52 protein-coding genes (1 of these 52 running past the window's edge) are annotated in these 57671 nt (G+C 52.6%); 19 read left to right on the forward strand and 33 right to left on the reverse strand.

Annotated features, from left to right (window positions below):
• Positions 1–116: 116 nt before the first annotated feature.
• On the forward strand, positions 117–674 hold the full coding sequence (locus J2T37_RS11515; RefSeq protein ID WP_301286352.1) for a DapH/DapD/GlmU-related protein: 558 nt from the start codon (positions 117–119) through the stop codon (positions 672–674).
• A gap of 95 nt (positions 675–769) precedes the next feature.
• Here the strand turns inward: J2T37_RS11515 and dinG are convergent, their stop codons facing one another.
• Complete coding sequence (gene dinG / locus J2T37_RS04985; RefSeq protein WP_253354208.1) at positions 770–2929, reverse strand: ATP-dependent DNA helicase DinG; 2160 nt, start codon at positions 2927–2929, stop codon at positions 770–772.
• A gap of 146 nt (positions 2930–3075) precedes the next feature.
• Positions 3076–5415, reverse strand: a complete 2340-nt coding sequence (gene recQ, locus J2T37_RS04990; protein ID WP_253354209.1) for a DNA helicase RecQ — start codon at positions 5413–5415, stop codon at positions 3076–3078.
• 174 nt (positions 5416–5589) lie between these two features.
• Between recQ and J2T37_RS04995 the strand changes: the two genes are divergently transcribed.
• Positions 5590–6024: a YgdI/YgdR family lipoprotein gene (locus J2T37_RS04995; RefSeq protein WP_253354210.1), complete on the forward strand. Its 435-nt coding sequence runs from the start codon at positions 5590–5592 to the stop codon at positions 6022–6024.
• A gap of 206 nt (positions 6025–6230) precedes the next feature.
• Here the strand turns inward: J2T37_RS04995 and J2T37_RS05000 are convergent, their stop codons facing one another.
• From J2T37_RS05000 to J2T37_RS05030, 7 genes are all read right to left on the reverse strand, one after another.
• Positions 6231–6800 (reverse strand): L-threonylcarbamoyladenylate synthase, encoded by a 570-nt coding sequence (locus J2T37_RS05000; protein WP_253354211.1) that lies wholly within the window; start codon positions 6798–6800, stop codon positions 6231–6233.
• 80 nt (positions 6801–6880) lie between these two features.
• Positions 6881–8152: a phosphoribosylamine--glycine ligase gene (purD, locus tag J2T37_RS05005; protein ID WP_253354213.1), complete on the reverse strand. Its 1272-nt coding sequence runs from the start codon at positions 8150–8152 to the stop codon at positions 6881–6883.
• Between the two features lie 133 nt (positions 8153–8285).
• Complete coding sequence (locus tag J2T37_RS05010; protein ID WP_253354215.1) at positions 8286–8897, reverse strand: IMPACT family protein; 612 nt, start codon at positions 8895–8897, stop codon at positions 8286–8288.
• 75 nt (positions 8898–8972) lie between these two features.
• Positions 8973–9908 (reverse strand): electron transfer flavoprotein subunit alpha/FixB family protein, encoded by a 936-nt coding sequence (locus J2T37_RS05015; RefSeq protein WP_253354217.1) that lies wholly within the window; start codon positions 9906–9908, stop codon positions 8973–8975.
• Between the two features lie 13 nt (positions 9909–9921).
• Positions 9922–10671: an electron transfer flavoprotein subunit beta/FixA family protein gene (locus J2T37_RS05020; protein WP_253354219.1), complete on the reverse strand. Its 750-nt coding sequence runs from the start codon at positions 10669–10671 to the stop codon at positions 9922–9924.
• Between the two features lie 73 nt (positions 10672–10744).
• Positions 10745–11728 (reverse strand): lipopolysaccharide heptosyltransferase I, encoded by a 984-nt coding sequence (waaC, locus tag J2T37_RS05025; RefSeq protein ID WP_253354221.1) that lies wholly within the window; start codon positions 11726–11728, stop codon positions 10745–10747.
• 35 nt (positions 11729–11763) lie between these two features.
• On the reverse strand, positions 11764–12399 hold the full coding sequence (locus J2T37_RS05030; protein ID WP_253354223.1) for an isochorismatase family protein: 636 nt from the start codon (positions 12397–12399) through the stop codon (positions 11764–11766).
• 119 nt (positions 12400–12518) lie between these two features.
• Between J2T37_RS05030 and tsaA the strand changes: the two genes are divergently transcribed.
• Entirely contained in the window at positions 12519–13196 is a 678-nt protein-coding gene (gene tsaA, locus J2T37_RS05035; RefSeq protein ID WP_253354225.1) for a tRNA (N6-threonylcarbamoyladenosine(37)-N6)-methyltransferase TrmO, read from the forward strand.
• A gap of 109 nt (positions 13197–13305) precedes the next feature.
• Here tsaA and gap read toward each other — a convergent pair whose 3' ends face one another.
• Positions 13306–14310, reverse strand: coding sequence for a type I glyceraldehyde-3-phosphate dehydrogenase (gene gap / locus J2T37_RS05040; protein WP_253354227.1), 1005 nt, complete (start codon positions 14308–14310; stop codon positions 13306–13308).
• A 575-nt stretch (positions 14311–14885) separates the two neighbouring features.
• Between gap and lpxC the strand changes: the two genes are divergently transcribed.
• Positions 14886–15803, forward strand: a complete 918-nt coding sequence (gene lpxC, locus J2T37_RS05045; RefSeq protein WP_253354229.1) for a UDP-3-O-acyl-N-acetylglucosamine deacetylase — start codon at positions 14886–14888, stop codon at positions 15801–15803.
• A gap of 255 nt (positions 15804–16058) precedes the next feature.
• Here the strand turns inward: lpxC and ggt are convergent, their stop codons facing one another.
• On the reverse strand, positions 16059–17813 hold the full coding sequence (gene ggt / locus J2T37_RS05050) for a gamma-glutamyltransferase (protein ID WP_253354230.1): 1755 nt from the start codon (positions 17811–17813) through the stop codon (positions 16059–16061).
• A 445-nt stretch (positions 17814–18258) separates the two neighbouring features.
• Between ggt and gnd the strand changes: the two genes are divergently transcribed.
• Positions 18259–19707, forward strand: coding sequence for a decarboxylating NADP(+)-dependent phosphogluconate dehydrogenase (gene gnd, locus J2T37_RS05055; RefSeq protein WP_253354231.1), 1449 nt, complete (start codon positions 18259–18261; stop codon positions 19705–19707).
• A 235-nt stretch (positions 19708–19942) separates the two neighbouring features.
• On the opposite strand, the gene J2T37_RS05060 is transcribed toward gnd, so the two are convergent.
• A complete protein-coding gene (locus J2T37_RS05060; protein WP_253354232.1) occupies positions 19943–20902 on the reverse strand; it encodes a D-2-hydroxyacid dehydrogenase in 960 nt (319 codons plus the stop codon).
• A 157-nt stretch (positions 20903–21059) separates the two neighbouring features.
• Between J2T37_RS05060 and J2T37_RS05065 the strand changes: the two genes are divergently transcribed.
• From J2T37_RS05065 to J2T37_RS05075, 3 genes are all read left to right on the forward strand, one after another.
• Positions 21060–21338, forward strand: coding sequence for a DUF2061 domain-containing protein (locus tag J2T37_RS05065; protein ID WP_253354233.1), 279 nt, complete (start codon positions 21060–21062; stop codon positions 21336–21338).
• A 69-nt stretch (positions 21339–21407) separates the two neighbouring features.
• Positions 21408–21734, forward strand: coding sequence for an FKBP-type peptidyl-prolyl cis-trans isomerase (locus tag J2T37_RS05070; RefSeq protein WP_253354234.1), 327 nt, complete (start codon positions 21408–21410; stop codon positions 21732–21734).
• Positions 21735–21978: 244 nt separating this feature from the next.
• Positions 21979–22149, forward strand: a complete 171-nt coding sequence (locus tag J2T37_RS05075) for a hypothetical protein (protein WP_253354235.1) — start codon at positions 21979–21981, stop codon at positions 22147–22149.
• A 60-nt stretch (positions 22150–22209) separates the two neighbouring features.
• Here the strand turns inward: J2T37_RS05075 and J2T37_RS05080 are convergent, their stop codons facing one another.
• The 4 genes from J2T37_RS05080 to J2T37_RS05095 all read right to left on the reverse strand — a co-directional run bounded on the left by J2T37_RS05080 (position 22210) and on the right by J2T37_RS05095 (position 25274).
• Positions 22210–22680 (reverse strand): CinA family protein, encoded by a 471-nt coding sequence (locus tag J2T37_RS05080; protein WP_253354236.1) that lies wholly within the window; start codon positions 22678–22680, stop codon positions 22210–22212.
• A gap of 185 nt (positions 22681–22865) precedes the next feature.
• Positions 22866–23783 (reverse strand): permease-like cell division protein FtsX, encoded by a 918-nt coding sequence (gene ftsX, locus J2T37_RS05085; RefSeq protein ID WP_253354238.1) that lies wholly within the window; start codon positions 23781–23783, stop codon positions 22866–22868.
• A complete protein-coding gene (ftsE, locus tag J2T37_RS05090) occupies positions 23780–24430 on the reverse strand; it encodes a cell division ATP-binding protein FtsE (RefSeq protein ID WP_253354240.1) in 651 nt (216 codons plus the stop codon). Before ftsE ends, ftsX begins: the two co-directional genes overlap by 4 nt.
• 361 nt (positions 24431–24791) lie before the next feature.
• Positions 24792–25274 (reverse strand): TlpA disulfide reductase family protein, encoded by a 483-nt coding sequence (locus J2T37_RS05095; protein WP_437179451.1) that lies wholly within the window; start codon positions 25272–25274, stop codon positions 24792–24794.
• Positions 25275–25440: 166 nt separating this feature from the next.
• On the opposite strand from J2T37_RS05095, the gene arsC reads away from it, so the two are divergent.
• The gene (gene arsC / locus J2T37_RS05100; RefSeq protein ID WP_253354324.1) at positions 25441–25800 is read left to right on the forward strand and encodes an arsenate reductase (glutaredoxin); all 360 of its coding nucleotides are present in this window, start codon (positions 25441–25443) and stop codon (positions 25798–25800) included.
• Between the two features lie 100 nt (positions 25801–25900).
• The gene (locus J2T37_RS05105) at positions 25901–26557 is read left to right on the forward strand and encodes a YdcF family protein (protein ID WP_253354243.1); all 657 of its coding nucleotides are present in this window, start codon (positions 25901–25903) and stop codon (positions 26555–26557) included.
• 79 nt (positions 26558–26636) lie between these two features.
• On the opposite strand, the gene glmS is transcribed toward J2T37_RS05105, so the two are convergent.
• Positions 26637–28475 (reverse strand): glutamine--fructose-6-phosphate transaminase (isomerizing), encoded by a 1839-nt coding sequence (glmS, locus tag J2T37_RS05110; RefSeq protein ID WP_253354245.1) that lies wholly within the window; start codon positions 28473–28475, stop codon positions 26637–26639.
• A gap of 596 nt (positions 28476–29071) precedes the next feature.
• Positions 29072–31021, reverse strand: a complete 1950-nt coding sequence (gene ftsY / locus J2T37_RS05115) for a signal recognition particle-docking protein FtsY (RefSeq protein ID WP_437179450.1) — start codon at positions 31019–31021, stop codon at positions 29072–29074.
• Positions 31022–31163: 142 nt separating this feature from the next.
• Here ftsY and metG point away from each other — a divergent pair, with 142 nt between their 5' ends.
• The 3 genes from metG to J2T37_RS05130 all read left to right on the forward strand — a co-directional run bounded on the left by metG (position 31164) and on the right by J2T37_RS05130 (position 34263).
• Positions 31164–33218 (forward strand): methionine--tRNA ligase, encoded by a 2055-nt coding sequence (gene metG / locus J2T37_RS05120; protein WP_253354247.1) that lies wholly within the window; start codon positions 31164–31166, stop codon positions 33216–33218.
• Positions 33219–33300: 82 nt separating this feature from the next.
• Entirely contained in the window at positions 33301–33813 is a 513-nt protein-coding gene (locus tag J2T37_RS05125; protein WP_253354249.1) for a hypothetical protein, read from the forward strand.
• 117 nt (positions 33814–33930) lie between these two features.
• Entirely contained in the window at positions 33931–34263 is a 333-nt protein-coding gene (locus J2T37_RS05130; protein WP_253354251.1) for a zinc ribbon domain-containing protein YjdM, read from the forward strand.
• A 103-nt stretch (positions 34264–34366) separates the two neighbouring features.
• On the opposite strand, the gene J2T37_RS05135 is transcribed toward J2T37_RS05130, so the two are convergent.
• A complete protein-coding gene (locus J2T37_RS05135; RefSeq protein ID WP_253354253.1) occupies positions 34367–35671 on the reverse strand; it encodes a M16 family metallopeptidase in 1305 nt (434 codons plus the stop codon).
• A 101-nt stretch (positions 35672–35772) separates the two neighbouring features.
• On the reverse strand, positions 35773–37086 hold the full coding sequence (locus J2T37_RS05140; protein WP_253354255.1) for a M16 family metallopeptidase: 1314 nt from the start codon (positions 37084–37086) through the stop codon (positions 35773–35775).
• 273 nt (positions 37087–37359) lie between these two features.
• Here J2T37_RS05140 and J2T37_RS05145 point away from each other — a divergent pair, with 273 nt between their 5' ends.
• Complete coding sequence (locus tag J2T37_RS05145) at positions 37360–38538, forward strand: phosphoglycerate kinase (protein WP_253354257.1); 1179 nt, start codon at positions 37360–37362, stop codon at positions 38536–38538.
• Positions 38539–38737: 199 nt separating this feature from the next.
• On the opposite strand, the gene J2T37_RS05150 is transcribed toward J2T37_RS05145, so the two are convergent.
• Positions 38738–39976 carry an MFS transporter gene (locus tag J2T37_RS05150; protein ID WP_253354259.1) on the reverse strand — a complete coding sequence of 413 codons (1239 nt, stop codon included), beginning with the start codon at positions 39974–39976 and terminating at the stop codon, positions 38738–38740.
• Positions 39977–40144: 168 nt separating this feature from the next.
• Between J2T37_RS05150 and J2T37_RS05155 the strand changes: the two genes are divergently transcribed.
• A complete protein-coding gene (locus J2T37_RS05155) occupies positions 40145–41143 on the forward strand; it encodes a LacI family DNA-binding transcriptional regulator (protein WP_253354261.1) in 999 nt (332 codons plus the stop codon).
• Positions 41144–41238: 95 nt separating this feature from the next.
• Here the strand turns inward: J2T37_RS05155 and J2T37_RS05160 are convergent, their stop codons facing one another.
• The 7 genes from J2T37_RS05160 to J2T37_RS05190 all read right to left on the reverse strand — a co-directional run bounded on the left by J2T37_RS05160 (position 41239) and on the right by J2T37_RS05190 (position 47304).
• Positions 41239–41583: a hypothetical protein gene (locus J2T37_RS05160; RefSeq protein WP_253354263.1), complete on the reverse strand. Its 345-nt coding sequence runs from the start codon at positions 41581–41583 to the stop codon at positions 41239–41241.
• Positions 41584–41789: 206 nt separating this feature from the next.
• Positions 41790–43184, reverse strand: a complete 1395-nt coding sequence (gene gltX / locus J2T37_RS05165; RefSeq protein ID WP_253354265.1) for a glutamate--tRNA ligase — start codon at positions 43182–43184, stop codon at positions 41790–41792.
• A gap of 132 nt (positions 43185–43316) precedes the next feature.
• Entirely contained in the window at positions 43317–44219 is a 903-nt protein-coding gene (gene rarD / locus J2T37_RS05170; RefSeq protein ID WP_253354267.1) for an EamA family transporter RarD, read from the reverse strand.
• A 28-nt stretch (positions 44220–44247) separates the two neighbouring features.
• Positions 44248–44535 (reverse strand): DUF3079 domain-containing protein, encoded by a 288-nt coding sequence (locus J2T37_RS05175; RefSeq protein ID WP_253354269.1) that lies wholly within the window; start codon positions 44533–44535, stop codon positions 44248–44250.
• A 212-nt stretch (positions 44536–44747) separates the two neighbouring features.
• Positions 44748–46115 (reverse strand): bifunctional UDP-N-acetylglucosamine diphosphorylase/glucosamine-1-phosphate N-acetyltransferase GlmU, encoded by a 1368-nt coding sequence (gene glmU, locus J2T37_RS05180; protein WP_253354271.1) that lies wholly within the window; start codon positions 46113–46115, stop codon positions 44748–44750.
• Positions 46116–46293: 178 nt separating this feature from the next.
• Positions 46294–46569: a spore cortex protein gene (locus J2T37_RS05185; RefSeq protein ID WP_253354273.1), complete on the reverse strand. Its 276-nt coding sequence runs from the start codon at positions 46567–46569 to the stop codon at positions 46294–46296.
• A 42-nt stretch (positions 46570–46611) separates the two neighbouring features.
• The gene (locus J2T37_RS05190; RefSeq protein ID WP_253354275.1) at positions 46612–47304 is read right to left on the reverse strand and encodes a pyrimidine 5'-nucleotidase; all 693 of its coding nucleotides are present in this window, start codon (positions 47302–47304) and stop codon (positions 46612–46614) included.
• A 75-nt stretch (positions 47305–47379) separates the two neighbouring features.
• Between J2T37_RS05190 and J2T37_RS05195 the strand changes: the two genes are divergently transcribed.
• Complete coding sequence (locus tag J2T37_RS05195) at positions 47380–48381, forward strand: thiamine ABC transporter substrate-binding protein (protein WP_253354277.1); 1002 nt, start codon at positions 47380–47382, stop codon at positions 48379–48381.
• 75 nt (positions 48382–48456) lie between these two features.
• Here the strand turns inward: J2T37_RS05195 and J2T37_RS05200 are convergent, their stop codons facing one another.
• From J2T37_RS05200 to J2T37_RS05215, 4 genes are all read right to left on the reverse strand, one after another.
• Positions 48457–49029 (reverse strand): manganese efflux pump MntP, encoded by a 573-nt coding sequence (locus J2T37_RS05200; RefSeq protein WP_253354279.1) that lies wholly within the window; start codon positions 49027–49029, stop codon positions 48457–48459.
• A 75-nt stretch (positions 49030–49104) separates the two neighbouring features.
• On the reverse strand, positions 49105–50307 hold the full coding sequence (locus J2T37_RS05205) for a chloride channel protein (RefSeq protein WP_253354281.1): 1203 nt from the start codon (positions 50305–50307) through the stop codon (positions 49105–49107).
• Between the two features lie 111 nt (positions 50308–50418).
• On the reverse strand, positions 50419–51795 hold the full coding sequence (locus tag J2T37_RS05210) for an ATP-binding protein (protein WP_253354283.1): 1377 nt from the start codon (positions 51793–51795) through the stop codon (positions 50419–50421).
• Between the two features lie 186 nt (positions 51796–51981).
• The gene (locus J2T37_RS05215) at positions 51982–52644 is read right to left on the reverse strand and encodes a response regulator (protein WP_253354285.1); all 663 of its coding nucleotides are present in this window, start codon (positions 52642–52644) and stop codon (positions 51982–51984) included.
• A gap of 478 nt (positions 52645–53122) precedes the next feature.
• On the opposite strand from J2T37_RS05215, the gene J2T37_RS05220 reads away from it, so the two are divergent.
• The 3 genes from J2T37_RS05220 (at position 53123) to J2T37_RS05230 (ending at position 56080) form a co-directional block, all read left to right on the forward strand.
• On the forward strand, positions 53123–53338 hold the full coding sequence (locus J2T37_RS05220; RefSeq protein WP_253354287.1) for a hypothetical protein: 216 nt from the start codon (positions 53123–53125) through the stop codon (positions 53336–53338).
• A 48-nt stretch (positions 53339–53386) separates the two neighbouring features.
• Positions 53387–53914: a PepSY domain-containing protein gene (locus tag J2T37_RS05225; protein ID WP_253354289.1), complete on the forward strand. Its 528-nt coding sequence runs from the start codon at positions 53387–53389 to the stop codon at positions 53912–53914.
• Positions 53915–54451: 537 nt separating this feature from the next.
• Entirely contained in the window at positions 54452–56080 is a 1629-nt protein-coding gene (locus tag J2T37_RS05230; RefSeq protein ID WP_253354291.1) for a phosphoethanolamine transferase, read from the forward strand.
• A 119-nt stretch (positions 56081–56199) separates the two neighbouring features.
• Here J2T37_RS05230 and J2T37_RS05235 read toward each other — a convergent pair whose 3' ends face one another.
• Positions 56200–57671, reverse strand: partial view of an AAA domain-containing protein gene (locus tag J2T37_RS05235; protein WP_253354293.1) — the 3' portion only. 82 nt of this gene lie beyond the right edge of the window; only the last 1472 of its 1554 coding nucleotides appear in the window; its start codon lies off the right edge, out of view — the gene reads right to left on this strand; its stop codon occupies positions 56200–56202.

Genomic DNA, 57671 nt, shown 5'->3' on the forward strand with positions numbered 1-57671 from the left:
AAATATGTATTTATGCCTACACCTGCTTACAGAAAAATCAGCCTTTTGATGAAAATTTACATAAGCGGCTTACAAGTGAATACGGTATCTTGATTATTTTTATAAGGCAGCAAACAATGACCCAAAATATCCATTCTTACCCTATCGGACTTACCATTACGCCCGACAGTATGGCATTCCAAGAAATCCAGCGCACCGTTTTGGAAAATGCGCCGAAAATTGCCGAATTAAGCGGTGCATACCGAAGCCGACAAGAAATCCGTGCGCAATTAGCCGATATTACCCAAAGTCCGATTGATGACAGCGTTACCGTCAACTTGCCTGTTTACAGTGATTTCGGTCGCCATTTGCGTATCGGTAAAAATGTCTTTATCAACAGTGGCGTATTGTTTACCGATTTGGGCGGCATCGTAATTGAAGATGATGTGCTTATCGGCTCGCAAGTCAAACTGATTTCGGTCGGACATCCGCTCAATCCTGCTGAACGACACGGTCTGATTCTGAATCCCGTCAGAATCTGTCGCAATGCGTGGATTGGTGCAAGCGCAACCATCTTGCCCGGGGTAACGATCGGCGAAAATGCAGTGGTCGCCGCTGGGGCGGTGGTCAGCAAGGACGTGCCGCCAAATACGGTGGTTGCCGGAATTCCTGCCAAAATCATGAAAACCTTTTGAATACATTGCGGTATAGCGTAAGCATGCTTTGCACACAAAACAATGCCGTCTGAAAAATTACCCATTTTTCAGACGGCATTGTTTGACTTCACGCCCTACCCAATCCGCTTAAACGGCGGCAGACAGGCCAATAATTGCTGACCGTAGCGTTGGGTTTTGACGCGGTTGTCCAAGATGGTAACGCGGCCGTAATCCTGCTCGGTGCGGATAAGGCGGCCGACGGCCTGCACCAGTTTGATACTGGCCTCGGGTACGGTAATTTCGATAAAGGGATTGCCGCCGCGCTGCTCAATCCAGCGGTTTTGCGTTTTTTCAATCGGGTTGTCGGGCATGGCAAACGGCAGTTTGGCGATAATGACCTGAACACAGGCCTCGCCCGGCAAATCCAGGCCTTCGGCAAAGCTGTCCAAACCGAAAATGATGCTGGCGCGGCCTTCGGCAATGGCCTCGTGGTGTTTTTTCAGCAACACGGCTTTGGGCAGATCGCCCTGTATCAGCAACAGCGGCAGATAGTCGTCGGGCAGGCGCAGGGCGACGTCCTGCATTTGGCGGCGCGAGGAAAACAAGACCAGCGTGCCGATGGGCTCGGTGGCGGAAACCAGCTTGGGCAGCCATTCGACAATGGCGGCGGTGTGCGCGGCGGGGTCTTTCGGGCTGGCGTGCACCGGCGGCAGATACAGTTCGCCCTGAGCGGCAAAGTCAAACGGGCTTTGCAGCGCCAGCGTGGTGGTTTCGGGCAGCCATACCAGGCCGGTCTGCCGCAAAAGCAGGTTGAAATTGCCCAGCGATTGCAGGGTGGCGGAGGTCAACACCGCACCTGCCGCCCGCCGCCACAGGCTGTTGGCCAAATGGCTGGCGCTGCTGATGGGGCTGGCGTTGAAAACGTAGTCGTTTTTGTCGTCCACACGGCGGGTAATCCACTTGGCCAGCGGCTCTTCGCCCTCTGCGGGGACGGTGGCAAACAAATCCCACACCGCGCTGATTTGCTCGATACGTGCGACAAATAAGCCGAATTCGCTGCTGATGCGGTCAAGCAAAGCGCCGTCTTGGTCTTTGTCGCGGCGTACGGCGGAGAGTGCGTCGTTGAGGCCGTACACCTGTTTGAGCAGACTGCGGGCGGATACGGCGGTATTGGATACCAGTAATTCCAAATCTTCGGGAATTTTGCCGTCCTGCCACAGCCAAATGGGTTCGCTGTTTTTGCGGTTGAACTCGCTATCGTTTTCAGACGACCTGCCGCTCAAATCCGGCTCTTCTGCCAAGTTGAACTGCCATTCGTGCAGACTGTCGAGCAGCGAGACGGCAGCTTCGTCAGCCAGATTCGCCAGCTCGGCTTTGTCGGTTACGCCGGCGATTTTGCCAGTAAGCTGCGGCAATTTTTCCAATGCCCATACCGCCGTGTTCCACGAATGCTCGGCGGCAAACTGGCTGAGGGCTTTTTTCGGCAGGTGGTGCGCCTCGTCGATACAGTAAAAGCTGTTTTCCGGCGCAGGAAGAATCACACCGCCGCCCATGCCGATGTCGGCCAGCAGCAAATCATGGTTGGCCACCACCACATCCACGGTTTCCAGCGTTTCCCGCGCCAGATAAAACGGGCATTCGGCACGGTTGGGGCAGGCGGCTTTCAGGCAGCCGTGGCGGTCGTTGGTAATCTTAAACCACAAGCCGTCGTCGATTTTTTCCGGCCAGGTATCGCGGTCGCCGTTGAAACGGCGTGCGCCAAATTCGTCGGCCAAGCTGCGTAAGGTATCCAAGTCTTCTTTTTTCGGCTTGCTGTCCCACAACACTGCGGGTGTTTCAAAACCGAGCAGGCTCTGCTGCGCATTGCCTTGAGTAAGCTGATACAGCTTATACGGGCAAAGATAGCGGCCGCGCCCTTTAGCTAAGGCAAAGGTCAGCTCCAAGCCGCTTTTTTCCACCAAAAACGGCAAATCGCGATCCACCAACTGCTCCTGCAAGGCCACGGTCGCACTGCTGACAATCAGCCGCTTGCCACGCGTCTGCGCCATAATCCCGCCCGCCAAAAGATAAGCCAGCGATTTGCCCACGCCGGTCGGCCCTTCGATAACGGCAATGCTCTCGCCCTCGCGCTGCGGCGTATCGCCCCCTTCCTCGCGCACCAAACTGTGCGAAAACGCGTTTGCCACCGCAGCAATCATCTCCCGCTGCGCCGCACGCGGACGGAAATTGGGCAGATTTTTGCCGATGTTTTGGTAATGGTCGCGGATGGCGTTTTTTTCGAGGTCGGTAAGCATGGAGTCCGTCTGAATCAGATTACTGCAAAAGAGGGGTTATTTTAGCATTTTTTAGGATAAAGGCTGTGGATAAGTTTGAAGCCGTCTGAAAATCGGGATTTTTCAGACGGCTTTTTCATACCTAAATCTGTTTATATCTGAACTTTTCAACCCAGTTCTTCCAAAATATCTTCCCCATACTTCGCCGCTTTCTCCTCATCCATACCATGAATTTCGACTAACTCCGCCATACTTTGCGGCGCTTTGGCGGCAATGGCGCGAAGGGTAATTTTGCTCAATACTTGATGGGTTTCGATGTCTTCGCTGCGGGCAGTACGACTGCACCATTCCAACAGGCGGCGCATGCGTTTGCGGCGCTGATGGGTTTCTTCGCTCAGGCCGTCTGAAAACGGATAGCAGACGGCCAAAATATCCGTACCGTATTTGCCGATGCACACTTCGCCCAAACCGTACACGCCCTGCAAATCCAAATCGGTTTCGGGGGTATTGCGCACCAAATCGTGCAGGCTGTCGTCGGAACAGATTTTACCTACGGCGCAGCCTTCGGTTTGCGCCTGTTTTTCACGCCACGCGGTCAGGGCAGCCAGCAAATAGGTTTCGCGCTCGTCGGCCGCTTGAAAAACAGGTACGGTTTGTTCTTCAGCCGCCGTTTCTGTCGGATTTGCCGCTGTTTCAGACGGCATACCGCTTTCGGCGGCAACATGGCAGACATCCAACAGCGCCAAACCGAATTTGTGGATTTTAGCCTCTCCCAAGCCATAGATGTCTTGCAAATCGGCCAGCGTTTGCGGCATTTTTTCCACAATATCACGCAGGGTTTTGTCGCCGCAAATCACATAAGCCGGTACTTCTTCGGCACGGGCTTTTTCCATACGCCATGCGCGCAAAGCCTGCCAAACGCGCTCTTCGCGCTCGGTGCGCAACCAATCGTCTTTCGGTTTTTGTGTGGCTGCTTTGTCGCGTTTAAGCGGGCGCAGCCACACTTCGGTCTCGCCTTTCAAAACGGAGCGGGACGCTTCGGTCAGTTGCAAAGCCTGATGTTGCAGCGGATTAACGGTCAGGAACCCCAAGCTGATGCATTGGCGGATGACGCTGCGCCATTCTTTGTCGGTCAGATTATCGCCGATACCGAATGTGGATAACTGCTCATGCCGGTTACGCTGTATCCAATCGTCGCTTTTGCCGCGTAAAACATTGGTAACATAACCGGCGGCAAAGCGCTGGCCGACACGGTACACGCAACTGAGCAGTTTTTGCGCCAATACGCTGCCGTCGAAACGGACGGGCGGATGCAGGCAGTTGTCGCAATGGCCGCAGGGTTGGGATGACTCGCCGAAATGTTTCAGCAGCAATACCCGGCGGCACTCGGCGGTTTCGCACACCGACAGCATGGCATCAAGTTTCTGCATTTCAATCTGCTTCTGCGTTTCGTCGCTATTGCTCTCGGCAATGCGTTCGCGCAGCAATACCCAATCGTTTAAGCCGTAACACAGCCAGCTAGCGGCGGGCAGGCCATCGCGACCGGCGCGGCCGGATTCTTGGTAAAAATGTTCGACGCTTTGCGCCATATCGAGATGCGCCACAAAACGCACGTCCGGCTTGTCTATGCCCATGCCGAAAGCCACCGTTGCCACCACGATAATATTGTCTTCATGGGTAAATCGGCGCTGGTTGGCTTCGCGCGTTTCCATGTTCAAGCCAGCATGATAGGGAATGGCATGCAAACCGTGTTCGCATAAAAAGGCGGCAATATCTTCGACTTTTTTGCGGCTCAGGCAATATACGATGCCGCTTTGCCCGCTCATTTGTTTTTGAATGAAATCCAAGAGTTGCTTTTTTCCGTTATTTTTTTCAATAACCTGATAATAGATATTGGGACGGTCAAAACTGGAAATGTATTTGGGAGAGTCTTCCAAACGCAGATAGTGTTTGATGTCGGCGCGGGTGGCGGCATCGGCGGTAGCGGTGAGAGCGATACGCGGCACGTGTGGGTAGCGTTCGGCCAATAAACCGAGCTGTTGGTATTCGGGGCGGAAGTCGTGCCCCCATTGGCTGACACAGTGGGCTTCGTCAATAGCAAACAGGCTGATGGTTTGCTGGTCTAGAAAACGCAAAAAACGGTCGCTGACCAAGCGTTCGGGGGCAACATACAGCAATTTCAGACGGCCTGTTGCCAATTTATCGGCAACTTCGCGGGCTTCATCCGCTGTTGTGCCGCTGTGGACGCTGGCGGCTTCAACGCCCACGGCATGCAAACCGGCTACTTGGTCGTTCATCAGCGCAATCAGCGGCGATACGACCACGGCCGCGCCCTCCCGCATCAGCGCGGGAATCTGGTAACACAATGATTTGCCGCCGCCCGTCGGCATCAATACCATCAGACTCTGCCCACCGGCCAGTGTATTGACCACGGCTTCCTGATTGCCGCGAAATTCGGGATAACCGAATACTTCGTGCAAAATCTGTTTGGCAGGTGTTTGAGGCATAATGTAATTCCGTCTGAACGCTAAAGCGTTATTCTAACGGTTTTATTTGCAACGTGCATGAATGCGCGGGAAATCCGCCTGTCTTGCAGCGGCTTGCAAAGCAGGTTTGCTTCTCTGTCGCGCTTCAAGCATAATAGGCCGTCTGAATTTGATAACATTGATGGAAAGGTTGGCATGAATCTTCGTTTGTTGACATCAGGTGTGGCGGTTTCTCTAGCTTTCTTTTTGGCAGCCTGCGCCTCTTCCGGCGACAAGGGCGGCAACTGGCAGAATATCGGTACGACTTCCAACGGCAATATTAAAGTATCTATGGATAAGTCCAGCATTAAGAAAAACGGTTCGCTGGTCACATTCCGCGATAAAAAAGTCATCAGTAAGCCAAGCGAAGAGCGTTTTGTCAACACGCCTGTGTATAAAACCGCTATCGGCGAATGGGAAATCCATTGTGTGAACAAAACCTACCGTCTCACAGCCTTGCAACTGATAAACGACCGAGGACAGACTGTTTCCAACGAAAAATATACCGCAGCCAATCTGCGCCCCATGAGTGTTATGAATGGGACGATTACCGAAAAACAATATGAATTGGCATGCGGTAAAAAATTGTAACTCAAAAAACTTATCCACAGAAAAAGGCCGTCTGAAATATTCAGACGGCCTTTATTTTCGTTTATCTGATATCTTTTTTGGAGGGAAATACAAGCTATATCTGCTTTTTACATATTCCCATCTGATGTATCCAGATATGGCTGCCATTCAATCTTTTTTAGCCTTTAAAGAATCCCCAGCTTTATCCACAGACCTTTAAGATTACTTTAGCGTAAGCGGATACCGCTATCCCCATCAATAATCTGACTGGGCATTTTCTGACGGCCGATTCTGCCACCCACAACCCAAACCTGACGACCGAATTGTCTGCGTACTTCCCGTTCTGTTTTGCATGCCCGTTTACCTGCCCGATTACAGGAAGTAGAAACCAACGGTGTTGCCAGCAGTTGGCACAACTGCCTGGCCGCAGCATGATCGGGAACGCGAACAGCCAATTTGTTCCGCTGTTTTCCCCGCAGCCACGGCGTCACCTGGCGACCTGCGGGCAGCAGATAGGTTTTAGCGGCAGGCCATTCCTGTTGCAACATAGCCGTTGTCTGTTCGGAAACAGTGCCCAATAAAGGCTGTAATTGGGACAAACTGTTACCAATCACAATCATGCCTTTATACTGCGGACGCTTCTTCAAATGGATTAAGCGCCTTAAGGCACAAACGGACGTAGGCAGACAACCCAAACCATAACAGGATTCGGTCGGATAGGCCAACAAGCCGCCACGCTTCAGATGTGCTTTAAGTTTACGCTGCGCAGAAGCAGACAATATTCTGGAAGTATTCATAATCAATATAAAAGTAATCAGGCCGTCTGAAAACGGGCATTTTCTGCTGTTTTCAGACGGCCTTTCTCTTGTCCCAACTTTTAACGGTTGATGGCTTTGTCGGCAATATCGGTGCGGTATTGCATACCGTCAAATCTGATTTTCTCCAAGGCTGCGTAGGCTTTGGCTTTGGCTTGAGCCACATCATCACCCAAACCAACCACACACAATACGCGTCCGCCATTGGTTAAAATATTACCCTGCTCATCTGCCACAGTACCGGCATGAAAAACTTTGCCGATTTGATTGGCTTCAGCCAAACCCGAAATCACATCACCTTTTTTCGGTGTTTCAGGATAATTTTCCGCAGCCAATACCACACCGACTGCGGTTTGCGGATTCCATGCGGCAACAGTACGATCCAGCTTACCATCAATAGCGGCTTCCACCAAATCTACCAAATCGCTGTCCAGACGGCTTATAATCGGCTGGGTTTCCGGATCACCAAAGCGGCAGTTAAATTCAATGGTATAAGGCGCACCGTTTTCATCAATCATCAAACCGGCATACAGAAAACCGGTAAACTCGTGTCCTTCTGCTTTCATTCCGGCAACGGTCGGCAGGATAATTTCATTCATGGCGCGTTCATACACATCGGAAGTCACCACCGGAGCAGGGCTATATGCCCCCATACCGCCGGTATTCGGGCCTTGGTCTTTGCTCAGCAGGCGCTTATGGTCTTGGCTGGTAGCCATCGGCAAAACATGATTGCCGTCCACCATAACGATAAAGCTGGCCTCTTCTCCCTGCAAAAAGTCTTCAATCACCACCCGCGCACCGGCATTGCCCATTTTATTGCCCAATAGCATATCGTCAATGGCTGCATGCGCTTCATCCAAACTCAGCGCGACAATCACACCCTTACCGGCCGCCAAACCGTCGGCTTTAATCACAATCGGCGCACCTTTTTGATTAACGTAATCATGCGCAGCCTGGGCATCTTCAAAGGTTTGGTATTGCGCAGTCGGAATACCGTATTTCGCCATAAATGCCTTGGCAAAGTCTTTCGAGCTTTCCAACTGCGCAGCAAATTTGCTTGGGCCGAAAATTTTTAAACCTGCCGCACGGAAATCATCCACAAGACCCGCCGCCAGTGGTGCTTCCGGGCCGACAACGGTAAAGGCAATGTTTTCTTTTTGACAAAATTCAATCAAATCCGCATGGCTGCTAAGCGCTACATTCTGCAGCTTGGATTCTACCGCCGTACCGGCATTTCCAGGCGCAACAAATACGGTTTGCACTTTAGGCGATTGCGCCAATTTCCAGGCCAATGCGTGTTCGCGTCCGCCACTGCCAATCACAAGCAATTTCATGCTGTCTCCTTGATAAAATCGGATATGGTTTTAATGAAAACACCGCCATTATAATGGATTTGGCGGGGTTTAAAATTTCCATAACCAATCTTCTGGTAGTTTCTTATATAGTGAAAAATTCACTACTGTTCATTTAAAATGACTGTTCCGTATCAACTTCAATTTGCCGTGTTTGCCGCCATGCTGCAACACAGGACTCATAATCAGCCAACGGTAATTTGACCGTCAGCCGGCAATCCAACTGTAAATCCTGATGCACAATCTCTGCCCTATGCTGCTTGGCAATTCGGATGACATCATTCAAAACAGGATATTCACACTTTACCCAAACCGTTTTTTCTACGTTTTTTTCAATAACTTCTGCAATAGATAAAGCTTCTGCTGTTGCCGTTTTATACGCATGTATCAAGCCGGGTACGCCCAATAAAGTACCACCGAAATAGCGTACTACCACCACCAAAACATCTGTTACACCGACCGAATCGATTTGTCCCAATATCGGCCGACCGGCACTTCCGGAAGGTTCGCCGTCATCATTGGCACGAAACTGAGTGCCTTCTACACCCAGCCGATACGCATAACACCAATGCCGCGCTTTATGATGTTCCTCTTTCAATGGATCCAGGTACTTTTTCACTTCTCCGACAGTTTGAATCGGAAAAGCATAGGCAATAAAACGGCTTCCTTTATCTTTAAATTCAGCCTGAACCGGTGCATTGATGGTTTGATACGTGGCAACACTCATGTTTATTCCAAATATTCAGACAGCCTCTAGAATGGTTTGCTGAGGCCGTCTGAAATATGTTTCACGTGAAACACATTAGGCTTTCAGGGCTTCTACCAATTGCGGCACAATTTCAAATAAATCACCAACCAAGCCATAGTCCGCCACATTGAAAATTTGTGCGTCGGGATCTTTATTGATGGCAACAATGACTTTACTGTCCTGCATACCGGCAGTATGCTGAATCGCACCGGAAATGCCAATAGCAAAATAAAGTTGCGGTGCAACCACTTTACCGGTCTGACCGACTTGCGCGTCATTCGGCGCATACTCGGCATCAACTGCCGCACGGGTCGCGCCAATTGCCGCACCCAACACATCAGCCAACGGATTCAATACCTCATCAAATTTCTCCGCGCTGCCTAATGCACGGCCACCGGCCACGACCACTTTTGCTTGTGTCAATTCTGGGCGATCAGCCGACACCAAATCGCGCGAAATAAAACGGCTCAAATTTTGTGCAGACGTTGCTTCAACTACCGCTACTTCTGCCTGACCGCCGCTTGTTTCCGCCGCGTCAAATGCTGTGGCACGGAAAGTCAAAACCAATTTTTCTTCGTTGCATTGTACGGTTTCAAAAGCATTACCCGCATAAATCGGGCGCACAAATGTCTGCTCATCAGCCACCTCGGTCAAATCAGAAATTTGTGGTACATCCAATAAAGCCGCAACACGGGGTAGTAAATTCTTACCGAATGCAGTTGCGGTTGCCGCAATATATCGGTATCCGTCTGCCAACTTCACCGCCAGCGGTGCAATTTCTTCAGGCAGACCCTCTGCATAATGCGCAGCATCCGCCAGCCACACTTTGGTAACACCCTGTACCTGTTTGGCCGCGTCTGCAACTGCACTTGCATTGCTGCCTGCTACCAAGATGTGGACTTCGCCTAGTTTTGCAGCAGCAGAAACAGCATGCAAAGTAGCTGGATTTAATTGTTGGTTGTTGTGTTCGGCAATAATCAATACGCTCATCATACTCTCCCGCTTAAATGGCTTTGGCTTCGTTTTTCAATTTGGCAACCAGCTCGGCGACATCCACCACTTTGATACCTGCTTGACGGGCTTTAGGTTCAGATACCTTGATAACCCGAACGCGGGCTTCAGTTGATACGCCTATATCTTCCGGCGTCAGCTTTTCCAAAGGCTTTTTCTTAGCGGCCATAATATTCGGTAACTTCACAAAGCGGGGTTCGTTCAAACGCAAATCTGCGCTAATCACTGCGGGCAGTGTTAAGGCAACGGTTTCTTCGCCACCGTCAATTTCACGTGTTACCACGACCTCGTTTTCAGACAACACCACTTTAGAGGCAAACGTACCTTGCGGCGCATTCAGCAATGCGGCCAGCATTTGCGCGGTTTGATTGGCATCATCGTCAATCGCCTGTTTACCCAGCAAAACCAACTGTGATTGCTCTTTATCGGCAACAGCTTTCAGCATTTTGGCTACGGTCAAAGATTCCAATTTGGCATCGGTCTCGATATGTACGGCACGGTCTGCACCCATTGCCAACGCCGTGCGCAAGGTTTCTTCGCATTTTTTTTCACCCAGCGACACCGCCACGATTTCGGAAATTTTACCGGCCTCCTTCAAACGCACTGCTTCTTCAACCGCAACTTCATCAAACGGGTTCATCGACATTTTCACATTGCCGATATCCACATCCGACTCATCGGCTTTTACTCGGACTTTAACGTTATAATCCACCACACGCTTTACGGCGACCAGTGCTTTCATGGAATACTCCTTACGGGAATTTCAAAAATCATTCAAATAACTGCGGCAATATTTGCCATTAAAACCTTTGTTTTCAGACGGCCAACCGCTCCTCCTGTTTGGCGGTAATGCAATCGCATAAAGTCTGATAAACCGATATTACCGCAGGCACTTCTCCGGCATTACCCAAATTTTTCGCCCATGGCGAAACTTGCACGCCCGTTTTCGCTGGATCGGTATCGGTATAAATTCCAACAACCGGCTTGTTCAGCGCATTGGCTAAATGTAGCAATCCGGTATCCACACCAATTACACCGACAGACTGTTCCATCAAATATGCGGCCTGCAAAAGATTCATTTTTTCGCATACATGGGCAAAAGGCAAACCTTTAGCAATTCTTTCCGCCCTTGCCTGCTCTGTCACACTCCCCCATGGCAGATAGACATCATAACCCTGCTCATCATGCAATTTTTGCAATACTTCAACCCAACTAGCTTCCGGCCACAATTTGCTGTCTCGGCTGGTGGCATGGAGAGCCACGCAATAAGGTTTATCCAATCCGTTCAGACGGCCTGATTCAGGCACACGCAGCCCAAAATGCTGTTCTGTCGGCATAATATAGCTGAACACTTGGGCAAACAGTTCCCGATTACGCCAAACCGCATTTCTACCTTTCGGCACCAGATACACCTGTTGGTAAAAACAGGCAGCCAACCCTTCGCGGGCGCTGTTTTTATCCAAACCTTTAATAGGCACACCGGACATCCGCGCAAACCATACACTTTTCAGCAAACCCTGACTATCCAAAACAAAATCAAACTGCTCTTGTCGCAGCTCATTTTTCAGACGGCCTATTTCACGCCACGTTTCGGCTTGAAATAATTTCTTACGCCATTGCCGCCAATGCATTTCATGCACTTTTTTCACAAACGGGTGCAAGCGGGCGATGTCCGCAAATCCTGCCTCACACAGCCAATGCAATTCCACATCAGGGCATTGCCGTGCCAAGTCTTCAACGGCAGGCAGCGTATGGATTAAATCCCCCATACTGGATAAGCGAACCAGTAAAATTTTCATAACCGTCTTGATGTTTCACGTGAAACAAATATAAATTATTGATTTTTAATATATTTTTTAATTTCTTCTGCGCTTTGCAAAATTACCGACCCTGCCCGCTCCATTTCCTGCCAAGCCGCAGCCACGGTTTCCGGCGCAATGCCGCGACAGGCGGCCGCATTGACAATGACCGTCCAATTACCGCCCCGCAGCAGCTGTAATACGGTGATTTTCACGCAATAATCGGTTGCTAAGCCGCCGACAATAATGGTTTCAGCCTTTTTACTGTGCAGCCACTCCAGTAAGCCGGTGCTCAATTTTTCGCCAATATCGTGGTAACACGCGCCATACGGATGCAATGCAGGATCAATGCCCTTCCATACGCAATAATCGTATTCTTTATCGGCCGGCAAACCATCCAGCAATTCAAAGCCGTAGCTGCCGACAATGGCATGCGCCACCCAGGTCAAATCCGCATCGGGCAAACCGGTCGGCTGCAACATGTCTTCGGGCTTGTCCACCAACCATTTGGCGCTCAGGCTGTGGGCATCTTTCGTCATCACGCGCAAATCCGCCAATGCCGCCTGCGCATTCAATTCGGGCACAATCAAATCCCCTTCCACCACCGGCAATTCGGCCGGACACAAGGGCGAAAACGTTTTTTGCGCATCCACATCAATCGATACAATCATGGCACAAGCTCCGTCGGCAGACAAATACCCCATATTATAACAAACCCTTGCCGCCAACGGGCGCAAAATCCCCTGCATTCGCTGTGGTATGATGTGCTTTTTTTCAGACGGCCTTTGCCATGCAGCATACCCTTACCGCGATTGCCACCGTACACTCCCCCTACAAACAGAAATTCGGCGTTGCACGCCAGCCCGGTCTGGTACCGGCCGCCGAAGTCTGCATCGAACTGACACCCGAATTTACCGCCGATAGCGTACGCGGCTTGGATGCATTTGATTATGTGTGGATAAGTTTTATTTTTCACGGCGTAACCGATGAAGGTTGGGCGCAACTGGTGCGTCCGCCGCGCTTGGGCGGCAAACAGAAAATGGGTGTATTCGCCACCCGCAGCCCGCACCGTCCAAATCACCTCGGCCTTTCCCTGCTCAAACTGGAACACATAGACAGCGGCAAACCGGTCAAACTGTATTGCAGCGGCGCCGACCTGCTCGACGGCACGCCCGTGGTCGATATCAAACCCTATATCTCTTTTGTCGAAGCCAAGCCCGATGCCGCCAGCGGTTTTGTGACCGGCAAACCGGACGAATTAAGCGTTATCTGGCAGGAAAACAGCGGTGCGGAACAATTATCCACAGACGAGCGCGCCGTTATCCAGCAAAGCATCGCTCAAGACCCCCGTCCTGCCTATCAGGACATTCCCGAACGGGTATATGTAATGAACATATTGGATTACGATGTCCGCTTCCAAATTCGGGAAGGAATCGCTACCGTGATTGGCGTACAAAAGAAAAGCTAAACCTTTCTCCATCGCTGTGAATTGTGGATAAAAAATATCAAAAAAGGCCGTCTGAAAATGAAAATATTTTCAGACAGCCTTTTTATTTGAAAATCAAATCAGTAACAGATTAGATTTTTTTCGCGAAGAATTCCAAAGTGCGAACCAGTTGGCAAGTGTAAGACATTTCGTTGTCGTACCATGCCACGGTTTTCACCAGTTGTTTGTCGCCAACGGTCATCACACGGGTTTGAGTGGCGTCAAACAGTGAGCCGAATTCGATACCAATAACGTCAGAAGACACAATCGGATCTTCGGTATAGCCGAAAGAAGCAGTTTGCGCGGCTTTCATGGCAGCATTGATTTCTTCTTTGGTCACATTTTTTTCCAATACGGAAACCAATTCGGTCAGAGAGCCAGTCGGAACCGGTACGCGTTGGGCAGAACCGTCCAATTTGCCATTCAATTCCGGAATCACCAAACCGATGGCTTTGGCAGCACCGGTGCTGTTCGGTACGATATTCACGGCAGCAGCGCGGGCGCGGCGTTTGTCGCCTTTGCGGTGCGGCGCGTCCAAAGTGTTTTGGTCGCCGGTGTAGGCGTGGATGGTGGTCATCAAGCCTTCAACCACACCGAATTCTTTTTGCAATACGGCAGCCATCGGCGCCAGACAGTTGGTGGTGCAAGAAGCAGCGGAAATCACGGTTTCGCTGCCGTCCAATACGTCTTGGTTCACACCGAATACCACGGTTTTCACGTCATTGCCGCCCGGAGCAGAAATCACGACTTTGCGTGCGCCGGCACGGATATGGGCTTGGCATTTTTCGCTGGTGGTGAAGAAACCGGTACATTCCAATACCACATCTACGCCCAGCTCTTTCCAAGGCAGTTCTTCAGGATTCGGGTTGGAGAATACTTTGATTTCTTTGCCGTTGACCACAATCGCATCGTCTTTCAATTCGGCAGTACCTTGGAAGCGACCCTGGGTGCTGTCGTATTTGAACAGGTGCAACAACATATCGGCAGGGGTCAGGTCGTTGACGGCAACGACTTCAATACCTTCTGCTTTGGCGATTTGACGCAGGGCCAGACGACCGATACGGCCGAAGCCGTTGATTGCTACTTTAACGCTCATTTCTTACTCCTAAACTAGATTCGAAGGGAAAAAATCTTTCAACCTGTATTGTAGCCTGAAATAAAATTACTTGCTAGGGTTACATCCTGCTACTTTAACTTTGTTTGATTTAAATAAAATGACAGTTTGGACTAAGGCCGTCTGAAACCAAGCTTGTGGACGGCAAAACGGTTGTATTTCTCTGTAATCAAAAATCTTGTATTTAAATAGATGAAAAAGATGAGCTGCAGAAAATAATGTGTATAACTAGATAATTTTATTTTAAATCAAAAAAATATCTTCACTTGAAGTGTAGATTCAAAGCAGCCGCAGCCGCAAGTATTTTTTCGGACAATTACATAAAATGACAAGAATTCTGTGGGTAACTTAATATTTATCCACAAACATTGTTCACTTTTTCAGACGGCCAGAGACACATTCATCCCTAAAAATAATTCTCCTCAAACCAAATTTCCGCTATATCCCCGTCCCAACCTGCTTTCAAACACCGGTATAAGTAAATACTATGAAAAACAGTAGAATGCCGCAGCCGTTTTATCGTATGATTCGGCGTATCACCACCAGAAAGCAACATTATGCTGCAAAGAACCCTTGCCAAATCCATCAGCGTTACCGGCGTCGGCCTGCATTCGGGCGAACGCGTGGCGCTGACCCTGCATCCCGCACCGGAAAACAGCGGCATTTCTTTCCGCCGTACCGATTTGAGCGGCGAACAGGGCGAAGTTATCCACGTAACGCCCTACCTGATTAACGATACGCGTCTGTCGTCCACCATCGTGACCAAAAACGGCGTGCGCGTCGGTACCATCGAGCATATTATGTCGGCACTGTCCGCCTACGGTGTGGATAACGCGCTCATCGAGCTGAACGCGCCGGAAATTCCGATTATGGACGGCTCCAGCCTGCCGTTTATCTATCTCTTGCAAGACGCCGGTATCGTTGACCAGCAGGCGCAAAAACGCTTTTTGCGGATTTTGAAACCGGTGGAAGTAAAAGAAGCCGACAAATGGGTACGCTTTACCCCTTATGACGGATTCAAAGTCACGCTAACCATCAAATTCGACCACCCCGTATTCAACCGCAGCAATCCGACTTTTGAAATCGACTTTGCCGGACAATCCTATGTGGATGAAATCGCCCGCGCCCGCACCTTCGGCTTTATGCAGGAAGTGGAAATGATGCGCGCCCACAACCTCAGCTTGGGCGGCAATCTGACCAACGCGATTGTGATTGACGAAACCGATGTCTTAAATCCGGACGGCCTGCGCTATCCCGACGAATTTGTGCGCCACAAAATCCTCGATGCCATCGGCGATTTGTATATCGTCGGCCATCCGATTGTCGGCGCGTTTGAAGGCTACAAATCCGGCCATGCCATCAACAACGCCCTGCTGCGTGCAGTCTTAGCGGACGAATCCTCTTATGAATGGGTAGAATTTCCCAATGAAGAAGATTTACCGAGCGCGTTCCACGAATTACCCGACGCGGCATAAGCGTAATCGGAGCAGTGGATAAAAAAGGCCGTCTGAAAAAGTGGAAAACCATTCCGGTTTCTACTTTTTCAGACGGCCTTTGCCAATGATTTTGCCGTATATCGAAAATATGACTCACAAAACTTATCCACTGAAAATCATACTGTAATTGAAATTAAACTTTTAATTTTAAATCAATAAAATAAATCTTTTAAATAAAATACACAAAATATCCACAACTTACCCCTGAGTTATCAGCCTATTTATACAAGCAATTCAATCGCCCATGACTTTGCCTTCCCGTCGCGGATCCGCACCACCCTGCAAACCGTCTCGGCCGATGACAATTCCCTGAACCCCGGAATTCAAATCGCGTACCTGAACTTTATAACCCAAGTCTTCCAATGCCGCCGCTTTTGCCGCTGCCGCCGTATGCTCTTCAATTTCATACGCATAACCGCGATTGAGCAGATTCGGATAGGCAATGGCCGTCTGAATATCCATACCCCAATCCAAATGCGCCACCAAAGTTTTGGCAACAAAGCCTATGATACGGCTGCCGCCGGGCGAACCGAGCGCCAAATACGGCATGCCGTTTTTCAGCACAATGGTCGGTGCCATAGACGAGCGCGGCCGTTTGCCGCCCGCCACGCTGTTGGCAACGCTTTTCCTGTCTGCGCCTTGTGGATTAAAAGCAAAGTCAGTCAATTCATTGTTCAACAAATAACCGTTGGCCATCAAGGTCGAGCCGAACGCATTTTCAATCGACGTAGTCATGGAAAGGACATTACCTTCTTTATCCACAACCACGATATGACTGGTCGAGGGCAGCTCCGGAGCAAGCCCTTGCGCATATTGCGTTTGGAACACCCCCGCTTTCACACTCGGCAACGCCTTATCCGTCTGTCGGATGTCTTCCGCCCGCGCCTGCAAATAGCTAGGGCTGAGTAAGGCTTCGGTCGGTACTTTTACAAAAGCCGGATCGCCAATATAAGCATCGCGGTCGGCAAAAGCAATCCGCGATGCATCGCCCAACCACCGCCAGCTGTGGATATTTTCCGCTCCCAAAGCCTTCATGTCCTGCTGCTGCAAAATACCGAAAATTTCCCCCAGAGCCACCGCCCCGGCGCTGGGCGCCCCCACCCCGCAAAGCTCATATTCCCGATATGGCGCACAAACCGGCGTGCGTTCGATTACGCGGTAACTTTTCAAATCGGCCAAACTGATTTTTCCCGGATTATCCGCCGCATTGTTGACCGCATTCACAATATTACGCGCCAAAGCGCCCCGGTAAAACGGCGCGCTGCCCTGCTCGGCCAAGAGGCGGACAGAGCGGGCAAATGCCGGATTTTTCAACAGCGTACCGGCGGCCAACGGTTTTCCGTCAGGTATAAAATAGGCCGCCGTTTGCGGATAACGCTGCAAATACTGCTGATTTTGTTCGATAGACTTCGCCATGCGCGGTGAAACAGTAAAGCCCGTTTCGGCCAAACGGATGGGTTGCTCAAACAAAGCCGCCCATTTCAGACGGCCATAACGCTTGTGCATATCTTCCAATAATTTCGGCACGCCCGGCACGCCGACCGAACGGCCGTCCACCACCGCCTGCATAAAGCCCAAAGGCTTGCCGTTTTCATCCAAAAACCATTGCGGCGTTACCGCTTGCGGCGCTGTTTCCCGTGCATCGAATGTCGTTAGCTTTTTCGCCTGATTGTCCCAATACACCACAAACGCGCCGCCGCCCAAGCCGGAAGATTGCGGCTCGGTCAGACCCAATACCGTCTGCATGGTAATCATCGCGTCCACCGCGCTGCCGCCGCGTTTTAAAACAGCATACCCGGCCTCCGTCGCCAACGGATTGGCCGAAGCCGCCATAAACTGCTTGGCGCGTACCAATTTTTGCTCGGTCAGCCCGGTTCCCCGTTCCGGCGCATGGTTGTCCGCAGAGGCCGTCTGAATGCTTGCAGACGGTTGTGCAGCGCAGCCCGACAATACAGCCGCCAAAACGCCGATACATAACCATGATTTCATCGCTTTACTCCCTTTCTTTCAGACGGCCTTTTCAGTTTGAACCGGCCGAAACAGGTTAGGACTATACATGAAAAAATTTCACTCGCAAGGCAAAACCCTAAAGCAGGCATGTGTGTATATCTTTTTTATCCACAGAATCAGTATTTCACGAAAAGTTATCCCCATTTGTAAACAATATCCAAGTCATATTTTCCGAAACCTAAAAATAGAGCTAACTATTTAAAAAATAAAAGCAATAAAACTTACCCACAATAATAAAGCCGACTCAACATAATCATCTATTTATATTTAAATCTTAAATATTGTTCTGTCTTCCGGATTTCCGGAAAAGTTGCAAACGTAAAGCAACCTTTTCAAAAAATTAAAAAGTTAAGGATTGTTAAACAACTGTAAATCGGGTAGAGTATTGCCCGATAGATTAAATTAATAACGGAGTTCCCTCTTTATGAAAGGCGATATCGGCGTAATCGGCTTGGCCGTTATGGGTCAAAACCTGATTTTGAATATGAACGACAAAGGTTTTAAAGTCGTTGCATTCAACCGCACAGTCAGCAAAGTAGATGATTTTCTCAACGGTGCCGCCAAAGGTACCAACGTTATCGGTGCGCATTCATTGCAGGATTTGGTGGATAAATTAGAAAAACCAAGAAAAATCATGCTGATGGTTCGTGCCGGTCAAGTAGTTGACGATTTTATCGAACAGTTGGTTCCCTTACTCGATAAAGGCGACATCATTATTGACGGCGGTAACGCCAACTTCCCCGACTCTACCCGCCGCACGCATTACTTGGCTGAAAAAGGCATCCGCTTTATCGGCGCAGGTGTCTCCGGCGGCGAAGAAGGCGCGCGCCACGGCCCGTCTATCATGCCGGGCGGCGACGAATCCGCATGGCCGGAAATCAAGCCGATTTTCCAGGCCATTGCTGCTAAAACCCCGCAAGGCGAGCCTTGTTGCGACTGGGTCGGCCGCGACGGTGCCGGCCACTTCGTCAAAATGGTGCACAACGGCATCGAATACGGCGACATGCAGTTGATTTGCGAAGCCTACCAATTCATGAAAGACGGCTTGGGTCTGTCTGACGATGAAATGCACCTGATTTTCAGCGAATGGAACAAAACCGAGCTGGATTCCTACCTGATTCAGATTACTGCCGACATCTTTGGCTATAAAGACGAAAACGGCGAACCGCTGGTAGAAAAAATCCTCGATACCGCCGGCCAAAAAGGTACCGGGAAATGGACCGGTATCAACGCCCTCGACTTGGGCATTCCGTTGACCCTGATTACCGAGGCCGTATTCGCCCGCTGCGTGTCCGCCTTTAAAGATCAGCGTATCCAAGCCGGCAAGCTGTTCGGCAAAACCATTGCGCCGGTTGAGGGCGATAAAGCCGAGTGGGTCAACGCCCTGCGCCAAGCGTTGCTGGCCTCCAAAATCATTTCCTACGCGCAAGGCTTTATGCTGATTCGCGAAGCCAGCGAAACCAACGATTGGGCGCTGAACTACGGCAACACCGCCCTTTTGTGGCGTGAAGGCTGCATTATCCGCAGCGCCTTCTTGGGCAACATCCGTGACGCTTACGAAGCCAATCCGGATTTGGTGTTCTTGGGTTCCGATCCGTATTTCAAAGGCATTTTGGAAAGCTGCCTTCCTGCATGGCGCAAAGTTGTGGCCAAAGCCATTGAAAGCGGCATCGCCATGCCGTGTATGGCCGCTGCCATCACTTTCCTCGACGGTTACACCACCGAACGTCTGCCGGCGAACCTGCTGCAAGCCCAACGCGACTATTTCGGCGCCCATACTTATGAGCGTACCGACCGTCCGCGTGGCGAGTTTTTCCACACCAATTGGACGGGTAAAGGCGGCGATACCGCTTCGACGACGTATGATATTTAATTGATGGTGTGAACATGGCTAAAGGCCGTCTGAATGATTCAAATCGTTCAGACGGCCTTTATTCTTTGAGAATCCGGATAAAATTGTCCACTTTTCAGAAAACCGTAAAACAGCCATAAATCCGTTATTAATTATTTGAAAATAAAAAAATAAAATAACAAGGCCGTCTGAATTTCAGACGGCCTTGTTAAATTGCGCACAATTTTATCCACAGGATTTTAAATCATGCCTGCAATTACACCACATTCTGCGGCTTGCCTGCGGCAAAGTTGTTCACATTCTCCTGCAAAATATCAAACAGGCGGTTCATTGCTTCACGGCTGGCCCAGGCGACATGCGGGGTAATAATCAAGTTGGGCAGGTCAGCTTCCAGCAGAGGATTGCTGTTGCGTGGCGGCTCTTCGGTGAGCACATCCACGCCGGCGCCGCCGAGCTGTCCGTTTTGCAGCGCTTCCAGCAGGGCGCTTTCGTTAACGAGACCGCCGCGTCCGCAGTTGATGAGGATGGCGGACGGTTTCATCTGTTGCAGCTCGGCGCAGCCTATCATATCGGCGGTCTGCTCGTTTAGCGGGCAATGCAGCGAAATCACATCGGCGCTTTGCAGGGCTTGCGCAAAGGAGACATAACCCTCGCGCACGTTGGCGGCGTGTTTGTGTTCGGCGAAGATGACGTTCATCTTAAACGCCTGTGCATAAGTGGCCAGTACGCTGCCGATACCGCCGCGCCCGAAAATGGCCAGGGTTTTACCGTTCAAATCGCGCATGGGTGCGCCGTAATGACAGAAAAACGGCGATTGCTGCCATAGGCCGTCTGAAACGTCGCGCTGATAGGCGGGCAGGTTGCGCATTAGGGCAATCATCAGCATAAAGGCGTGTTCGGCCACGGATTCGTTGCCGTAGGCGCGCACGTTGCAGACGGTAATCCCTGCGGCTTTGGCGGCGGCGGTATCCACGTTGTTGACGCCGGTTGCGGTGACGGCAATCAGCTTGAGTTGCGGATTGGCGGCGATGGCTTCGGCGTTGATGACGACTTTGTTGGTAATGATGATGTCCGCGCCTTGGATACGGGCAGCGGTGTCATCGGGACGGGTAGCGCCGTAGCTGACCAGCTCGTGTTCAAAATTAAAGACGAATTCGCGCTCGGGCAGGGTGTCGCGGTCGAGCACGACGATTTTCAGCGGGCTTAGGGTTTTCATGCTTATCTATTTCTATTGAGATTTATAAAATGATTGTTTTTGGCTAATTGTAGATAAAAATAGCCAACTTCGTTTTAGCGCTTGGAATCATTATCATATGGATAACCAATAAGACAATTCAAACAGCTTCAAACCAAACGATACAGGAATCCATATTATGTTGAAAACCCTGACTTTTGCAATATTGCATTTTAGCGTGGCATTCGGCGTGACCTATACTTTAACCGGCAGTTTCGGCGTTTCCGGCGCGGTGGCGCTGATTGAGCCGCTGGTGAATACAGTGGTGTTTTATTTTCACGAAAAAGCGTGGGCGCGACACGAGCGCCATCGGGCAAACAAGCAGGCGGATAAGGTTGCCGCACCGCTGCATACCGATAGCAAATGTGGTACGCTAGGAGCTGTTGACACTTCATCCGCGAAGCAGATTTTCGTGTGAAAAGATGCCGCATGATGAAATGTCAACCGCTCTTAAAGCATTCTCCACATCCCGTATAAAGGAAATACGATGAGTCTGATTATTGAAGACCTGCAAGAAGGCAGCGGCAAAGAAGCCGTGAAAGGCAAAGAAATCACCGTGCACTATACCGGCTGGCTGCAAGACGGCACCAAATTCGATTCCAGCTTGGATCGCCGCCAACCGCTGACCATCACGCTGGGCGTGGGTCAGGTGATTTCCGGTTGGGACGAAGGTTTCGGCGGCATGAAAGAAGGCGGCAAACGTAAGCTGACCATTCCGCCGGAAATGGGTTACGGCGCACGCGGTGCGGGCGGCGTGATTCCACCGAACGCCACGCTGGTGTTTGAGGTGGAATTGTTGAAAGTGTACGAATAAATAAGCCCTTAGCCCGCAAAGGCCGTCTGAAAAACTGCATGTCAGGCAGATTTTTCAGACGGCCTTTTATGTTGCCAAACCGGGTAATTTTACCCATATAAAATATATAATATTGAATTATATAAATAAATTTTAAAAAAGGAATGAACTTTTCGGCTTAGGGCGGCTCTTATGGTACATATGCTGCAAAAATGACGCAGGATATATTTAACAATGAGACCATAATTTGAAGAAGGAAATCTTTATGAAAAAAATGACCGCCCTGTTGGTTGCCGCTGTATTGTCCACCACTGTGATGGCTGCTCAAGCTGAGAAAGCCGCCCAAACGACTGCGGCTTCCCAAGATCAAATCACTGAAACTGTGACCACAACCGACGCTTCTGCGCCGCAAACTGCGGCCAGCGCCGCCGAGTAAGGCCGCCCACTCCCAGAGAAAAGCCCGCTTTATGCGGGCTTTTTGTTTGGCGGATGTGATTTAAACCAAATGCTGCGCCAGCCAATCCAGCGCAAAGTCCACCGCCTGCTGCCGCACCTGTTCGCGGTCACCTGTGAATAATTTAATGCACGCCAGCGATTCGGCAGGTGTGGACAAACCAAACCACACCGTACCCACCGGCTTGTCCGGCGTACCACCGCCCGGCCCGGCAATGCCGGACACGCTCAGGGCGTAATCGGCTCCGGCAGCGGCTTTGGCGCCGGCGGCCATTTCGAGCACGGTTTCGCGGCTGACCGCGCCGTGTTGCAGCAGGGTTTGCGCCGATACGCCGAGCAGGTTTTGCTTGGCTTGGTTGCTGTAAGTGACAAAGCTTTGGTTAAACCAAAGCGAGCTGCCCGCAATCGAGGTCAACGCGCCCGCCAGCAGCCCGCCGGTGCAGGATTCGGCACAGGTGACGCTTTGGCGGTGTCGGGTTAAATGGGCGGCGATTTTTTCTAAGGCGGTGTTCATGGTCAGGCTCTGCGGAAAAATAGCTTCAGGGTGATTGTACGCTTAAAACAGCGGGTGGATAACAGGCCGTCTGAAACACAGATGACTATACATTTTTTGATTGATGAAACAGATAGTAGGGCTTATATTCAGCCGATAAAAAATGCCGCCTGAAAATATTTTCAGACGGCATTTTATCTACAACCTTATTTCTTCGCTTTAAACCCCAGCAAATGCTGCGTGGTGGCCAGCCATGCGCCGAAGACGCCCAGCGCAATGACTAGAAATAATACCAATGCAATTTCGCTGAAATTGAAAAAGCGCCAGCCGATGTTCAAGCCGTAGGGTTTGAAAATGGCGTCCACCAGCGGTCGCACCGCGCTTAGCAACCAGCCGCACAAGCCGAGGCTGACGGCGGCGGAAAACAGGCTCTGCCATACCGCCTGATACAGAAACGGGCGGCGGATAAACGAAGCGGGTGCACCCAAGAGTTTGGTGATTTCCAATTCTTCCTTGCGGCTGAGGATTTGCAGGCGGATGGTGTTATGCGCCACCAAAACAAAGGCCATGCCCAGCGTGACCGCCAAAAACCACAAAATCTTGCGGATAAATTCGTTAATCTGATACAGCGTCTGCACCCATTCGGTATCCATCGTTGCCGATTCCACCATCGGCAGTTTGCCCACATCGGCATACACCGCCTGCATTTCTTGGGGGCTGGTGTTGGCAACGGGGGTCACGATAAACACATCCGGCAGCGGGTTTTCATCCAGCATGGAAACCAAATTTTGGTCGAGATTGGTTTGCAGCTCTTCCAAGCCTTCTTGCTTGCCGATAAAGCGGATTTTTTCAATGCGCTTGTCGCGTTGCAGCAGGTTTTGCACCGTATCATTGTCGGCTTGGGCGGTGGCGGTGTCCATATACAGCGTAATCTGCGGCGACTCGTTGAGCTTGCCCAACACGCTCTGCCCGCTTTGTACGCCCAGATAGAGAAACAGCGGCAGGGTCATGGCCACTGCCAGCATCAAGAGCGTCAGGAGCGTGCCGAAAGGCTGGCGCAGCAGGTCTTTGAGGGCAATACGCGCGGATTCGACGTGTAGCGAAAGATAATGAACCATGCTCATGCCAGCCGTCCTTTCTGCAGGCGCATAATGCGGTGGCCGTAGTCGGCCATCAGCGTTTCGTCGTGCGCAGCCACGATGACGGTGGTACCCGCTTCGTGGAAGGTTTTGAACAATTCCATGATGTCGAGCGCGTAGGCGCGGTCGAGGTTGGCGGAAGGCTCGTCGGCAATCAGCAGGCTGGGTTGGTGCACCACGGCGCGGGCGATACACAGGCGCTGCTGCTCGCCGCCGGATAGGGTAACGGGGTCGTCCAGCTCGCGGCCTTTCAAACCGACTTTCTCAATCGCAATCCGAGCCCGCTCTTCCGCTTTACGCGGCTGGTAGCCGATAATCCGCAGTGGCAGGATGACGTTTTGCAATACATTGCGGTCGTAGAGGATTTTGTGGTCTTGAAACACAATACCGATGTGCTGGCGCATAAAGCCGATTTGGTTGTCATTAAGGCTGCCCAAATCCTGATTGTTGAACCACACCTTGCCTTTGCTCGGCTTGGTAATGCCGGAAATCAGCTTCAACACGGTGGATTTGCCCGAACCGGAATGGCCGGCGATAAAAATCATCTCGCCTTTGTTGATTTGGAAGCTGACGTTTTTCAGGGCTTCAAAACCGCCGGGGTAGGTCTTGGAAACTTGCTCGAAACGAATCATGGAAATTCCTGAAAAAGAGTGGATTTTCAGACGGCCTAAGTGGAATTTGTAAAATTTCCACAGAATTATCCACAGGCTTGACCGGTCAATTTACAGCCTGCGATTTGCAGCAGATATACCGTTCAAACCTCAAAATTTGATTGAACAGGCCGTCTGAAAAAATAGGTTTTGCCCGAATTATAAAGGTTTCAACATGATTTAGATAGTGAAACAAACAGGCTGTTGCAGGAATGCGAAAAAGCGTAGCCGAGTGTAGCCGGATGGATTTTCAGACGGCATGAAAAGCGATATGGAAATTATCCACAATATGCGCAGGGAAATGACATCAGGCGGCTAAATGCCGATTAAGCCCTGTTTACCGTTACCCTTTGCATTTCGCCCGTGCCGCCGCGACCGCCGCATTCAAATTTTGCGCATTAACCTCGCCTGTCATCATTTGCCGGTAGCCGCATTTGGGCATTTCCACCACGGTAAACGGCAATACGCCGACCTGATTGCCCAGTGATTTCATAAACTGGCGGCTGTTGCTGCCGGTGTAGCGCCAAATTGGATACGCCACTGGCGTCTGCTTGAGGAATTTACCGATATTGTCGGCAGAATCCAGAGCAATGCCGACCATGTCCACACTGCCCTTTTTCTGCGCTTTGTACCAAGCCGACATTACCGGCATTTCCTTGCGGCACGGCCCGCACCAAGTTGCCCACAGGTTCACCACGCGCACGGGCGCTTTGAGCGCGGACAAAGATTGCGTGGCGGGTTTGTTCCAGCTTTCCAGCTCGGCGGCGGTAGTAAAAGTATTCAGACCGAAAACAGCCAATACGCCCGCAAAAGCAACAGATAAAATCTTCACGATACCATCCTTTAGAAAAATGTCTGCTTATTGTACCCCGTTCAGACGGCCTGTTATTTAGCCGGAATCAAGGTGTTGGTTTTTTGCAATAGCGGTTGAGTAAAGCGGCAAGGCGGTTGATAATGCAGGGGCTGCCGTTATTATGGAAATGAGTTATCCCATGCCGTCTGAATTTATCTTGTACCACAACAACCGCTGCGGTAAATCGCGTGCGGCGTTGGCTTTATTGGAAGAGCGCGGGATTGCTTTTGAAACCGTGCGCTATCTGGATACGCCGCCCGACTTATCCACATTGACCGGGATTTACCGCAAGCTCGGCTTAGATTCCGTTCGCGGCATGATGCGCACGAAAGACGCGCTATACAAAGAATTAGGTTTGGACAATCCGGCTTTAAGCAACGATGATTTGTTGCACGCCATCGCCGAACATCCCGCCCTGCTGGAGCGGCCGATTTTGGTGACGGCGGATAAAGCGGTCATCGGCCGTCCGCTGGAAAATATCGCCGCGCTGCTGCCGTAATACGAATGCGCAGGGGGAAAACCCGCCATTGCCTATCCATCCACAACCATTTTTGCCGACAAGTTAATTATCCACAGCTTAGAGAGGCCGTCTGAAACCCATGCTCCGACTGTTCCACAGCAAAAGCGGTTTGCGCTACTACCTGCTGCGCGGCTTGGCACTCAGTATCCTGCTGATTGCCGCCGCCTTTGCCGCGACCGTGTGGCAGGTGTACCGTACCGGACAGCGCACGCTGCCGTTGGGGGAGCATGCCGATGCCGCCGTGGTTTTGGGTGCGGCGGCGTGGGACAAACGCCCTTCCCCCGTGTTCCGCGAGCGCATTAATCACGCGATTACCCTGTACCAAAGCCACCGTGTGGATAAAATCGTCTTTACCGGCGGCACGCCGAAAAAAGGCTATATGACCGAGGCCGAAGTGGGGCGGCGCTATGCCTTGAAACAGGGGATTCCCGCCAAAGACATCCTGTTTGAAAATACCTCGCGCAGCACCTATGAAAACCTGCGCAATATCCGCCCAGTGTTACGCGCCAACGGCATTGAAAATATCGTGATTGTCAGCGACCCTTACCACCTCGCCCGCGCCCGCGCCATTGCGCAGGATTTTGGAATTCAGGCCGATGTGTCGGCCACGCCGACCACCTTGTTCGACCAAAACGAAGAAAGCCGACGGTTTTTGTTGCAAGAAAGTTATGCGCTGTTTGTGTACCGTTGCGAAAGCTGGGGTGATCGTATTTTGGCGGTTTTGCGCGGTATGTGAACTCATCGTTTGGAAAAAACAAAAGGCCGTCTGAAACAGATTTTTGTTTCAGACGGCCTTTTTGTTTGGCGCAAACCCGTTATTCTACGGTAACGGATTTGGCCAGATTACGTGGTTTGTCCACATCGGTACCACGCGCCAATGCGGTATGGTAAGACAACAGTTGCACCGGAATGGTGTGCACCACCGGTGACAACACGCCGACATGACGCGGAGTACGAATCACATGCACGCCTTCGCCTTCGGCAAAATTGCTGTCCAAATCGGTAAACACAAACAGCTCGCCGCCGCGTGCGCCGACTTCCTGCATATTGGCTTTCACTTTGTCCAACAGCGTATCGTTGGGTGCAATCACCACCACCGGCATGTTTTCATCCACCAGCGCCAGCGGGCCGTGTTTCAGTTCGCCTGCGGGGTAGGCTTCGGCGTGGATGTAGGTGATTTCTTTCAGCTTCAACGCACCTTCCAGCGCAATCGGGAAGTGGATGCCGCGGCCTAAGAACAAAGCGCTGTTTTTCTTGGCAAACTTTTGCGCCCAAGCCGCGATTTGCGGCTCGAGGTTCAAGGCATGTTGGATGCTGCCCGGCAGTTGGCGCAATTCTTCCACATATTCGGCAGCCTGCTCGTCAGACACGAAACCGCGCAGTTTGCCCAAGGTCACGGCCAGGCCGAACAGGGCAACCAGCTGGGTGGTAAACGCTTTGGTTGAGGCCACGCCGATTTCCGCACCGGCGCGGGTGTACAACACCAATTCGCTTTCGCGCGGCAGGGCGGATTCCATCACGTTGCAGATGGACAGGCTGTGGGTTTGACCCAAAGACTGCGCATATTTCAACGCTTCCATGGTGTCCAGCGTTTCGCCGGATTGGGAAATGGTGATGACCAGCTGTTTCGGGTCTGCAATCACTTCGCGGTAGCGGTATTCGCTGGCGATTTCCACATCGGTCGGCATTTTGGCGATGCCTTCCAGCCAGTATTTGGCGGTCAGCGCGGCGTAGTAAGACGTGCCGCAGGCCAAGATTTTAATGCCGGTGATGTCGTTAAACACTTCGCGCGCTTTCAGGCCGAAGTTTTCCGGCTCGAAACCGCCGTCCAAAAAGACTTCGGCGGTATCGGCAATCGCACGCGGCTGCTCGTGGATTTCTTTTTGCATAAAGTGGCTGTACGGGCCCAATTCCAAAGAGGCCAGCGACAGCTCGGATACTTTGACCTGACGGTCAGCTTCGGCACCTGTTTTGTCGATGAGTTTGATAATGCCGTCGGCGTTCAGCAAGGCGATGTCGCCGTCTTCCAAATAAGAAATTTTGCGGGTAAACGCAATCACCGCCGATACGTCGGAGGCGATAAAAGTCTCGTGTTCGCCAAATGCTACCAAGAGCGGGCAGCCCATGCGCGCCACGACCATTTCTTTGTCGTTTTCTTGGGAAATGACCGCAATTGCATATGCGCCGTGGAAATTTTTGGTGGCGGATTTGACCGCTTCAAACAGGTTGCCGCCGTTGAGCGCATATTCGTGATTGACGCTGTGGGCGATGACTTCGGTGTCGGTTTGCGATTCAAACACATAGCCCAAACCTTGCAGACGCTCGCGCTCGGCTTCAAAGTTTTCAATAATGCCGTTGTGTACCACGGCAATCATGCCGCCCGAAATATGAGGGTGGGCGTTGGGCTCGGTGACGCCGCCGTGGGTGGCCCAGCGGGTATGGCCGATACCGAGATGGCCGTGAATGCCTTTTTCGCGGGCTGCGTCTTCCATCAGTTGCACGCGACCGACGCGGCGCACGCGGCGGATTTTTTCGCCGGTGTGAACGGCAATGCCCGAAGAGTCATAGCCGCGATATTCCAGGCGTTTGAGGCCGTCAGTTAAAAAATCGACTACATTGTGGTTGGCGCGGATGGCGCCGACGATACCGCACATAAAAGTTCCTTAGTATCAGGTTGGTAAAAATCCGTGCTGCTGACTTTCAGACGGTACGGAGCATTGGGGTTAGACTGTGAGACAGCCGTTTGGTTCAATGTCATATGCCTGTATCCGTTTGATTTTCCAATCAAAGGGCTGCACAGTCATGCATCGGCGTTATTATATGACTTTTGGTGTTCCGACAGCATTTCTGCGCCGAACGGTTGTTGACTGAATTTAAACGGGGAGGATACGCCGATTGGAAAAAATCAGAAGCGTCATTATTTTTTAAATAGTAGGTATGGATAATATATTGTTTTAAAACAGAAATAAAAAAATTCTAAGAAATGTATTCTGTTTTATGTTCAAAAAGAGAAAGACCGCTTGGTTTTTCAGTCCTACATTTTTTTACTTGAATCCCGTTAGAGTAATGGTTTTTATCCATGGAAATGATGTTTTTTGCCAAATTTTGGCTAAGCAGGGTAAAAAAAAGCAAGGTGTACCAAGTATATTGAAATATGCGGATTTTTCCGAATTTTTCCAATAGAAAAAGGCCGTCTGAATAGAAATTTTAGGATTCAGACGGCCTCTTGTAGATGGAAATAGACAGATTCTTAATCCAACAACGCATCCACAAACGCGCGCGCGTCAAACGGGCGTAAATCGTCTATGCCCTCGCCCACGCCGATATAGCGCACCGGAATCGGGCGGTTGGAGGCCAGCGCCGCCAACACGCCGCCCTTGGCCGTGCCATCGAGCTTGGTGACAATCAGGCCGGTCAAGCCCAGCGCGTCGTCAAAGGCTTTGACTTGGTTGACCGCGTTTTGACCGATATTGGCGTCCAAGACCACAATGATTTCATGCGGCGCATCGGGCATGGCTTTTTGCAATACGCGTTTGACCTTTTTGATTTCCTCCATCAGATGTAGCTGCGTCGGAAGACGACCGGCGGTATCGGCCAGCACCACATCAATGCCGCGCGCTTTGGCAGCTTGCACGGCATCAAAACACACCGCCGCCGAATCGCCCGTGGTCTGCGAAATCACAGTCACATTATTGCGTTCGCCCCATTCCTGCAACTGCTCGCGCGCCGCCGCGCGGAAGGTATCGCCCGCCGCCAGCAATACCGATTTGCCCTGCGCTTGGAAATATTTGGCCAGCTTGCCGATGGAGGTGGTTTTGCCCGCGCCGTTAATCCCAGCCAGCATAATCACAAACGGCGTTTTGCCCTCAGGCAAGACCAAAGGTTGTTCCAGCGGTTTAATCAAATCGTACACTGCTTCTTTCAGGGCGCCGCGCAGCTCCGCGCCATCTTTCAAACCCTTGAGTGACACGCGGTCACGCACGTCTTTCATCAGCGCATTGGTCGCTTCCATGCCCATGTCGCTGGTAATCAATACGGTTTCCAGCTCTTCGTACAAATCCTCGTCAATCTTGCCGCCGCCGAACACGCCTGCCAGCGATTTGGCCATCTTGTCGCGCGATTTGCTCAAACCCTGTTTCAAACGCGCCGCCCAGCCGGTTTTGGCAGGGGTAGTTTCAGCTTCGGTAATGGGTTCGGTTGGGGCGGTAACTGCTGCTAAGGTTTCTGCCGCTTCGCCTGCCGTGTCGGTTTGGATGGTGGCGGATTCTGCAATTTCGGCAGTTTCTTCGCTTGCGATGGTTACTTCCTCTGCGCTTGTATCGGCTACGGCAGCTTCTGCCATGGCTTCTTCTTCCGCTTCCGACAGCATTTCTGTTGCTTCGGCTGCGCTTGGCGGAACAGCAGAATGTTCAGACGGCATATCCGCCGTATCCGCTACACTTTCGGTAACGGAGGCCGTCTGAAAATCTGCCGCCTGCGCCGTATGATTCTGCGCTTCCGTATCATCAACTAACTGAATTTCCGAAGAAATATCATTTTTTGTATTTTCAGCCGGAGTAACCGCCTCGGCTGTTTCCACTACCGAATCGGCGGCTGCAACATCAGCCGTTTGCGTTTGGCTGTCGGCAGGTATGTCTGCCGCTTCGGTTTGGACTTCTGCCACGATTTCGGTTTGTGCTGAAGCGCTGTTTTCGTCGGCCGCTTGTTCAGACGGCATGGCGGATTGACGGTCGGAGGCCGTCTGAATCAGCGGCTCTTGTGCGGTTTCAGACGGCTCTGTGGTCTGCACGGCTGTATCATCAACTGATTGAATTTCATCAGAAACGGATGATTTTTCATTTGCCTCTGCCGTTGCGGATTCAGTTTGTGCCACAATATCTGCTTTGTCTGCCACGGGCTGCGCTGCTTCGGGCGACAGCTGATTTTCCGCCGCCTGCGCCGTATCATCGGCCACGGCTTCGCTGACAATCGCCGAAATATCCGGCGTATCTTCCGCCAGCGCGTTTTCCACCGCTGCCAACGTATCGGCCAAATCCTGACCGCTTTCTTCCAAAACCACCGGCTCGGCCACGGCTTGCGCGGCTTCTTCGACCGCTTCGGGTGCAGCTTCGGCGGCTTGTTCGATAGTGTCAACCGTTTGCACGGGCGGTTCGGGGGTTTCCTGTTTTTTCTTACGGCGGAAGAAATCAAACAAGGCCATGAATGTTCCTTTTAAAGATAAATGCTTGAATAAGACATATTGTAGCGTATTTTGCCGATAAAAGGCCGTCTGAAACAAAGTTTTCAGACGGCTATTTGCGGTATAATTCCCCATTATTTTTACTTGATTCCAAAGCCTAACCATGACACGCAAAATTCTGGTCACTTCCGCGCTGCCCTATGCCAACGGCAGCATCCACCTCGGCCACATGGTCGAGCATATCCAAACCGACGTCTGGGTGCGTTTTCAAAAATTGCGCGGCAACGAGTGCTACTACTGCTGCGCCGATGATACCCACGGCACGCCCGTCATGCTGGCGGCGCAAAAGCAGGGTGTGAAACCCGAAGACATGATTGCCCGCGTGCGCGAGGAGCATTTGGCCGACTTTACCGGCTTTCTCATCGGCTACGACAATTACTATTCCACCCATTCGCCGGAAAACAAAGCCCACAGCGAGGCGGTGTACTGCGCTTTGAAAGCCAACGGCAAAATCGAAAACCGCGTCATCGAGCAGCTGTTTGACCCGGAAAAGCAGATGTTCCTGCCCGACCGTTTCGTCAAAGGCGAATGCCCCAAATGCCATGAGCAAGACCAATACGGCGACAACTGCGAGGTGTGCGGCACGACTTACGCGCCGACCGAGCTGATTAAGCCCTATTCCGCCGTATCGGGTGCGACACCGGTGTTGAAAGAATCGGAACACTTCTTCTTCAAATTGGGCGAGTGCGCCGATTATCTGAAAGAATGGACATCCGGCAGCAACCCGCACGACGGCAAGCCGCATTTGCAGCCGGAAGCCTTGAACAAAATGAAAGAATGGCTGGGCGAGGGCGACGAAACTTCGCTGTCGGATTGGGACATTTCCCGCGACGCGCCCTATTTCGGCTTTGAAATTCCCGATGCGCCGGGCAAATATTTCTATGTATGGCTGGACGCGCCGGTGGGCTACATGGCTTCGTTCCAAAACCTGTGCGACCGTATCGGCTTGGATTTCAAAGAATTTTTCAAGGCCGACAGCCAAACCGAGATGTACCACTTTATCGGCAAGGATATTCTGTATTTCCACGCCCTATTCTGGCCGGCCATGCTGCATTTTAGCGGCCACCGCGCCCCCAGCGGCGTGTATGCGCACGGCTTTCTGACCGTGGACGGCCAAAAAATGTCCAAATCGCGCGGCACGTTTATCACCGCCAAATCCTATTTGGAACAAAAACTCAATCCCGAATGGATGCGTTACTACATCGCCGCCAAGCTCAACAGCAAAATCGAAGACATCGACTTGAATCTGCAAGACTTTATCTCGCGTGTGAACAGCGATTTGGTCGGCAAATACGTCAACATCGCCGCCCGCGCCGCTGGTTTTATCGCCAAACGCTTTGAAGGCCGTCTGAAAAACGTGGCCGACAGCGCATTGCTGGCAAAATTGGCCGCCGAGAGCGACAACATCGCCGAGTCCTACGAAAACCGCGAATACGCCAAAGCCCTGCGCGACATCATGGCGCTGGCCGACAGCGTGAACGAATATGTGGACGCGAACAAGCCGTGGGAATTGGCCAAGCAGGAAGGGCAGGAAGCGCGTTTGCATGAAGTATGCAGCGAGCTGATTAACGCCTTCTCCATGCTCACCGCTTATCTGGCGCCGGTATTGCCGAACGTCGCCACCCAAGCCGCCGCGTTCCTGAATATTCCCGCCTTTACTTGGGCATATACCCGCGAAACCTTGGGCGAGCACACCATCAACAAATACGAGCATCTGATGCAGCGCGTGGAGCAAAAACAGGTGGACGACTTAATCGAAGCCAACAAACAATCCATCCAAGCCGCCGCACCTGCCGCCGAAGCGTCAACATATGAGCCGGTTGCCGAGCAAGCCAGCTTTGACGACTTTATGAAAATCGACATGCGCGTGGCCAAAGTGTTGAACTGCGAGGCGGTCGAAGGCAGCAGCAAACTGCTGAAATTCGATTTGGACTTCGGTTTTGCGCAACGCGTGATTTTCTCCGGCATTGCCGCCAGCTACCCGAATCCTGCCGAACTCAACGGCCGCATGATAATCGCCGTCGCTAACTTCGCCCCGCGCAAAATGGCCAAATTCGGCATGTCCGAAGGCATGATTCTTTCCGCTGCCACCCAAGACGGCAAACTGCGCCTTTTGGATGTGGACGAAGGCGCGCAGCCGGGGGATAAAGTGGGCTAAACCGCTTTTGTTATCATGAAAATGCCGTCTGAAAATGATATGATTTTCAGACGGCATTTTTTGTTAGAAAAAGGAGATTGAGATGATTGCTGCTTTGATTGGAATGATTATATCGGTGGCTGTTGCAGTTGTATCAATTTTTTCTTTTTGGTTCTTTTTAGCTGTGGTGATTGTGTTGGCCATTTGGTTATCCGCATGGCCGTGGGCTTTGGTTTTCCAAATATTAGGTTTTGCTTTATGCGGTTTGTGGTTGTTGAGCATATTGCTGCAACGGAATCATAAAAAAGATTCATATGATATTAATATGGAGTCGGGTAATGATTGGGTTCATGCTTTGGATGAAAAAATGCAGAATTTGAACGAACGTCTAGGCTTACCCCACAAATTAACTAAAGGCCAAAGTGTTGCAGGTATTTCGTTTATTATCTTTTTATTGGTTTTGAATTTTTTATTAGATTACTATCCGAATCATTGGGCAGGGAAGGCTGCAGCAATGTGTTTGGCTTTTATTATTCTTCCTTTGACTGTTGGTTTAGGTATATGGTTGTTGTGGCGTATTGTTAAATTAGTCATTATGCGGTACAGAAAATCTTGAGAACCCGTATCGCGGGCATATGCGCACTTGAATTATTTTTCAGACGGCATTTTTACTAAATCAAGTATAATACGCGCCGAAAAAATCCCATTTATCTGATTATTTAAAGGAATCCCCATGACCCTCCCCGCCTGCCCGCAATGCCAATCCGAATACACCTATGAAGACGGCGATATGCTGGTCTGCCCCGAATGCGCCCACGAATGGAAAGCCGGCGAAACGGCGGCCGATGACGAAGCGTTGGTCGTGAAAGATGCCAACGGCGCGGTATTGGCCGACGGCGATACCGTGGTATTGATTAAAGATTTGAAAGTCAAAGGCAGCTCGATGGTCATCAAGCAGGGCACTAAAGTAAAAGGTATCCGTTTGCAGGAAGGCGACCACAATATCGGTTGCAAAATCGACGGCAGCCCGATGAACCTGAAATCGGAATTTGTGAAAAAAGCGTAATCGGCGTATCATTAATACCTTGATTTTAAACAAAGGCCGTCTGAAACAGATTCTGTTTCAGACGGCCTTTGTTGTATTTAAATTAACGGTGTTTGCTTCTCATTTACTGTGCACCCACCACCACAATCTGCAAATCATCAAATTTCACGCGGCGTTGCCAAGCGTCTTTGACCTGTTCGGCAGTAATTTTTTCCACAGCCTGCGGGTAGGCTTCGAGATAATCGTCGGGCAGATTGTTTAAGCCGATTAAACTCAAATAGTTCAAAAGTTTGGCATTGGAATCATAGCGCAGCGGGAAGCTGCCGATGATGTTGTCTTTGGCCTGTTGCAGCTCGGCTTCGGTCGGGCCTTCAGCGATAAATTGTTCTACCACCGCTTTCGTATCGGCAAGCGCGGCGCGGGTGTTTTTCTTTTGCGTGGAAAAGGCAATGCTAAAGGGGCCGGCTTCGGTGGCCGGTTCGAGGCTGCTGTACACGCCGTAAGTGTAGCCGTGTTTGTCGCGCAAGACTTTCATCAGGCGGCTGTCGAAACCGCCGCCGCCGAGGATGTAGTTGCCCACCACCAGCGCGTAATAGTCGGGATCGTGGCGTTTAATCAGCGGCATACCGATGATGACTTGCGCCTGTTCGCCGGCAAAGGGGATGTCGCGCCGCTGCGCGGGCTGTTTTTCCACAGGCGGAATACTGCGTTCGGCGGTGGCTTTTGCGGGCAGACCGTGCAAAGTTTCCCTTACCAGTTTTTCCGCTTGGTGGCGGTTGATGTCGCCGACAATGGCGACCACGGCGTTGTCTTTGCCGTAGCGGGTTTGATGGAAGGCGCGGATGTCGTTTAGCGTTACGTTATTCAGACTGGCGACGGAAACATTGGCGCTGTTGCCGTAGGGGTGGCTGCCGTAGGCCAGTTGGGTAAAGGTGCGCGAGGCGGTAAAGTCGGGCGTGGTTTCCATCTGCTGCAAGGCGGTAATAGCCTGTTTTTGGCGGCGGGCAAACACGGCGGGGTCAAAGCGCGGCGCGGTCAGCGATTGGTTGAGCAGCTTGGCCGCCTGCTTGAGGTTGGCACTTTTGCTCAGGCTGCGCAGGCCGGCCGAGGCGCTTTCTTGGCCGCTGTCGCTGCTGATGTTGGCGGCGATGTCGTTGGTTTTTTCGTTGAACGCTTCTTCATCCAGCGTTTTGGTGCCGTCGGTGAGGAGTGCGGCGGTAAATTCGGCCACCTGGCTTTTGCCCTGCGGATTAAACGCGCTGCCCGCACCTTTGAAATTGACTTCCATATCGACAATGGGATTTTCATGGCGCTCGACCAGCAGGATTTGCGTCCCCTCGGCGGTGGTCCAGCGTTGGATGTCCACGGCGGCTTGGGCACTCAGCGGCAGCAGGGTGATTAAGGCGGCAATCAAGGGTTGGAATTTCATATTGGGCTTTCGTGACGGAGGCCGTCTGAAACTTTAAAAACAAGGGTTTAGTAATACGGAAAATGCCGGTTCGGGCAGATTGCCCGCATGTTCAGACGGCCTTATTTGCCTTCCGGCTCGACCACCACCACGCTGGAGCGCTTGTCGGTTAACAAGCGTGCCGCCGCCTGCACATCGGCGGCGCTGACCTGTTGCAGACGGCGGCGGATTTCGGTCTCATCGCCGTAGGCAAAACCGCGTGTTTCCAAGCGTCCCGTCATGGAGGCTTGCGTGGTCATGGCGTCGCGGGCATAGATTTCGGCGGCTTCGGCGCGTTTTTTGACGCGCTTGAGTTCGGCTTGGGAAACGCCGTTGTCGGCAATATCTTGGATTTCAGCGCGAATCTGCGCCAATAAGTCCTGCTCGGATACACCGCCCGTCGGCATGGCAATCACGCTAAAGAGCGGCATTTCGCGGCTGAGGATGTCGTAATTCACGCCTATGCTCAAGGCGCTCTGCTTGCCGCGCACCAGATGTTTATCCAGGCGGCTGGAAGAATTGCCGCTTAAAATATCCGACAAAATATCCAGCGCATACGGCATTTTGTCGCTGACGTTTTGCAAGGCGGGTACGCGGTACGACAACGCGATTAAAGGCTGGCGAGTCACGGCGGAAGTGGTTTTCGCGGACACAGGCGCGCGCTCGGCCTGCTCGCGCAAATCATTGCGCGGCGGCAGGGGTTTGGCCGGAATTTGGCCGAACAGCTTGGCGGCCGTCTGAATCGTGGCGGCGGCATCCACATCGCCGACAATCACCAGCGTGGCGTTGTTGGGCGCATACCATTGCTTGTACCACGCGCGTAAATCTTCGGCTTGGAGCGTGTGCAAATCGTCCATATAGCCGATAACCGGCGCACGCAGCGACGGCACGGTAAAGGTGTTCAGAAACACATGTTCCCACAGCTTGCCGCCGGCGGAATCTTCCGTGCGCTGGCGGCGCTCTTCGCGGATAACGCTCATTTCGTTGGCAAAATCCTTGTCGCTGAAATTCAGATTTTGCATACGGTCGGCTTCCAAGGCCAACACTTCGGGCAGCTTGGCGGCGGCGATGTTTTCGTAATACACCGTTTCGCTGCGGTTGGTGTAGGCATTGTTTTTACCGCCCAAAGCTGATACGCGGCGGCTGAATTCGCCTGCCGGTACATCCGGTGTGCCCTTAAACATCATATGCTCGAGCGCGTGGGAAAGGCCGGTTTTGCCCGGCTTTTCATCAATGCTGCCGACTTTGTACCACAGCTGCGACACGGCCACCGGTGCGCGGCGGTCTTCTTTGACGATGATTTTCAGGCCGTTGGGCAGGGTTTGCGACAGCGTTTGCGCCCAAACGGGTGCGGTCAGCGCCAACAGCAAGGCCGTCCACAGGTTTTTGCGTAACATGGATGTTCCTAAACATAAATGATTGTCTGTATGATAAGGGATGAAGCGGGAATAATAAAGGCCGTCTGAAAACCTCATGGTGTCTGATTTTATCGGCATAGCAAGGGAAATGGTTTTTCAGACGGCCTGCTGCGCGTAAGCCGTAATTTAACTACAATACAAGCTGATTCAAATCAAGCCCTTGCCATTCGGAACTTTACCGTTTTGCCGCGTTCGCGCATAATAAAGCCGTAAATGTGTCTTTTTTCCATTCCAACCAAAAAGGAAACCGATATGGCATTTTTGAAACTGACCGAGCAAAACGTACAAGGCAAAACCGTCCTGATCCGCGCCGACATGAACGTCCCATTTAAAGACGGCAAAATCAGCGACGACACCCGTATCCGTGCGTCTTTGGCTTCCATCAAATACTGCTTGGACAACGGCGCGTCCGTCATCGTCATGACCCACCTCGGCCGTCCGACCGAAGGCGAATTCCACCCCGAAGACGACGTGGCGCCGGTAGCCGCGCATTTGGGCGGATTGCTGGGCAAAGAAGTGAAAGTGCTGAACGACTGGCGCGAAAACAAACCGGTATTGAACGCTGGTAACGTGGTCATGCTGCAAAACGTGCGCATCAACAAAGGCGAGAAGAAAAACGATTTGGAGCTGGGCAAAGCCTACGCTTCATTGTGCGACATCTTCGTCAACGACGCCTTCGGCACCGCCCACCGCGCCCAAGCCTCTACTGAAGCCGTGGCGCAAGTAGCGCCCGTGGCCTGCGCAGGCGTATTGATGGCCGGTGAGCTCGACGCTTTGGGCAAAGCCCTGAAAGACCCTGCCCGCCCGATGGTTGCCATCGTTGCCGGCAGCAAAGTTTCTACCAAGCTGACCATTTTGAACTCTCTGGCTGACAAAGTGGATACCCTGATTGTCGGCGGCGGCATTGCCAACACCTGCCTGTTGGCGCAAGGCAAAGAAGTCGGCAAATCGCTGGTTGAAGCCGACTTGGTGGACGAAGCCAAAAAAATCATGGACAAAATGGCCGCACGCGGCAACCCGATTCCGCTGCCGGTGGACAGTATTACCGCCACCGAGTTCGCCGAAAACGCCACGCCTTACGAGCGCGACGTCGATGCGATTCCGGCCAACGAAGAAATCCTCGACATCGGCCCGAAATCCCGCGAACGCCTGGCCGAAATTCTGAAAAACGCCGGTACCATCGTATGGAACGGCCCGGTCGGTGTGTTTGAATTCGACAACTTCGCCGGCGGCACCGAAGCCGTGGCGCACGCCATCGCCGACAGCAACGCCTTCTCCATCGCAGGCGGCGGCGACACCTTGGCCTCCATCGCCAAATTCGGCGTGACCGACAAAATCAGCTACATCTCCACCGGCGGCGGCGCGTTCCTGGAATTTTTGGAAGGCAAAGAGCTGCCTGCGGTTGCGATTTTGGAAAAACGCGGCGCGTAAAGTAGCAACAGCAAGGTAAATCTTGCATGATGAAGAAAACCGGAGCAGGGCTTGTTTGCCTGTTCCGGTTTTTTATACAAGTTTGGCTGAACGCCAATGAAAAATAAAAGGCCGTCTGAAAGATTTTTTATTTTTCAGACGGCCTGCTAATCGTTTATTCGCTTGTACTGTATTGGCGGATGGAAAATCAAAGAAGCAGTTAGGATTTTATATAGAAACGGTTTTTCAGAGTAAAAGCAGAAATCAGGGTAGCAGTGGCGACAATGCAGCCCAAAATCAGATAGGTAGTGTGAAAACCGTAGCCGTCGTATAGCCTGCCGACAAAGGTGGACATCAGCATGGTGGCAATCTGTTTGGCAAAATGGCAGGCAACCAGATAAATGGTGGCGGAAAAGCGCACTTCAAAAACTTGAGTAATGTATTTAAACAGGCCGACCAAATAAAACGGCACCTCAAACATATGCAGGGTTTTCAATATCACTACTTGCCACGCAGAAGTTGCAAAAGACGAGCCCAAAATGCGGATACTCATGATTCCGCCAGCAATCAATAGGGCATTTTTGGCGCCGATACGGTTGATAATCAGCGGTACAAAAAACATGATGCAGGCATTGAGCAGCTCACCGCCGGTGGTGACATAGCCAAACATTTCTGTTCCCTTGGCTTTCGAGCTAAAAAACGAGGTAAAAAAGTTAGCAAATTGGTGGTCGTAAATATCGTAAATGCAGGCTACGCCGACGATATACAGCAGCAATGCCCAAAATTTACCTTGTTTGAGCAGCGCCAGTGCCTGCGGTAGTGTTACCGGATTGGCATTGTCGGTTTGGGCGGATATTTCGGCTGAGGTATCTACTTTTGCCAGAGCAAGCAGGATAAGCAGTACAACTGCGCCGCACGACCCTAACCAAAAGACCCAATTTGGATTAATGTTGAAAATATTACCCACCAAAGAGGCACAAATGCCCCAACCAATCATGCCAAACATCCTAGCGCGACCATATTCAAAATGACTGCTGCGGCTGACTTTTTCCACATAGGCTTCTGAGGCCGCGCTGCCACCGGCAAAAGCAAAACCCATATAAGCGCCGCCTGCGGTTGCTCCGAGCCAGATATTTTGTTGCAATAGCGGGGCAAACACATAAATAAAAAACGGGGCAAAAAACAGCAATACCACGGCGATAACCCACAGCAAATGCTTTTTCAGCCCCAATTTGTCGGACACATAGCCGAACACCGGTTGGAAACACAGCGCAAAAAAGGAAATGGCAGAGAAAACCAAACCTGTTTCTGTTTTGTTCAGACCGTTGACATCGCTCAACCAAATCGGCAAAAACGGGTAACAGGTCGCCATGATGAAGAAATAAATCAGGATATAGCTGCTGAAAATCCAGTAATTACGGTTTTTCAGATAAAAGCAGCCGGTGGTTTCGGGTTGCATCATTTGCTCCTTAGCAGTTGGATTTTGCGAAATGTTAACGTTAACAAAATATTTTTTCAAGATAGAAATAAACGCAAGTTTGATTCAAATCAGAAAAATAGTTAACGTTAACATTTTCTCCGGTTTCGGGTACAATGGGTCATTGTCTATTCAACAACGCAGGTAAACATGGCTTCCCTCAAAGATGTGGCAAAACGGGCGGGTGTCTCGCTGATGACGGTTTCCCGCGCCCTCAATAATCCAGGAAAACTATCGCAAGCCACCTTAGATAAAGTGCGGCAGGCTGTGGCCGAATTGAATTATGTGCCCAATGCTGCCGCGCAGAGCATACGCTCGGCCTCCGCCGACAGCATAGGTGTTTTGTCGCTGGGTACAGCTACCACACCGTTTTCCGTTGAAATGCTGTTGGCGGTGGAAAAAACTGTGCGGCAACACCGATGGCACTCTTTTGTGATTAATGCTTTTGAAAATGATGAAGCAGAAATGGCGCAGGCCGTCGAGCAGCTGTTGGCGCACCGTCCGAGCGGCATCATCATTGCGCGTAACGGTTTGAAAAAGGTGAAGATACCGGCGGCGTTGCGCCATCTGCCGGTGGTATTGGCCAACTGCGTCAGCGATGATTGGGCGGCGGCCTGTTATGTGCCCGATGATTATCGGGGGCAAAAAGCGATAGCAAAATTATTGGCGCAGCGCGGCTACAAGCGGCCGCTGTTTTTGCACATTCCGCACAACTACATCGCGACCGAACGGCGTAAAGCAGCGTTTGAAGATGTGTGGAACAATGTGCCTGAGGCGGCGCAGCCGGTGCAGTATTTTATGCCGACCGACGGCGAAAATTATTTTGAGGGCGCTTTACCGTTGATTGAAATGTTGGATAAACACCCGCAGGATTTTGATTTTGATGTGGTGGTGTGCGGTAACGACCGCATTGCCTTCGTGGTGTATCAGGCGCTGTTGGCAAAAGGCTTTCGCATTCCGCAAGACGTAGCGGTAACGGGTTATGACAATATGGTGGGCGTCAGCCATTTGTTTCTGCCGCCGCTGACGACTGTGCAGCTGCCGCATTATCAGATGGGCGAGCAGGCTGCGCTGCATATCATCGAAAACCGGCAGGATACAGAGATTCATCCGATTGATTGCCCGCTGGTGTTGGGACAATCCTGCTAGAGCGCACCATATTTATCTGCGGTATTGATAGATGACAAATAAGGCCGTCTGAAAAATTAATTTTTCAGACGGCCTTATTATTAAACCAAACAGTATTACTGTCCGCCGGCGCGCGTCCCGCCCGGGCCGTACACAGCGTTCCAGGCGGAATCGAGTTGTTGTCCGGCTTGTTGCAGCTCGGTGGCCTGTTGCGATTTGAGCGAGGTGGCGGTTTGCAGCTCGCCTTGCAGACGGGTAATGTCTTCCTGCGCTTTGCGCTGGCGCTCTTGCGCGTCGGTCAAGTCGGTTTGCAGCGAGATGATTTTGCTGTCGTTGTCGCTTTGCTTTTTCAACACGGCGCGGTAATTGGCTTGCGCACTGTGCAAGACATCGTCGGCTTGGTCGGCCAATACCGGCGCGGCGGTGCTTAAGGCGGCGAGCAGAAGAAGGATGTGTTTCATCATCAATCCTTTTGTCGGGCGGGTTGGTCTCCCGCCTAATAGTGTGAAATCAATAACAACCAAACGGCGGAGCTTGGGATATTGTTCCAGCAGGGTTAGGGAATGTTGGGTTTTCAACCCAACCTACATTTTTAATCGGCTTTTGTCTGTCAACAATACCGTAAAGGCCGTCTGAAAATGAAAATATTTTCAGACGGCCAATCGGTTTATGCGCGGATACGGCGCAAGACTTCCTCTTTGCCGATTAAGGCCAAAACCGCATCAACGCTCGGGGTTTTCGCTGTGCCGCATACGGCCAGGCGCAGCGGCATGCCGAGTTTGCCCATTTTGATGCCTTCGGCGTCGCAGAAGGGCTTGAACAGATCGTGTATGCTTTCGGCGTTCCAATCGGTTAGGCCTTCCAGCAGATCGGCAAAGCGCAGCATACGTGCGGCGGCTTCGTCGTCCCAATGTTTGGCGACATCGGCCTCGGCCGGCGTTTGCTTTTTGTAGAAATACAGGCACTCATCGGCCAGCGTGTTCAAATCTTGCGCACGGTCTTTCACCAGCGCCAACACTTCTGCCAGCGGCGGCTCGTTGGTGTCGGTCAGGCCGCGCACGGCCAAGCGGTCTTTGAGCAATTCGGCCAATTCTTCGTTGGGCGTGATTTTGATGTGTTCGCCGTTAATCCACAGCAGTTTTTTCATGTCCATGCGGCTGGGTGACGGGGAAACGTCTTTCAAATCAAACCATTCGATAAACTGCTGCATGGTGAAAAATTCGTCGTCGCCGTGCGCCCAACCCAAACGCGCCAGATAATTCAGCATGGCTTCAGGCAGAATGCCCATCGCGCCGAAATCGGTAATGGCCACGGTATCGCCGCTGCGTTTGGAGATTTTTTTGCCTTGTTCGTTGAGAATCATCGGCAGGTGGGCGTATTGCGGCGGGGTCGCGCCCATGGTTTTTAAGATATTGATTTGTTTCGGGGTGTTGTTGACATGGTCGTCGCCGCGAATGACATGGGTAATGCCCATGTCGAAGTCGTCCACCACCACGCAGAAATTGTAGGTGGGTGTGCCGTCGGCGCGGGCGATAATCAAATCGTCCAGCGCTTCGTTGGGAATGCTGATGTCGCCTTTGACCAAATCCGTCCACGCGGTTACGCCGTCCAGCGGGGTTTTGAAGCGGACAACGGGTTCGCGGCCTTCTGGAATCTCGGGCAGGGTTTTACCCGGCTCGGGACGCCAGCGGCGGTCGTAAGTGGCTGTGCCTTCTTTTTCCGCTTTTTCGCGCATGGCTTCCAGCTCTTCTTTGCTGCAATAGCAGTAGTAGGCCGCGCCTTTTTCCAACAGCTCGGCGATGACTTCTTTGTAGCGGTCGAAACGCTGGGTTTGGTAGATGACGTTGTCGGCGTTGTCGTAGTTGAGGCCGACCCATTTCATGCCGTCGAGAATGATGTTGACGGATTCGGCGGTGGAACGCGCCAAGTCGGTGTCTTCGATACGCAGCAGGAATTCGCCTTTGTGGTGGCGGGCAAACGCCCAAGAAAACAGCGCGGTGCGCACGCCGCCGATGTGCAGATAACCGGTGGGGCTGGGGGCAAAACGGGTTTTGACAGTCATGGATGGGTTTCCCGAAAATGAAAAATTTAAAGCATTATTGTAACCGCTGGGGCGGGAAGCTGCCAGATTATCCGCAGCGGCGCTTGGTGCGGATATGCAAAAGGCCGTCTGAAAGTTTCAGACGGCTCGGGTTTATTTCTTGCGCAACACGCTCCACGCATACAGCGCCACGCCTACCCACACCCACAGGTAGCCGGTAAAGCGCTGCATATTAAACGCTTCGCCGAACAGCGTCAGCCCGAGCAGAAACTGCATACTCGGCGAAATATATTGAATCATGCCCAAATCGCCGAGGGAAATGCGCTTGGCACCGGCGGCAAACATCAACAGCGGGATGACCGTAATCGCGCCCGAGCCGACCAAAACCGAGATTTGCAAGGTATCCAAACTGCCGAACACCAGCGCTCCTTGTTGCGCGGTATAGGCCAGATACGCCAGTGCGAAGGGTAACATCAGCAGCGTTTCCAGCGTCATGCCGGTCAGCGAATCTAACGGGGCAAGTTTGCGCACCAGCCCGTAAAGGCCGAAGCTGCCCGCCAGCAGCAGCGACACCCACGGCATGTGTCCGGCGGGGACGGCCAGCCACAATATGCCGACCAGCGCGAGTGTCAGCGCCGCCAGCTGCATGCGGTTTAGCATTTCTTTGAAAAACAAACGCCCCAGCAGGACGTTAACCAGCGGCGCGATGAAATAGCCCAAGCTGGCGTCGAGAATATGATGGTGGGTAATCGCCCACAAATACACCAGCCAGTTGAGCGAAATCGCCGCCGCCGAGCAAACGAAGGTCAGCAGCAGCTTGCGGTTGGCGATGGCTTTGAGCAGCGTGCCGCCCTGCTTCATCAACAGCAAAACGATGACGGAAAATACCGACGACCAGCTGATACGCTGCGCCAGAATCTGCGCCGCGTCCATGTCCATATTGGCGCCGGTAATCGGATACCAATAGAGCGGGAACAGCCCCCATATAAAATAGCAGCCGAAGGCGTAGAGCAGGCCTTTGCGGTATTCGTCGGTGTGTGGAGAAGGTGTGTGCATGGTGTTTTATTTTTGAATAAATCCGGTTTCAGACGGCCTTGCCTTTCAAAGGCAGCTTGATGTGCGGTTTGACCTTAACCGCCGGTTTTTCTTCCACAATCGGAATGGTTTTTAACCCCAAATCAATTAGCTGCTGCTCGCTCAAAAGATTGCTCCAGTCGCCGTGTTTGTACCACTCGGGGCCGTCCAGCTCGATGGGGTGCTGGATGCGCTCGCAGCCGTTGCCGCATTGCAGGTCTTCTTCTTTGCAGTATTTATCGCAGCCCCAGCAAATGCGTTCGGGATGTTTGGGGGCGACGGGGAATTTTTTGGCCATGCTGTGTCTCTTGATTGATTTGTTTTTATTCGGGAAAGTCTGTTCATGAAATTATAAATGATTTTGTAGGCCGTCTGAAACGGTTGCGGCGGCTTTTACCTGATTTGAAGGGGGAAGGTTAAGGTGGGTTAGCGGCGAATGATGAAAAATGCCGTCTGAAACATGGCATGTTTCAGACGGCATTGGTTATCTAACGGCTTCAGCCGAAGCGATTATTTCTTCTCTTTCTCTGGGCGCACCCAGCCTTCAATCACGGTTTGGCGGGCGCGGGCGACGACCAGTTTGCCCTCTTCGCAGTCTTTGGTAATCGCGCTGCCTGCGCCGGTGGTGACGCGGTTGCCGATTTTCACCGGCGACACAATCACGCTGTTGGAACCGATACGCACTTCGTCGCCGATTTCGCTGCGGTATTTATTGACACCGTCGTAGTTGGCGATGATGGTGCCCGCGCCGAAGTTGGTTTTGCTGCCGACGGTGGCGTCGCCGATGTAGGTCAGGTGGTTGGCTTTGGTGCCGCTGCCGATAGAGGCGTTTTTCACTTCGACGAAGTTGCCGATGTGTACGCCGTCGGCAAGTTTGGCGTTCGGACGCAGGCGGGCGTACGGGCCGATGTGGTTGTCGGTGCCGACTTCGCAGTCTTCCAAATGCGAGAACGGGGCGATTTTGCTGCCCGCGCCGATTTTGGCGTTTTTGATGACGCAGTTGGCGCCGATTTCCACATCGTCACCCAGCTCGACATTGCCTTCAATCACGACGTTGACATCAATCACCACGTCTTGGCTGTGGGTCAGCGTGCCGCGCAAATCGAAACGCGCCGGGTCGCGCAGGGTTACGCCCGCTTTGAGCAAGGCTTGCGCTTGGTCGCGTTGGTAAATGCGTTCCAATTCGGCCAGCTGCACTTTATTGTTCACGCCTGCCGCCAGATAAGAGGCGCGTACCTGCACGGGATGAACCGCCACGCCGTCGCGGTTGGCCAGCGCAATCAGGTCGGTCAGGTAATACTCGCCTTGGGCGTTGTCGCTGGACAAGGCGTTCAGCCATGCTTCCAATTTGCCGTTGGGCAAGACCAAAATGCCGGTATTGGTTTCTTTGACGGCTTTTTGCTCGTCGTTGGCGTCTTTTTCTTCGACAATGGCCACGACTTTGTCGCCTTCGCGGATAATGCGGCCGTAGCCGGTGGGGTCGTCCAACACGTCGGTCAAGAGGCCGACTTCGTCACCGGCGGCGTCCAGCAGGGTTTGCAGTGTTTTGACATCGGTCAGCGGCACGTCGCCGTACAACACCAGCGTGCTGCCGGTATAGGGCAGGTATGGCAGGGCGGTTTTGACGGCGTGGCCGGTACCGAGTTGCTCGGTTTGCTCGACCCACTCGACGTCGCGTTGGATTTTGGCCAATACCTGCTCTTTGCCGTGGCCGATGACCACGCAGATGTTTTGCGGATTAAGCTGGGCGGAGGTATCAATCACGCGCTGCAACATCGGCTCGCCGCCGATTTCGTGCAACACCTTGGGCATTTTGGAATACATGCGCGTGCCTTTGCCGGCCGCGAGGATAACGATGTTTAAAGGGGTTTGACTCATAAGATGATGACCTTCGTAAATTCGGTAGATGAAAACAGCCGCTCCTGCCGACGGTGGGTCGGGAGGCCGGCCATGCAAGATGTTTGTGCAAGCGGATGGGGCGGCAGGCGGCAAAAAATGTCTGCTGTGCAGCGGCTGCTTTTGCCGTATGCCGTGGGGTTTTCAGACAGCCTTGCTGTTATTCGGCCGTTTCGCTGCTTTGCGCGCCGGGCTGTTGCCAAGTTGTGCCGCGCACTTCCTGCTCGGTGCGGCTGTTGGGCTTGACGGCGTGTTGCTCGGGGCGGAACTGGTTGTAGTTCATGTTGCGCGAATACGTGCCGTCTTGGTAATACACGCGTGTACCCTGTTCGTATTTTTGGCGCAGCGCGGTGGTGCCGTCGGGCTTTTGATAGGTTTCCCAAGTGCAGCCGCTCAGGGCGGCGGCAGCGGCAATCATTAGGGCTAAGTAACGCATGATGTCGGTTTCCTTGTGTTTGAACGGGATGGGCAGAATATGTTATTGAGGCTTATTGTAGTGGATTTCAGACGGCAAATCATCGGCCTTTGTGTGATTTTTCGCTGCCCAAGCGCCCAATACCGCCATATCGTGCGCGGCAAAATCGACAAAGGGCAAATCGTGGCTCTTCTGCCCGAACCACACCGTACCCATGCCCAGCGCTTTGGCGGCGTGCAGGTTGTCGGCGCTGTCGTCTATCATGATACAGTTTGCCGGTGTCGTGCGCAGTAAGCGACAAACGGTCAGATAGGCTTGCGGATTGGGCTTGTAGAGGAGGTCGAAATCTTCCGTGCCTGCCAGCAGCTCGAAATAGGGGGTAATGCCCATCGCGTCGGTGAGGGCGCGCACGTAAAACGACGGGCCGTTGGAAAACACGGCCTTGTGCCCTTTCAGACGGCCTAATGCTTCATGCGTTCCCACCATCGGCGTGAGTTTGCTTAAAATCTGCGGCAGCGGGTGGCATTCGCGCAAAAATTCGCCGATGTCGATTTCGGGGTGGTGGATTTGCAAACCGGCCAGCGTTGCGCCGTAGCGGTGCCAATAGTCTTGGCGCAGCTGCGAGGCTTGCTCGCGCGGCAGGTTCAGACGGCCTGCCATGTAGTTGGTCATGCTGGTGTTGATGAGTTGGAAAATGCCGGCGTCGGCATTGTGCAGGGTGTTGTCGAGGTCAAACAGCCAAACGGTTTCGCTCATGTTGCTATTGCTGGATTTATTGGTATCATCGCATTGTAACGCATACCTACAACGCATACACACAAGGAAAAAATCATGCAGAAACTGTTTGCCCTGTTTGCCGCGCTGGTGTTGAGCGCCGCCGCCCACGCACAAACCGAAGTGCGGCTGGCGGTGCACAGCTCGTTCAGCCTGCCCAAAGCAGCCATCGCGCAATTTGAAAAAGACAACCGCGCCAAAGTTGTCGTGATTAAAGCGGGCGACGCGGGCGAAATGCTCAACAAGCTGATTCTCAGCCGCACCAAACCGATTGCCGACGCGGTTTACGGCATTGACAACACTTCCATAGGCAAGGCGCAGCAGGCGGGGATTTTGGCCGACAAGCAGCCTGCTTCCGCGCCGCTCAACGCTGCCATGCCCGTGATACCGGCGGTGGATTACGGCTATGTGGCGCTGAACTACGACAAGCAATGGTTTGCGCAAAAAAAGCTGCTGTTGCCGCAATCTTTGCAGGATTTGACCAAGCCTCAGTATAAAAATTTACTGGTTGTGCCCAACCCCGCCACGTCCAGCCCGGGTTTGGCTTTTTTGCTGGCGAACATCGGCGGCATGGGCGAAGAGGGCGCGTTTCAATGGTGGGGTAAAATGCGCGCCAACGGCGTGAAAGTGGCCAAAGGCTGGAGCGACGCCTATTACACCGACTTTACCCGCAACGGCGGCGCGTATCCGCTGATTGTCAGCTACGCCACCAGCCCGGCGGCGGAGGTGTATTTCAGCAAGGGCAAATACCAAACGCCGCCCACCGGCAATTTATTCTTGAAAGGCGGCGTGTTCCGCCAAGTGGAAGGCGCGGCGGTATTGAAAGGGGCGCAGCAGCCCGCGCTGGCGGCGAAGTTGGTGCAATGGCTGCAAAATCGCGCCGTGCAGCAGGCCGTGCCGTCTGAAATGTGGGTGTATCCGGCGGTAAAAGGTACGCCGCTGCCCAAAGTCTATGAATTTGCGCAAACGCCGAAATTTACCGATTCGCCCAGTCGTGCAGATATTAACAGCAAGCAGAAACAGTGGGTCAGCCGTTGGACGAAAACGGTGTTGCGTTAGCCCCAAAAAAGCCGAAGGCCGTCTGAAACGGAATGTCGTTTCAGACGGCCTTTTCGATGAGAAAATTATGTGAGATTACAGCTTAAACACATGCTCGGCTAATATCGACGCGCCGATTAAAATCAGCACCAAGCCGCCGAGAATTTCCGCTTTATTGCCGATACGTTTGCCCAAACCGCGCCCCAAGTGCAGGCCGATAAAGACCATCAGCGCGGTGGCGCAGCCGATGGTGGCGGCGGTAACGTAGATGTTGATGTCGAGGAAGGCCAAACCCACGCCGACAGCCATCGAATCAATGCTGGTGGCAAACGCCGTGCCGACGGTGGCCATCAGGTTTTGGCTTTTTTTCGGGGCGTCGTCGTCATCTTCATCGCCCCCTTTCAAACCTTCGTAAATCATTTTGCCGCCGAGCAAGACCAGTAGCGTGAACGCCAGCCAGTGATCCCAGCCGTCAATAAACGATTTTGCCGCCGTACCGGCCAGCCAGCCGACTAGCGGGGTGATGGCTTCGATAATGCCAAACAAAAGCGCGGTTTTGACTGCCTCTCCCAAGCGCAGGTTCTGCATGCCCGCGCCCCGCGCAATGGCGGCGGCAAAAGCGTCGGTTGCCATGGCAAACGCCAATAATATCAATGCAGAAACACTCATTCCAGTTCCGATTTCCGAAAGTGCCGAAAACGGTGCATAATACACCAATTCCCTTTACTATTCTATCCGCGCCGTTCAGACGGCCTTTTTCTGCACCAGCCAGCCCGCGCCCACCGCCAGCAAGAGCGGAAACAGCAGCGCCGCCGGTTGGCGCGTCAGCTCCAGCAGAAACAAGACCGCCGTCAGCGGCATACGCTGCATAATGCCCAACATCGCCGCCGCGCCGATGACCGACGCCGTGGCGGTCGGCACGTTGGGCAGATAGGCGTTCCACAGCGGCAGCCAGGCGGCGGTAAAAGTGCTGCCCATCATCATCGACGGCGTAATCAGCCCGCCGAACGCGCCCGCCGCCAGCGCCAGCCAGACCGCAATAAATTTCGCCGCCAGCAGCATCAGGCTGTCGCCCCCCGTCAGCATACCGGCAAATTCCAGCTGGTTGCCCGCCTTGCCGTTGCCCAAAATTTCAGGGAAAGACCCCGCCAACAGCCCGATGAGCGCAAACGCACCCACCGCCAGCCACGCCAGTTTCAGACTGCCGTAGGCTTGCAGCGGCAGGCGGGCAGTGGATTTTTTAAACACATGCGCCAGAAGCGCCGCGCCCAGTCCGGCCACCACCGCAAACGGCAGCGCCGCATGGGGAATCTCCAAGACCGGCAGCGGATACTGCACCAAATCGCCCAAAAGCAGGCGCGATACCGCCGTGGCGGTCAACACCGTCAGCGCCACCGCCGCGATATTGGCCGCATTGATGACCAACACCATCGTTTCCAGCGCAAACACCGTTGCCGCCATCGGCGTGTTATACACCGCCGTCAAACCGGCGGCCGAAGCGCAGGCCAGCAGCATACGCGCTTCGTCGTCGTTCAGCTTTACCCGCCGCAGCCAAGCCGTTGCCGCAGCCACGCTCATTTCGCGCGGCGCCACTTCGCGGCCGAGCGGCGAGCCCATGCCGACGGTAATAATCTGCAACAGCGCATGGACGAAAGTCGTCCGCACCGGCACGCCCTGCTGCGGCTGTTTCAACGATTTGCCGATGGGCACCAGCGGCTTGCCGAAGCGGTGCAGCGCCCACCAGCCGAACCCGGCCACCACGCCGCAGGCCAGCAGCGCCCACCAGCGGCGTATCGGCGCAGCCTGCGCCACGCCCTCGCGGAAACTGCCAGCGTGGTAGCCGAAAGTGGTGTGTTGGATAAAGTGCATGAGTTCGGTCAGGCCGAAACCGATACAGCCGGCAATCACGCCGACCGCCGTCAGCGACACCCAGAAACGCAGCCGCATAAGCCATCCTGTTGATTGAAAAAACGCTATTATACCGTGTTGGATACGGTTGGGATTTGGGATAAAGCCAGGCCGTCTGAAAACGGCGTTTCTGCGAAGCAAAAATGGTTTTCAGACGGCCTTAAGCCTTACCCGTTTTTTTTCTTCTGCCACCAACCACGCGCTCAGGCCGCCTTCGGCGCGGTTTTCCAAGTGGAACGCCAAGCCGTGTAACTTAGCGATTTGTTCCACAATCGACAGCCCCAGCCCGCTGCCTTGCGCGTTTTGTCCGGCGGGGCGGTAGAAGCGTTCTTTAATGCGCGGCAGGTGTTCGGCGGCGATACCGGCGCCGTGGTCGTGCACTTCGATTTTGTCGGCATAGATGTGCAGGCTCACTTCGCTGTGTTCGGGCGAGTAGCGCACGGCGTTGTCCAACAGATTGCGCAGCATGAGCTGCAAGAGCGCGGGATCGCCCGAGAGTGGCAGCGGATGGTCGGCGATTTCGCGCTTGAGGCGGATGTGTTTTTCGCGGGCGGCAAGGTTGACGTGTTGCAATACTTGGCCGCTCAATCCTGCCCAGTCTATCGCTTCGCGCCGTTGCAGGGATTGGGCGGGGTCAAGCCGTGCCAGCGCGAGGAGCTGGTTAATCAGGTGTTCGGCGCGGTCTAGGCTTTGGTGGATTTGCGCGAGGTGGTGCGGCTGCTCGTCGGGTTCGCTCATCGCCAAAACATCGGTTTGCACTTTCAGCGCGGCCAGCGGGCTGCGCAATTCGTGGGCGGCATCGGCGGTGAAACGCTGCTCGCGCGCGATGGCGGCGGATACGCGTTCAAACAGGCGGTTGAGGCTGTGTACGACGGGTTGGATTTCCTGCGGCACGGCGGCGGATACGGGCGTGAGGTTATCGGCGCGGCGGCTGCCGAGTTCGGCGGCCATGCGGTTGAGCGGACGCAGGCTGCGGTTGATGGCGAGGTAGCCCACCCATGCCATCAGCGGCAGGGTCAGAAAATAGGAAATCAGCTCGGTCATCAGGCTGCCGGTCAATACGGCCAGCCGTTCGCGCCAGCGCTGCGAGACGGCGACGGTTTGGCCGGTTTCGGGCAGGTGCAGATAGAGAATGCGCCAACTGTCGCTCTGCCACGGTGAGCCGCTGTTGACAAAGCCGGGGGTCGTCTGAAACGGAATGTTTTTGCCGTATTCGTCGGCCAGCAGCAGTTTGCCGGTGATGTCCCACACGGCAAGGCCGTTGTTTTTGTTTTCTGCCTCGCCGATATTGTCTTCGCCTAGCGCGTCTTCGATGGTGGGCAGCAGCAGGGTCTGCGCCGCATTGACTTTGGGCACGGAGCGGGAAAGCTGGGTCATTTGGGTATCGGCTGCTTCGTTGAGTTCGTGCAACTCAATGCCGAAGGCAACCAGGCTGGCCGGTATCCAGACAAACAGGACACACAGTATCAGATAAACGGTCAGCCGTTTTTTGATGGAGGTTTCGGGCGGGAGGTTGAGGTGGTACATGATGTCGGCTTTGTGGAAACGGGATTTCAGACGGCATGATGGCGAGATATGGCGAACGGTGTAGTTTGGGATGAAATCCCAACAGGAATTTAGAAAATATTGGGTTTCCAACCCAAGTTACGCTGCCGGCCGTCTGAAAAAAGAAAACGCGTGCGTGGCTGCGCCACACTCTAGGCAAGGTCATTTTTACGGCATTTCCCCCAGCTGATAGCCCAAGCCGCGCTTGGTTTGAATCACGCCGCTGCCGATTTTTTTGCGCAGGTGGTGGATATGCACCTCCACCGCGTTGCTTTCCACTTCCTGCTCCCAGCCGTAGAGCTTGTCTTCGATTTGGGCGCGGCTGATGATGTGTTTCGGCTGCGACACCAGCATTTCCAACAGCCGCCATTCTTTGGCGGTCAAATCCAAAGGCCGGCCGTGCAAGGTGGCGGTTTGCGCGGCGGTGTCGAGTACCAGAGCGCCGTAGCTTATGCTGCTGTCGGCTCGGCCTTGCGTGCGGCGCACCAGCGCATTCAGGCGCGCCGCCACTTCTTCCAGCGCAAACGGTTTGCACAAATAATCATCCGCACCGCCGTTGAGTCCGGCCAAACGGTCGGGCAGCGCGTCGCGTGCGGTCAAGACCAACACCGGCGTTTCCAAGCCCTGTTTGCGCCAATGGCGCAGGATGTCCATGCCGTCCATACCCGGCAAGCCAAAATCCAACACCACCGCGTCGTAAGGCGCTGCCGTCAGCGCGGCCTGCCCCTCGAGGCCGTCTGAAAACCAGTCGGCGGCCATGCCGAGCTTTTTCAGGCCGCTGGCGATGCCGTCGCCGATGTGCGGGTCGTCTTCAATCAGCAGGATACGCATGTCGTTTGCCTTATCGGAAGATTGCTTAAGATAGGGCGGATTATAACTGGTTTCTATTAGGCCGTCTGAAGCGTTTTTCAGACGGCCTGAAAATATTTTTCTAATTTGTTTCTTTAAAATTCAATGGCTTGAAAATAAATATCGGCAGATGTGGGAAATTAAGATTGACTTAAGTTTGCTTTGTTTAAATACACCCAACGAAACAAACCCACAAAGGAAACCGAGATGAAAACCACCGACAAATTAGCCATGTTGATTGCCGCCGCCGGTTTGGCCACCAGCTTTTCCGCGTATGCCGACGAAGGCGAAGTGAACTTAGCGCAAGTGGCGTAGGTGCAGATGATTGAAACCGCGCAGGCCGAATCCGATGAACCGGCCATCGCAACCGCCGCCGCCAAACCGCAGGATGACGAAATCGCCAAATTCGGCGGCCTGCTGCACTGGTTTTTGTAAACCGGGCGACAGTTAGGACTGTTTGATGAAGATATTGCGCAAAATATTGACCGCCGCCGTCACCGCCGCAGCGCTGGCTGTGTATCTGGTTTACCGTTGGTATCGGCGGCTGGCGCAAGCGCCCAAGCAGGATGAATACCGCGCTTATGCCGCAAAACATCGCGCCAGCCGCTGGCGGGCGGCAGAGAGAAGTTACACTACTTTTCACGGCTTACAGGTTGCCGTTAGAAATCCACATTAAACCCGCATTAAAAAAACGATTGTTTTATTTTTCTTAGAGGAATGTACCATGAAAATCACCGGTAAAATCATCACTTCCGCCGCCGTATTGATGACGATTGCCGTCGCCAGCTTCAACGTCCATGCTGCTTCCGGCGCCGACAGCAGCAAAATCGCCGCGCTGATGGGCAGCAAAATCACCGCCGCCCAAGCCGTGCAAGCCGCGCAGGGGAGCGTCAACGGCCAAGCCGCCGAAGTGGGCTTCAAACACAAAAACGGCCAAAGCTATTACGAAGTAGAGGTCTTATCGGGCGGGAAAACGCACGAAATCAAGGTAGATGCCGCCAGCGGCAAAATTCTGGCGCAGAAAACCGAAAGCGAAAGCAAAGCGCAAGCGAAAACCGGCGTATCGCTGCAACAAGCCATCGCCGCAGCCGAAGCCAAAACCGGTGGCCGCGCGAAAAAGACCGAGTTGAAAGCGAAAAACGGTCAAACGGTATATAAAGTGGAAACCGTCAACGCCGCCAAACAGAAATACGAAGTTGCCGTCAACGCCGCCAACGGCAGCGTGATTTCTTCCCAAATCGACAATGATTAAGGGTCTGATTCGACCTTTTTGAATGAAAGGAACGCCTATCGAACAGAGCAAGCCCATGCCCGCCGGATGAGTCCGAGTCCGGCGGGTAAGCAGAGATTTTTTCATTTTCATTTTTCCAGCTATCCAATGGTTTAGGATCTGTTGACATTTCATCACGCGGCGTCTTTTCGGCGAAAAAACGCGCCTGCTGCGTTAAAAATGCTCGCAAGGTGTCCAACCTTGCTGCGCTTTTTGCCTTGCATCCGCGCTTTTTCACTCGAAAATCTGCTTCGCGGATGAATTGTCAACAGACCCTAGCATGCCGTCTGAAGATTTTTCAGACGGCCTTTTTTTGGCTTACTCTACGCGTTTGCGATTTTACGAAAACCGACTGTTTTAGCTCCGCACAAACGCGCAAAGCTCGTTTTAGCTTCGCTGAAGCTCGCAAAGCTCGTTTTCAGGCGGCCTTTGCCCCCGTTTCGATACCTGCCTGCCCATGCTTAAGATTGCCTTAAGTTTCCCCTTTTATCATGCCTGCAGATTACCAATCTTCAGGAAATGATGATGTTCAAACGCTTATCCGTTACCCTCAGCAGCAACCAAGTGATTATGCTGTTCAGCCTCTATACCGCGCTGGTGTTCAATATCGGCTATTGGCAGAGCGTGTACCGCTTGGCACACACGGATACCATGCTGATGGTCACCATGCCGCTGTTTATCGTGGCCGCGCTCAATTTGATTATGCAGCTTTTGTTTTGGCCTAAGCTGCACCGCGTCTTGATACCGCTGTTGCTTATGGCCGGAGCGGGCGTGTCGTATGCGGTGATGGTGCAGGGTATTTATTTCAACGCCGACCAGATTAACAATATTGTGCAGACTGACGCCACCGAAGCGGCGGCGTGGTTGAGCATGAAATGCGTGTTGTGGGTATGCTTGACCGGCATATTGCCCGCGCTGTGGTATGCGTTTTGCGTGAAACTCAAACCGCGCGGCGTGGTGCACGGCACGGCATGGCGCGGTTTTTCCGCCGGTTTGTCTTTGGTGGTGATTGCCGCCGTCGGCTCGCTGTCGTACCAGCATTACGCCTCGTTTTTCCGCAACAATAAGGGCATACATTACCAAATCACGCCGACCAATTTTATCGGTTCCGGTTTCAAAGCCCTCTACAACGCCTACGACGAGTGCCGCCCGTTTGAAAAAATCGGCGAAGACGCGGTGTTGCTGGCGCAGCAGGGCGCGCGCAAAAAAGTCTTGGTCTTGGTGGTGGGTGAAACCACCCGTGCGCAAAACTGGGGGCTGAACCCGGGTGCGCCCGACACCACGCCGCAGCTGAAAAATACCGACGGCGTGATTAATTATCCCGAAGTCCAATCCTGCGGCACAGCCACCAATGTTTCCCTGCCGTGTATGTTTTTCCGTTACAACCGCACCGATTACAGCACCAATACCGCCAAACATCAGGAAAACCTGTTAGACATCTTAAAACGCGCCGGATTATATGTGTCGTGGCGCGAAAACGACGGCGGCAGCAAAGGCGTGGCCGACCGCGTGCAATACGTTGATATGGGCGAAAAACTGGGCAAAAGCGACCCGCGCTGCCACGGCAGCCTGTGTTACGACGCAGTTTTGCTTGACGGCCTGCACGAAGAAATCCGCGCCATGCCTTCAGACGGCGTGATTGTGCTGCACACCAACGGCAGCCACGGCCCGACCTATTACCAGCGTTACCCGCAAAACCTGCGCAAATTTACGCCGACCTGCGACACCAACCAAATCCAAGATTGTTCGCACCAAGCCTTGGTCAACACCTACAACAACACCATCGTGGCGGTGGACGACATGCTGGCGCAAACCATCAAATTGTTAAACGAAGAGCAGGACGCCGACACCGCCATGCTGTATCTGAGCGACCACGGCGAATCGCTGGGCGAAAACGGCCTCTATCTGCACGCCACGCCGTATGTGGTTGCGCCCAAAGAGCAAACGCATGTGCCGATGGTGTTTTGGGCTGATTCCGGCTTCTACCGCAGCAGCGGCATGGATAAAAACTGCCTGCGCCAACACGCCGCCGGCGCGTATTCGCAGGACAACCTGTTCCACTCCGTTTTGGGTGTGATGAACGTAGGGACAAAAGAGTATCAGGCGCAGCAGGACATGTTTGCCGCCTGCCGCAGCGCGGCGGTGTAACGAAATTTGAGCTACATAAATGATGGCCGTCTGAAAAATAAATCATATGCTAATGAATCGGATTGTATCCGAATTTCAAAATTTGATTTATTTTCAGACGGCCTTTGTTGCCTAGAAAATTAAAATCTTGCAATCAACCTGAAAATCTCATCTAAATACGCGCCTTCCGAGGAAGCGATATTTTCCCGTAAATATGCCGGTATGCGGGATAAAAATGCTTCCCGCGATGTCGGACGCGAATGGATGAGCACCTCAATCATGGCAGGCCTTAGGATACGTCGTTCTGCCGGAACATCAGGATGTTCTACTTCAATTCGGGCAGCCAATATTTGCAAATGCTCTTTCAAGTTTTTAGGCTCAATAGGCTCGGATGCTATTTCATCATTATCCTGTTCGGAAGAAAAATTTTCAGGTTCTACCTGATTAAGATCAAGCCCTAGATTGACCATTTCCACAGGTTCGACAGGGCTGTTCTCTTGCGGCGGAGACGTATCATCGTTGCCCTCTTGACAGGGATATTTCTGTTTTAATACCTCTAACCGGTTCAGTATCGGCATTAATGCCGCTTCAGGATTTTTAAACCAGTCTGTTGACCAAATCCGATGAATTTCCCATCCCAAACCTTCTAAAATTTCTTGGCGCAAGCGGTCGCGGTCGCGTGCCGATTTTGCGGAGTGGTAGGTAGCGCCATCGCATTCCACGCCAATCAAGAATTGCTGCGGTCTGTTCGGGTTGCGGACGGCAATATCCAAGAAGAAACCATTAACGCCGACTTGCGGCTCGCATTGATAGCCGTGTTTTGCTAAGGCATTGATTACGGCAATTTCAAAATCACTGTCCGGCGCTTTTCCGGTAATGACCGCCTGATGCAAATGGCCGCATTCGCAATATTCTAAAAATGCGTTTAATGCCTTTACTCCGCGACTGCTTGTTTCGGAAACAAGAACATCCCATGAACTCATGGAAGAGAAAATATGCATCCGCTTTTTGGCACGGGTAAATAAGACGTTTAAGCGCCGCCAACCGTCTGCCCTATTGATTGGGCCAAAGTTCTGACGAACTTTTCCTCCAATCGTTTGAGGGCCGTAGGTCATGGAAATTAAAATAACATTGCGCTCGTCGCCCTGTACGTTTTCCAGGTTTTTGATGAAAACCGGATCGGTTTTGGCTTTCTCGTCAACCAAATCCTGCAAATGTGGATATTCTCGCAACTGCTGCTCAAACTGCATTTCGATTTCATCACGCTGCTGGCTGTTCATGGCAACCATGCCGATAGATTCATCCGGTGATGTTGCTAAGATTTCAAGCGCTTTTCTGACAATCGCTTGTGCTTCGGCAACGTTTCTGCTGTTTTCAAAGCAGCCGTTTACTTTGGTAAAGCGAATGCCCAAGTCATCGGCTTTTTCCATCGGCGAAGGAAACAGTACCAAATCAGAATCATAAAAATGTTTGTTGGAGAAAGCAATCAAGGATTCGTGGCGGGAACGGTAATGCCACCGCAAACGGCGGGTACGGAATGCATCGTGGCTGCTGACCGAATCCAAAATGCTTTCTGCTTGTTCAACCGCAACTTCATTTTCTTCATCTCCTT

The sequence above is a fragment of the Neisseria perflava genome (assembly GCF_024170405.1).
Classification (GTDB): Bacteria; Pseudomonadota; Gammaproteobacteria; order Burkholderiales; family Neisseriaceae; genus Neisseria; species Neisseria perflava_B.

What these genes read in the sequence shown, in the direction of transcription:
- J2T37_RS05220 (WP_253354287.1), top strand. Translation starts at nt 53,123, where the DNA reads ATGAAGATATTGCGCAAAATATTGACCGCCGCCGTCACCGCCGCAGCG.
- J2T37_RS05205 (WP_253354281.1), bottom strand. Translation starts at nt 50,307, where the DNA reads ATGCGGCTGCGTTTCTGGGTGTCGCTGACGGCGGTCGGCGTGATTGCC.
- ftsY (WP_437179450.1), bottom strand. Translation starts at nt 31,021, where the DNA reads ATGGCCTTGTTTGATTTCTTCCGCCGTAAGAAAAAACAGGAAACCCCC.
- J2T37_RS05200 (WP_253354279.1), bottom strand. Translation starts at nt 49,029, where the DNA reads ATGAGTGTTTCTGCATTGATATTATTGGCGTTTGCCATGGCAACCGAC.
- purD (WP_253354213.1), bottom strand. Translation starts at nt 8,152, where the DNA reads ATGAAATTGCTTGTGATTGGCAGTGGCGGACGCGAACACGCATTGGCC.
- metG (WP_253354247.1), top strand. Translation starts at nt 31,164, where the DNA reads ATGACACGCAAAATTCTGGTCACTTCCGCGCTGCCCTATGCCAACGGC.
- J2T37_RS05160 (WP_253354263.1), bottom strand. Translation starts at nt 41,583, where the DNA reads ATGAAACACATCCTTCTTCTGCTCGCCGCCTTAAGCACCGCCGCGCCG.
- J2T37_RS05230 (WP_253354291.1), top strand. Translation starts at nt 54,452, where the DNA reads ATGATGATGTTCAAACGCTTATCCGTTACCCTCAGCAGCAACCAAGTG.
- J2T37_RS05125 (WP_253354249.1), top strand. Translation starts at nt 33,301, where the DNA reads ATGATTGCTGCTTTGATTGGAATGATTATATCGGTGGCTGTTGCAGTT.
- rarD (WP_253354267.1), bottom strand. Translation starts at nt 44,219, where the DNA reads ATGCACACACCTTCTCCACACACCGACGAATACCGCAAAGGCCTGCTC.
- J2T37_RS05155 (WP_253354261.1), top strand. Translation starts at nt 40,145, where the DNA reads ATGGCTTCCCTCAAAGATGTGGCAAAACGGGCGGGTGTCTCGCTGATG.
- J2T37_RS04995 (WP_253354210.1), top strand. Translation starts at nt 5,590, where the DNA reads ATGAATCTTCGTTTGTTGACATCAGGTGTGGCGGTTTCTCTAGCTTTC.
- J2T37_RS05130 (WP_253354251.1), top strand. Translation starts at nt 33,931, where the DNA reads ATGACCCTCCCCGCCTGCCCGCAATGCCAATCCGAATACACCTATGAA.
- J2T37_RS05140 (WP_253354255.1), bottom strand. Translation starts at nt 37,086, where the DNA reads ATGTTACGCAAAAACCTGTGGACGGCCTTGCTGTTGGCGCTGACCGCA.
- J2T37_RS05080 (WP_253354236.1), bottom strand. Translation starts at nt 22,680, where the DNA reads ATGAACACCGCCTTAGAAAAAATCGCCGCCCATTTAACCCGACACCGC.
- J2T37_RS05075 (WP_253354235.1), top strand. Translation starts at nt 21,979, where the DNA reads ATGAAAAAAATGACCGCCCTGTTGGTTGCCGCTGTATTGTCCACCACT.
- J2T37_RS05190 (WP_253354275.1), bottom strand. Translation starts at nt 47,304, where the DNA reads ATGAGCGAAACCGTTTGGCTGTTTGACCTCGACAACACCCTGCACAAT.
- J2T37_RS05225 (WP_253354289.1), top strand. Translation starts at nt 53,387, where the DNA reads ATGAAAATCACCGGTAAAATCATCACTTCCGCCGCCGTATTGATGACG.
- J2T37_RS05060 (WP_253354232.1), bottom strand. Translation starts at nt 20,902, where the DNA reads ATGAAAACCCTAAGCCCGCTGAAAATCGTCGTGCTCGACCGCGACACC.
- gap (WP_253354227.1), bottom strand. Translation starts at nt 14,310, where the DNA reads ATGAGCGTTAAAGTAGCAATCAACGGCTTCGGCCGTATCGGTCGTCTG.
- J2T37_RS05020 (WP_253354219.1), bottom strand. Translation starts at nt 10,671, where the DNA reads ATGAAAGCACTGGTCGCCGTAAAGCGTGTGGTGGATTATAACGTTAAA.
- gnd (WP_253354231.1), top strand. Translation starts at nt 18,259, where the DNA reads ATGAAAGGCGATATCGGCGTAATCGGCTTGGCCGTTATGGGTCAAAAC.
- J2T37_RS05175 (WP_253354269.1), bottom strand. Translation starts at nt 44,535, where the DNA reads ATGGCCAAAAAATTCCCCGTCGCCCCCAAACATCCCGAACGCATTTGC.
- ftsX (WP_253354238.1), bottom strand. Translation starts at nt 23,783, where the DNA reads ATGAGCATGGTTCATTATCTTTCGCTACACGTCGAATCCGCGCGTATT.
- J2T37_RS05215 (WP_253354285.1), bottom strand. Translation starts at nt 52,644, where the DNA reads ATGCGTATCCTGCTGATTGAAGACGACCCGCACATCGGCGACGGCATC.
- J2T37_RS05145 (WP_253354257.1), top strand. Translation starts at nt 37,360, where the DNA reads ATGGCATTTTTGAAACTGACCGAGCAAAACGTACAAGGCAAAACCGTC.
- J2T37_RS05210 (WP_253354283.1), bottom strand. Translation starts at nt 51,795, where the DNA reads ATGTACCACCTCAACCTCCCGCCCGAAACCTCCATCAAAAAACGGCTG.
- J2T37_RS05135 (WP_253354253.1), bottom strand. Translation starts at nt 35,671, where the DNA reads ATGAAATTCCAACCCTTGATTGCCGCCTTAATCACCCTGCTGCCGCTG.
- lpxC (WP_253354229.1), top strand. Translation starts at nt 14,886, where the DNA reads ATGCTGCAAAGAACCCTTGCCAAATCCATCAGCGTTACCGGCGTCGGC.
- ggt (WP_253354230.1), bottom strand. Translation starts at nt 17,813, where the DNA reads ATGAAATCATGGTTATGTATCGGCGTTTTGGCGGCTGTATTGTCGGGC.
- J2T37_RS11515 (WP_301286352.1), top strand. Translation starts at nt 117, where the DNA reads ATGACCCAAAATATCCATTCTTACCCTATCGGACTTACCATTACGCCC.
- glmU (WP_253354271.1), bottom strand. Translation starts at nt 46,115, where the DNA reads ATGAGTCAAACCCCTTTAAACATCGTTATCCTCGCGGCCGGCAAAGGC.
- J2T37_RS05015 (WP_253354217.1), bottom strand. Translation starts at nt 9,908, where the DNA reads ATGAGCGTATTGATTATTGCCGAACACAACAACCAACAATTAAATCCA.
- tsaA (WP_253354225.1), top strand. Translation starts at nt 12,519, where the DNA reads ATGCAGCATACCCTTACCGCGATTGCCACCGTACACTCCCCCTACAAA.
- J2T37_RS05195 (WP_253354277.1), top strand. Translation starts at nt 47,380, where the DNA reads ATGCAGAAACTGTTTGCCCTGTTTGCCGCGCTGGTGTTGAGCGCCGCC.
- J2T37_RS05070 (WP_253354234.1), top strand. Translation starts at nt 21,408, where the DNA reads ATGAGTCTGATTATTGAAGACCTGCAAGAAGGCAGCGGCAAAGAAGCC.
- J2T37_RS05010 (WP_253354215.1), bottom strand. Translation starts at nt 8,897, where the DNA reads ATGAGTGTTGCCACGTATCAAACCATCAATGCACCGGTTCAGGCTGAA.
- J2T37_RS05030 (WP_253354223.1), bottom strand. Translation starts at nt 12,399, where the DNA reads ATGATTGTATCGATTGATGTGGATGCGCAAAAAACGTTTTCGCCCTTG.
- J2T37_RS05150 (WP_253354259.1), bottom strand. Translation starts at nt 39,976, where the DNA reads ATGCAACCCGAAACCACCGGCTGCTTTTATCTGAAAAACCGTAATTAC.
- recQ (WP_253354209.1), bottom strand. Translation starts at nt 5,415, where the DNA reads ATGCCTCAAACACCTGCCAAACAGATTTTGCACGAAGTATTCGGTTAT.
- ftsE (WP_253354240.1), bottom strand. Translation starts at nt 24,430, where the DNA reads ATGATTCGTTTCGAGCAAGTTTCCAAGACCTACCCCGGCGGTTTTGAA.
- J2T37_RS05000 (WP_253354211.1), bottom strand. Translation starts at nt 6,800, where the DNA reads ATGAATACTTCCAGAATATTGTCTGCTTCTGCGCAGCGTAAACTTAAA.
- glmS (WP_253354245.1), bottom strand. Translation starts at nt 28,475, where the DNA reads ATGTGCGGTATCGTCGGCGCCATCCGCGCCAACCACAATGTAGTCGAT.
- J2T37_RS05185 (WP_253354273.1), bottom strand. Translation starts at nt 46,569, where the DNA reads ATGCGTTACTTAGCCCTAATGATTGCCGCTGCCGCCGCCCTGAGCGGC.
- dinG (WP_253354208.1), bottom strand. Translation starts at nt 2,929, where the DNA reads ATGCTTACCGACCTCGAAAAAAACGCCATCCGCGACCATTACCAAAAC.
- waaC (WP_253354221.1), bottom strand. Translation starts at nt 11,728, where the DNA reads ATGAAAATTTTACTGGTTCGCTTATCCAGTATGGGGGATTTAATCCAT.
- gltX (WP_253354265.1), bottom strand. Translation starts at nt 43,184, where the DNA reads ATGACTGTCAAAACCCGTTTTGCCCCCAGCCCCACCGGTTATCTGCAC.
- J2T37_RS05065 (WP_253354233.1), top strand. Translation starts at nt 21,060, where the DNA reads ATGTTGAAAACCCTGACTTTTGCAATATTGCATTTTAGCGTGGCATTC.
- arsC (WP_253354324.1), top strand. Translation starts at nt 25,441, where the DNA reads ATGCCGTCTGAATTTATCTTGTACCACAACAACCGCTGCGGTAAATCG.
- J2T37_RS05105 (WP_253354243.1), top strand. Translation starts at nt 25,901, where the DNA reads ATGCTCCGACTGTTCCACAGCAAAAGCGGTTTGCGCTACTACCTGCTG.